Source organism: Planococcus rifietoensis (genome assembly GCF_001465795.2).
In the GTDB taxonomy this organism is placed as follows: Bacteria; Bacillota; Bacilli; order Bacillales_A; family Planococcaceae; genus Planococcus; species Planococcus rifietoensis.
Window position 1 is genome coordinate 1623646 of sequence record NZ_CP013659.2, and the last position, 56967, is coordinate 1680612.

General features: G+C 48.6%; 61 protein-coding genes (2 of these 61 cut by a window edge). 8 read left to right on the forward strand and 53 right to left on the reverse strand.

Annotation, left to right across the window (positions count from 1 at the left end; translation table 11 throughout):
* The 8 genes from AUC31_RS08065 to AUC31_RS08100 all read right to left on the reverse strand — a co-directional run.
* A protein-coding gene (locus AUC31_RS08065) for an ATP-binding protein (protein ID WP_058380538.1) crosses the window boundary here: on the reverse strand, positions 1 to 418 show its start. It extends 1361 nt beyond the left edge of the window; 418 of the gene's 1779 nt are visible here — the first part of the coding sequence; its start codon is at positions 416 to 418; its stop codon lies beyond the left edge, outside the window.
* On the reverse strand, positions 411 to 1127 hold the full coding sequence (locus AUC31_RS08070; RefSeq protein ID WP_058380537.1) for a response regulator transcription factor: 717 nt from the start codon (positions 1125 to 1127) through the stop codon (positions 411 to 413). Before AUC31_RS08070 ends, AUC31_RS08065 begins: the two co-directional genes overlap by 8 nt.
* Before the next feature lie 101 nt (positions 1128 to 1228).
* Positions 1229 to 2413, reverse strand: coding sequence for a c-type cytochrome biogenesis protein CcsB (gene ccsB, locus AUC31_RS08075; protein WP_058380536.1), 1185 nt, complete (start codon positions 2411 to 2413; stop codon positions 1229 to 1231).
* Entirely contained in the window at positions 2410 to 4062 is a 1653-nt protein-coding gene (locus AUC31_RS08080; protein WP_058380535.1) for a cytochrome c biogenesis ResB family protein, read from the reverse strand. The genes ccsB and AUC31_RS08080 overlap by 4 nt, the downstream gene beginning before the upstream one ends.
* 12 nt (positions 4063 to 4074) lie before the next feature.
* Complete coding sequence (gene resA / locus AUC31_RS08085) at positions 4075 to 4626, reverse strand: thiol-disulfide oxidoreductase ResA (RefSeq protein ID WP_058380534.1); 552 nt, start codon at positions 4624 to 4626, stop codon at positions 4075 to 4077.
* A gap of 89 nt (positions 4627 to 4715) precedes the next feature.
* Positions 4716 to 5447 (reverse strand): pseudouridine synthase, encoded by a 732-nt coding sequence (locus AUC31_RS08090; protein WP_058380533.1) that lies wholly within the window; start codon positions 5445 to 5447, stop codon positions 4716 to 4718.
* A 164-nt stretch (positions 5448 to 5611) separates the two neighbouring features.
* Entirely contained in the window at positions 5612 to 6202 is a 591-nt protein-coding gene (gene scpB, locus AUC31_RS08095) for an SMC-Scp complex subunit ScpB (RefSeq protein WP_058380532.1), read from the reverse strand.
* Complete coding sequence (locus AUC31_RS08100) at positions 6174 to 6947, reverse strand: segregation/condensation protein A (protein ID WP_058380531.1); 774 nt, start codon at positions 6945 to 6947, stop codon at positions 6174 to 6176. Before AUC31_RS08100 ends, scpB begins: the two co-directional genes overlap by 29 nt.
* A gap of 62 nt (positions 6948 to 7009) precedes the next feature.
* Between AUC31_RS08100 and AUC31_RS08105 the strand changes: the two genes are divergently transcribed.
* Complete coding sequence (locus AUC31_RS08105) at positions 7010 to 7510, forward strand: DUF309 domain-containing protein (RefSeq protein ID WP_058380530.1); 501 nt, start codon at positions 7010 to 7012, stop codon at positions 7508 to 7510.
* A gap of 3 nt (positions 7511 to 7513) precedes the next feature.
* Here AUC31_RS08105 and AUC31_RS08110 read toward each other — a convergent pair whose 3' ends face one another.
* From AUC31_RS08110 to AUC31_RS08140, 7 genes are all read right to left on the reverse strand, one after another.
* Positions 7514 to 7873, reverse strand: coding sequence for a GNAT family N-acetyltransferase (locus AUC31_RS08110; protein ID WP_058380529.1), 360 nt, complete (start codon positions 7871 to 7873; stop codon positions 7514 to 7516).
* Between the two features lie 181 nt (positions 7874 to 8054).
* Entirely contained in the window at positions 8055 to 9377 is a 1323-nt protein-coding gene (gene lysA / locus AUC31_RS08115) for a diaminopimelate decarboxylase (RefSeq protein ID WP_058380528.1), read from the reverse strand.
* A 67-nt stretch (positions 9378 to 9444) separates the two neighbouring features.
* The gene (locus AUC31_RS08120) at positions 9445 to 10749 is read right to left on the reverse strand and encodes a pyrimidine-nucleoside phosphorylase (protein WP_058380527.1); all 1305 of its coding nucleotides are present in this window, start codon (positions 10747 to 10749) and stop codon (positions 9445 to 9447) included.
* Between the two features lie 17 nt (positions 10750 to 10766).
* Entirely contained in the window at positions 10767 to 11951 is a 1185-nt protein-coding gene (deoB, locus tag AUC31_RS08125; protein WP_174520000.1) for a phosphopentomutase, read from the reverse strand.
* 68 nt (positions 11952 to 12019) lie between these two features.
* Positions 12020 to 12922, reverse strand: a complete 903-nt coding sequence (gene xerD, locus AUC31_RS08130) for a site-specific tyrosine recombinase XerD (protein WP_058380526.1) — start codon at positions 12920 to 12922, stop codon at positions 12020 to 12022.
* 63 nt (positions 12923 to 12985) lie between these two features.
* Positions 12986 to 13453 carry a ferric iron uptake transcriptional regulator gene (fur, locus tag AUC31_RS08135; RefSeq protein ID WP_058380525.1) on the reverse strand — a complete coding sequence of 156 codons (468 nt, stop codon included), beginning with the start codon at positions 13451 to 13453 and terminating at the stop codon, positions 12986 to 12988.
* Between the two features lie 104 nt (positions 13454 to 13557).
* Positions 13558 to 14109, reverse strand: a complete 552-nt coding sequence (locus AUC31_RS08140; RefSeq protein ID WP_058380524.1) for an NUDIX hydrolase — start codon at positions 14107 to 14109, stop codon at positions 13558 to 13560.
* A gap of 80 nt (positions 14110 to 14189) precedes the next feature.
* Between AUC31_RS08140 and AUC31_RS08145 the strand changes: the two genes are divergently transcribed.
* Together AUC31_RS08145 and AUC31_RS08150 are read left to right on the forward strand one after the other, a co-directional pair.
* Complete coding sequence (locus AUC31_RS08145) at positions 14190 to 15092, forward strand: aldo/keto reductase (RefSeq protein ID WP_058380523.1); 903 nt, start codon at positions 14190 to 14192, stop codon at positions 15090 to 15092.
* A gap of 347 nt (positions 15093 to 15439) precedes the next feature.
* Positions 15440 to 15859: a hypothetical protein gene (locus AUC31_RS08150; protein WP_058380522.1), complete on the forward strand. Its 420-nt coding sequence runs from the start codon at positions 15440 to 15442 to the stop codon at positions 15857 to 15859.
* Between the two features lie 65 nt (positions 15860 to 15924).
* Here the strand turns inward: AUC31_RS08150 and AUC31_RS08155 are convergent, their stop codons facing one another.
* Both AUC31_RS08155 and AUC31_RS17705 read right to left on the reverse strand, forming a co-directional pair.
* Complete coding sequence (locus AUC31_RS08155) at positions 15925 to 17412, reverse strand: flotillin family protein (protein ID WP_058380521.1); 1488 nt, start codon at positions 17410 to 17412, stop codon at positions 15925 to 15927.
* A gap of 107 nt (positions 17413 to 17519) precedes the next feature.
* Complete coding sequence (locus AUC31_RS17705) at positions 17520 to 17690, reverse strand: hypothetical protein (protein WP_157073475.1); 171 nt, start codon at positions 17688 to 17690, stop codon at positions 17520 to 17522.
* A gap of 239 nt (positions 17691 to 17929) precedes the next feature.
* Here AUC31_RS17705 and AUC31_RS17710 point away from each other — a divergent pair, with 239 nt between their 5' ends.
* Positions 17930 to 18073, forward strand: a complete 144-nt coding sequence (locus AUC31_RS17710; protein ID WP_167549912.1) for a hypothetical protein — start codon at positions 17930 to 17932, stop codon at positions 18071 to 18073.
* Positions 18074 to 18117: 44 nt separating this feature from the next.
* Here AUC31_RS17710 and AUC31_RS08160 read toward each other — a convergent pair whose 3' ends face one another.
* Both AUC31_RS08160 and AUC31_RS08165 read right to left on the reverse strand, forming a co-directional pair.
* Positions 18118 to 18327, reverse strand: a complete 210-nt coding sequence (locus AUC31_RS08160) for a DUF3886 domain-containing protein (RefSeq protein ID WP_058380520.1) — start codon at positions 18325 to 18327, stop codon at positions 18118 to 18120.
* A 12-nt stretch (positions 18328 to 18339) separates the two neighbouring features.
* On the reverse strand, positions 18340 to 19524 hold the full coding sequence (locus tag AUC31_RS08165; protein ID WP_058380519.1) for an acetyl-CoA C-acetyltransferase: 1185 nt from the start codon (positions 19522 to 19524) through the stop codon (positions 18340 to 18342).
* Between the two features lie 74 nt (positions 19525 to 19598).
* Between AUC31_RS08165 and AUC31_RS08170 the strand changes: the two genes are divergently transcribed.
* Both AUC31_RS08170 and AUC31_RS08175 read left to right on the forward strand, forming a co-directional pair.
* On the forward strand, positions 19599 to 20498 hold the full coding sequence (locus tag AUC31_RS08170) for a hydroxymethylglutaryl-CoA lyase (protein WP_058380518.1): 900 nt from the start codon (positions 19599 to 19601) through the stop codon (positions 20496 to 20498).
* 12 nt (positions 20499 to 20510) lie between these two features.
* Positions 20511 to 21470 (forward strand): alpha/beta hydrolase, encoded by a 960-nt coding sequence (locus AUC31_RS08175; RefSeq protein ID WP_058380517.1) that lies wholly within the window; start codon positions 20511 to 20513, stop codon positions 21468 to 21470.
* Between the two features lie 94 nt (positions 21471 to 21564).
* On the opposite strand, the gene AUC31_RS08180 is transcribed toward AUC31_RS08175, so the two are convergent.
* The 6 genes from AUC31_RS08180 to yneA form a co-directional block, all read right to left on the reverse strand.
* Complete coding sequence (locus AUC31_RS08180) at positions 21565 to 21798, reverse strand: YneF family protein (RefSeq protein WP_058380516.1); 234 nt, start codon at positions 21796 to 21798, stop codon at positions 21565 to 21567.
* Between the two features lie 146 nt (positions 21799 to 21944).
* On the reverse strand, positions 21945 to 22898 hold the full coding sequence (locus AUC31_RS08185; RefSeq protein WP_237150733.1) for a PstS family phosphate ABC transporter substrate-binding protein: 954 nt from the start codon (positions 22896 to 22898) through the stop codon (positions 21945 to 21947).
* A gap of 350 nt (positions 22899 to 23248) precedes the next feature.
* Positions 23249 to 25249, reverse strand: coding sequence for a transketolase (tkt, locus tag AUC31_RS08190; protein WP_058380514.1), 2001 nt, complete (start codon positions 25247 to 25249; stop codon positions 23249 to 23251).
* 85 nt (positions 25250 to 25334) lie between these two features.
* Positions 25335 to 25568, reverse strand: coding sequence for a DUF896 domain-containing protein (locus tag AUC31_RS08195; RefSeq protein WP_058380513.1), 234 nt, complete (start codon positions 25566 to 25568; stop codon positions 25335 to 25337).
* A 58-nt stretch (positions 25569 to 25626) separates the two neighbouring features.
* The gene (locus AUC31_RS08200; protein ID WP_058380512.1) at positions 25627 to 26280 is read right to left on the reverse strand and encodes a YneB family resolvase-like protein; all 654 of its coding nucleotides are present in this window, start codon (positions 26278 to 26280) and stop codon (positions 25627 to 25629) included.
* Positions 26277 to 26594 (reverse strand): cell division suppressor protein YneA, encoded by a 318-nt coding sequence (gene yneA, locus AUC31_RS08205; protein ID WP_058380511.1) that lies wholly within the window; start codon positions 26592 to 26594, stop codon positions 26277 to 26279. Before yneA ends, AUC31_RS08200 begins: the two co-directional genes overlap by 4 nt.
* Before the next feature lie 167 nt (positions 26595 to 26761).
* On the opposite strand from yneA, the gene lexA reads away from it, so the two are divergent.
* A complete protein-coding gene (lexA, locus tag AUC31_RS08210) occupies positions 26762 to 27382 on the forward strand; it encodes a transcriptional repressor LexA (RefSeq protein ID WP_058380510.1) in 621 nt (206 codons plus the stop codon).
* 153 nt (positions 27383 to 27535) lie between these two features.
* Here lexA and AUC31_RS08215 read toward each other — a convergent pair whose 3' ends face one another.
* The 5 genes from AUC31_RS08215 to AUC31_RS08235 form a co-directional block, all read right to left on the reverse strand.
* Entirely contained in the window at positions 27536 to 27739 is a 204-nt protein-coding gene (locus AUC31_RS08215; protein WP_058380509.1) for a hypothetical protein, read from the reverse strand.
* 60 nt (positions 27740 to 27799) lie between these two features.
* Positions 27800 to 28330 (reverse strand): hypothetical protein, encoded by a 531-nt coding sequence (locus tag AUC31_RS08220; protein ID WP_058380508.1) that lies wholly within the window; start codon positions 28328 to 28330, stop codon positions 27800 to 27802.
* A gap of 192 nt (positions 28331 to 28522) precedes the next feature.
* Positions 28523 to 29857 (reverse strand): type I glutamate--ammonia ligase, encoded by a 1335-nt coding sequence (gene glnA / locus AUC31_RS08225; protein ID WP_058380507.1) that lies wholly within the window; start codon positions 29855 to 29857, stop codon positions 28523 to 28525.
* A 38-nt stretch (positions 29858 to 29895) separates the two neighbouring features.
* A complete protein-coding gene (locus tag AUC31_RS08230; RefSeq protein ID WP_058380506.1) occupies positions 29896 to 30282 on the reverse strand; it encodes a MerR family transcriptional regulator in 387 nt (128 codons plus the stop codon).
* A gap of 114 nt (positions 30283 to 30396) precedes the next feature.
* A complete protein-coding gene (locus tag AUC31_RS08235; protein WP_418054984.1) occupies positions 30397 to 31599 on the reverse strand; it encodes a methionine gamma-lyase family protein in 1203 nt (400 codons plus the stop codon).
* Positions 31600 to 31738: 139 nt separating this feature from the next.
* Here AUC31_RS08235 and AUC31_RS08240 point away from each other — a divergent pair, with 139 nt between their 5' ends.
* A complete protein-coding gene (locus AUC31_RS08240; RefSeq protein WP_058380504.1) occupies positions 31739 to 32347 on the forward strand; it encodes a trimeric intracellular cation channel family protein in 609 nt (202 codons plus the stop codon).
* 32 nt (positions 32348 to 32379) lie between these two features.
* Here AUC31_RS08240 and AUC31_RS08245 read toward each other — a convergent pair whose 3' ends face one another.
* The 23 genes from AUC31_RS08245 to AUC31_RS08355 form a co-directional block, all read right to left on the reverse strand.
* Positions 32380 to 32682, reverse strand: a complete 303-nt coding sequence (locus tag AUC31_RS08245; protein WP_058380503.1) for a rhodanese-like domain-containing protein — start codon at positions 32680 to 32682, stop codon at positions 32380 to 32382.
* Positions 32683 to 32719: 37 nt separating this feature from the next.
* Complete coding sequence (hfq, locus tag AUC31_RS08250) at positions 32720 to 32944, reverse strand: RNA chaperone Hfq (RefSeq protein WP_058380502.1); 225 nt, start codon at positions 32942 to 32944, stop codon at positions 32720 to 32722.
* An 18-nt stretch (positions 32945 to 32962) separates the two neighbouring features.
* A complete protein-coding gene (gene miaA, locus AUC31_RS08255; RefSeq protein WP_058380501.1) occupies positions 32963 to 33907 on the reverse strand; it encodes a tRNA (adenosine(37)-N6)-dimethylallyltransferase MiaA in 945 nt (314 codons plus the stop codon).
* Positions 33900 to 34820, reverse strand: a complete 921-nt coding sequence (locus AUC31_RS08260) for an alpha/beta fold hydrolase (protein ID WP_058380500.1) — start codon at positions 34818 to 34820, stop codon at positions 33900 to 33902. Before AUC31_RS08260 ends, miaA begins: the two co-directional genes overlap by 8 nt.
* 79 nt (positions 34821 to 34899) lie before the next feature.
* Positions 34900 to 36744: a DNA mismatch repair endonuclease MutL gene (mutL, locus tag AUC31_RS08265; protein ID WP_058380499.1), complete on the reverse strand. Its 1845-nt coding sequence runs from the start codon at positions 36742 to 36744 to the stop codon at positions 34900 to 34902.
* A 4-nt stretch (positions 36745 to 36748) separates the two neighbouring features.
* Positions 36749 to 39274: a DNA mismatch repair protein MutS gene (gene mutS / locus AUC31_RS08270; protein ID WP_058380498.1), complete on the reverse strand. Its 2526-nt coding sequence runs from the start codon at positions 39272 to 39274 to the stop codon at positions 36749 to 36751.
* Positions 39275 to 39409: 135 nt separating this feature from the next.
* Positions 39410 to 39838 carry a YlbF/YmcA family competence regulator gene (locus AUC31_RS08275; protein ID WP_058380497.1) on the reverse strand — a complete coding sequence of 143 codons (429 nt, stop codon included), beginning with the start codon at positions 39836 to 39838 and terminating at the stop codon, positions 39410 to 39412.
* Positions 39839 to 40067: 229 nt separating this feature from the next.
* The gene (locus AUC31_RS08280; RefSeq protein WP_058380496.1) at positions 40068 to 40865 is read right to left on the reverse strand and encodes a TIGR00282 family metallophosphoesterase; all 798 of its coding nucleotides are present in this window, start codon (positions 40863 to 40865) and stop codon (positions 40068 to 40070) included.
* A gap of 68 nt (positions 40866 to 40933) precedes the next feature.
* Positions 40934 to 42493, reverse strand: a complete 1560-nt coding sequence (gene rny, locus AUC31_RS08285; RefSeq protein WP_058380495.1) for a ribonuclease Y — start codon at positions 42491 to 42493, stop codon at positions 40934 to 40936.
* A 228-nt stretch (positions 42494 to 42721) separates the two neighbouring features.
* Positions 42722 to 43789: a recombinase RecA gene (gene recA / locus AUC31_RS08290; protein WP_058380494.1), complete on the reverse strand. Its 1068-nt coding sequence runs from the start codon at positions 43787 to 43789 to the stop codon at positions 42722 to 42724.
* Between the two features lie 175 nt (positions 43790 to 43964).
* Positions 43965 to 45218, reverse strand: a complete 1254-nt coding sequence (locus tag AUC31_RS08295; protein WP_058380493.1) for a competence/damage-inducible protein A — start codon at positions 45216 to 45218, stop codon at positions 43965 to 43967.
* A 24-nt stretch (positions 45219 to 45242) separates the two neighbouring features.
* Positions 45243 to 45821 (reverse strand): CDP-diacylglycerol--glycerol-3-phosphate 3-phosphatidyltransferase, encoded by a 579-nt coding sequence (gene pgsA / locus AUC31_RS08300; protein WP_058380492.1) that lies wholly within the window; start codon positions 45819 to 45821, stop codon positions 45243 to 45245.
* A 49-nt stretch (positions 45822 to 45870) separates the two neighbouring features.
* On the reverse strand, positions 45871 to 46734 hold the full coding sequence (locus AUC31_RS08305) for a helix-turn-helix domain-containing protein (RefSeq protein WP_058380491.1): 864 nt from the start codon (positions 46732 to 46734) through the stop codon (positions 45871 to 45873).
* A gap of 17 nt (positions 46735 to 46751) precedes the next feature.
* Positions 46752 to 47552 carry a YmfK family protein gene (locus AUC31_RS08310; protein WP_058380490.1) on the reverse strand — a complete coding sequence of 267 codons (801 nt, stop codon included), beginning with the start codon at positions 47550 to 47552 and terminating at the stop codon, positions 46752 to 46754.
* 90 nt (positions 47553 to 47642) lie between these two features.
* On the reverse strand, positions 47643 to 48362 hold the full coding sequence (ymfI, locus tag AUC31_RS08315; protein WP_058380489.1) for an elongation factor P 5-aminopentanone reductase: 720 nt from the start codon (positions 48360 to 48362) through the stop codon (positions 47643 to 47645).
* A complete protein-coding gene (gene yfmH, locus AUC31_RS08320) occupies positions 48359 to 49660 on the reverse strand; it encodes an EF-P 5-aminopentanol modification-associated protein YfmH (RefSeq protein ID WP_058380488.1) in 1302 nt (433 codons plus the stop codon). The genes ymfI and yfmH overlap by 4 nt, the downstream gene beginning before the upstream one ends.
* Positions 49653 to 50927, reverse strand: a complete 1275-nt coding sequence (yfmF, locus tag AUC31_RS08325) for an EF-P 5-aminopentanol modification-associated protein YfmF (RefSeq protein ID WP_058380487.1) — start codon at positions 50925 to 50927, stop codon at positions 49653 to 49655. The genes yfmH and yfmF overlap by 8 nt, the downstream gene beginning before the upstream one ends.
* Positions 50928 to 51196: 269 nt before the next feature.
* Entirely contained in the window at positions 51197 to 52156 is a 960-nt protein-coding gene (locus AUC31_RS08330; protein WP_058380486.1) for an ABC transporter permease, read from the reverse strand.
* A gap of 1 nt (position 52157) precedes the next feature.
* On the reverse strand, positions 52158 to 53207 hold the full coding sequence (locus AUC31_RS08335) for an ABC transporter permease (RefSeq protein WP_058380485.1): 1050 nt from the start codon (positions 53205 to 53207) through the stop codon (positions 52158 to 52160).
* Entirely contained in the window at positions 53197 to 54738 is a 1542-nt protein-coding gene (locus AUC31_RS08340) for an ABC transporter ATP-binding protein (RefSeq protein WP_058380484.1), read from the reverse strand. The genes AUC31_RS08335 and AUC31_RS08340 overlap by 11 nt, the downstream gene beginning before the upstream one ends.
* 167 nt (positions 54739 to 54905) lie before the next feature.
* Complete coding sequence (locus AUC31_RS08345) at positions 54906 to 55985, reverse strand: BMP family lipoprotein (RefSeq protein WP_058380483.1); 1080 nt, start codon at positions 55983 to 55985, stop codon at positions 54906 to 54908.
* 46 nt (positions 55986 to 56031) lie between these two features.
* Positions 56032 to 56760: a GntR family transcriptional regulator gene (locus AUC31_RS08350; protein ID WP_058380482.1), complete on the reverse strand. Its 729-nt coding sequence runs from the start codon at positions 56758 to 56760 to the stop codon at positions 56032 to 56034.
* A gap of 176 nt (positions 56761 to 56936) precedes the next feature.
* Positions 56937 to 56967, reverse strand: partial view of an FtsK/SpoIIIE family DNA translocase gene (locus AUC31_RS08355; protein ID WP_058380481.1) — the 3' portion only. It continues 2384 nt past the right edge of the window; the window shows 31 of its 2415 coding nt (coding positions 2385-2415); its start codon lies off the right edge, out of view; it ends in the stop codon at positions 56937 to 56939.

Below are 56967 nucleotides of genomic sequence, written 5' to 3' on the forward strand. Positions count from 1 at the left end.
ATGATTCCATGCGGTCTGCTTCCGATAAGGACGGCAGCAGCATTTCTTTCGTTACGGTTTCGTCGCTTTCGAATACTTTTTGAAATTCGCTTTCGCTGACAATCTTTTTCCTGATTTCCTCGCCGTTCAAGCCGTCATGCAGGTAATAGGAGATTTCCCCCGGTTCTTCTGCGATGACCGCATTGGTTTCAGGTCCCAACACTTCGTCGACGATTGATAAATTGCCCTCCCCTGAGTGGTCATTAAAGATTCGGGCTATCATATTCGCCTCGTTGTGAAGCGCTTCTTCCACCGTTTCGCTATGGAAATTCCCGAGAAACTCCAATAGCAGCACCGTCACAATAAACAGGACAAAGGAAACGAGAAGCAAAATGGTTACCCACAGCTTCCCGACGATGCTATTCCATATTCTATTCATTGCCGACCTCGAATTTGTATCCGACACCCCATACGGTGACGATCATCTTAGCGGCGGATTCCGAAACGCGGTTCAATTTTTCACGCAAGCGTTTAACGTGTGTATCCACGGTACGCAAATCGCCGAAAAAGTCATAATGCCACACTTCTTTTAGTAAATGCTCCCGATCGAATACTTTATCCGGGGATTTTGCCAAGAAGTATAAAAGTTCATATTCTTTCGGTGTTAAATTCACTTCGACGCCGTCTGCTGTGACGCGATGGGCATCGTGGTCGATCGTCAAATGTGGAAAGACGACCAAGTCTTTTGAAACGGTCGAACTCGTAGAAGGTGAATAAGCCGACGATCGGCGCAAAATCGCTTTCACGCGCAGCACGACTTCCCTCGGGCTGAACGGCTTGACGATATAATCGTCGGCTCCGGATTCAAACCCTTCCACGCGGTTTGCTTCCTCGCCTTTAGCCGTCAGCATGATGATTGGCGTCATTTTCGTTTCCCGAAGTTCGGTTGCCACTTCGATGCCATCTTTTTCGGGCATCATGAGATCAAGCAGGATGCAATGGTAATCCTTCTCCATCGCTTTTTCCAGTGCTTCTACCCCATTTTCGGCTTCTTCCACCATATATCCTTCGCGCTCGAGATACATCTTCAACAGGCGGCGGATCCTCTCTTCATCATCCACTACAAGAATTGTAATTTCTTCAGACATCCTAATCCCTCCAACTTTCATCTCTATACCTTTCATTGTACCGATAAGGTTCCCAAAAATAAACGAAAAGCCTTTTCCAGGATAGGAAAAGGCTTTTGTCGTCAAGCGTATGAATGCAGTCCAGCAATAATCAAGTTAACTGCCACCAAGTTGAACATGATGATGACAAAACCGATGACCGCGAGCCAAGCAGACTTTTCGCCTGCCCAGCCTCTGCCAAGCCGCAAGTGCAAATACGCTGCGTAGAACAAGAATGTAACGAGTGCCCACACTTCTTTCGGGTCCCAGCCCCAGAAGCGCGACCAGGCGATTTGCGCCCAAATCATGGCAAAGATCAATGCACCGAGTGAAAAGATCGGGAAGCCGATGATGATCGAACGGTAATTGATTTCATCCATCAGCTGCAAGTTGACGTTTTTCGTAAACGGCTGCAGCATGGCGGAAATGCGTTTGCGGAAGATCAGGCGAATCAATGCATACAGCACGGTCCCCACCATGACTGACCAAAACACGGTCGTCAGTTTTCCGGCATGGACGATTGGCGGCATTTCCACTAGCGGCGTAAACGCGCCATCTGTCATTGACTCGAATTCGTTCATCCCGAAAATTGCCGGCATATTGTATGTGATTTCTGATGGTTGTTCGTCTTTATTGACATAAGCGAAATCCGCTTCGTAATTCGTCAAGGTAAAGAATGTGCTCGTAACGACAAAACCAAGGACCAAGACGAGTGAGTACATGATGGCTTCAAGCCAAAAGCGCTGCTTCGACTTTTTCTTTTGGTCGACGACTTTGAGCAAATAAATCAAGCCGGCCGCCGCACTGATTGCAAGAATCCCTTCGGCGATGACGACTGTGATGACGTGGATCGCCAGCCAGTTTGTCTGAAGGGCCGGAATCAGCGGGCTCACTTCACTCGGGAACATGCTTGCGTAAGCGATGATCAATAACGCAATCGGCAAGACGATCATCCCAAGCACTGCTGTTTTATACAATGCATAAAGAATGATGAATCCGCCGACAAGCGTCATTCCGAATGCAGTCGTGAATTCGAACATATTACTGATCGGCGCGTGGCCCGTGACCATCCACCGTGTAATGAAATACCCTAAATGCGCAAGAAAGCCGATGACCGTAATGGTGATCGCGACTTTGCCCCAACGCTGTTCGGATCTGTAAGTGCCTTTTTTATTGCCTTTTACAGCCCCCCCGAATACGAATGTTGCAATCAGGTAGGCGATGAAGGCTACGAATAGTAAATTGGAACTGATGTCGGCTAATGTCATGTCAATTGTTCACCTTCCTTTTTCTCCTGTGCTTCCATGTCTTCCTGTTGGTCGCGATATGCCGGAAGAGAAGCGTGTTCAGTCACCTGATCCAGATCTTTTTTCAGCCCGAACCAGTTTTTATTCGTATGGCCCGCAAGCAAGATGCTGCCATCCGCCTGCTGCTGAATCCAGAAGCGGCGGTGGTTGAAGTACATCCCTTGCGCCACGCCGATCATGAAGATCAGACCGCCGAGCCCAAGAATCGGCAAGGTACGGTCTTTACGAACCGTCAAGCCAGATGCATCCCGCGTCTCAACACCCTGGAAGGCAAGTTTATAATCGTTATCGCCCAATGGCTCAACTGTGTTCTGAATGGTGATGAAACTTGTTTCACCGTCCGGCGTATCGGGCGTCGTCATTTTCACGAGGAAGCCCGGGTTTTTCGGCAGCGGCGTCGCTGTTTGCGGTTCACCGTTTTCAAAACCGGAGAAATCAGGATAATAACCGAGCAATTCCACAACAGAACCGTCTTCAAGCTCATAATTGGTTTCCGGATTCACCAAATCGATTGTCAAATCTCCGCGGCTTTCGCCCGTTTCTTTGTTCTGAAGCGCAAAGCTCATCGTTTTCAGCTCATCCTGCTGGAAATCCATCTGATACAAAGCGTAGCCATCGAACTTAAATGGCTGGTTAACGCGAATGGCGTGTTCTTCAACTTTTTCCATCTCGTCTGTATCGCCTGGCAATGCATCTTCCGGTATTTTATAAAGAACGACATCCGTCTGGTAGTTTTTCGCTACCGTTCCGACGCGGTCGATTGCTTCACCGAATTTTTCTTCTTCGCCTTCACCTGTGTAAGTTTCCAACGTAAAGCCTTTACTCTCTAACACGTAGCCAGGTGCATCCGGAATCGCACGCGTTTCGCCTTCACGTATCCACAGCGTTTCGTCTACATAGAATCCGGGCATCATGCGCAGCATGACACCGAACAAGAAAATGATCAATCCAATGTGATTGACATAAGGGCCCCACCGCGAAAAACGGCCTTTTTCAGCAAGCAAGCCATTTTTGTCGGTCGACACCTTATATTTCAAATCGGTTAATTTCTCTTCGGCTTTTTTCAGCGTCTCCGCGTCTCCTGGCCCTTCCGCCAAAATGCGCTGTTTTCGCATAAAGCTGGAATGGCGCAGCACGCGCTGGTTTTTCAACGATCTATAAAGCGGCACGAAACGATCGAGGCTCGCAATAATCAGCGAGATTGCGAGCATCCCGACCAACCCGATAAACCAGAAGGAGTTGTACATATCATGGAATCCAAGCGCGTGGTACACCGTCCCGACCGATCCGTAGATATCGGTGTAATAAGCTTCGATATCTGCTTCGGTTGTTGCCGGGACGTATTGTTTCTGCGGCAAGATCGTGCCAAGAGCGGCAGCGACCAATAAGACTATGATGATTCCGACGCCGACTTTAACACTTGAAAAGAAATTCCAAATTTTGTCGATGATCGACTTATTATACGTTTGGGAACGTCTTGCCGTTCCTTCATAGCGCATATCCGCCAATTGTTTGTTTTGTTCCTCTTCGTTGAGCGGCCGCCCGCAAGATTCACAAAGAACCGTGCCTGGCGGGTTTTCATGGCCGCATTTGCAAATCAATTTGTCCATCCCAAAATCTCCTTATTCAGGTTTGATTTCTTCCATAAAACCTGCGATGTCCTGCTCTGTCATTTCACCGGTTACGATGCGCTGGATTTCACCTTGCGGGTTCACCAGCATGGTCGTTGGAAGCGGGCGGATATTATATGCAGTCATGACGCTTTTATCACGGTCGATGACAATCGGGAAATTGAGTCCGTATTGACGGGCGAACGTCTCTACTTCAAAATTCGATTGCGCAATATTCACCGCAAGGATCTGGACGCCTTGATCTTCATATACTTCGTACTGACTAGCCATCGCGGGCATTTCCTTGATGCACGGTTCACACCATGTGCCCCAGAAATTCAGGAACACGCCCTGCCCTTTGTAATCGGACAGCTTATGTGTTTCCCCGTCAAGATCCGTCAACGTAAAATCCGGTGCCGGATCTCCCACTTTCAGCACTTCCACTTCATCGGCCGTCACACTATTGTAAATCGTATAGCCAATGGCCGCGATCAATAGCAGCAAAATAACGGAGCGCATGATCGTCCGGTTTTTCTTTTTGTTTCTCTTTTTCTCCGTACTCATAAAGATCCTCCTTCGAAGGATTGGATGCACATCAATTATAGCAAAGTTTCAATGGGCGCCTGCCCACAGTTTTGAAGGGTTTGTGAACGTTAGCGGCGCTTGCCGGTATCCGCAAGCACACGCAATTGCTTCACTTCGTGGGGGCTGAGTTCTCTCGATTCCCCAGCATTCAAGCTATGCAAGGTCAAAAAGGCGAATTGTTCACGGCTAAGCTTCTGCACCGGGAAGCCGATCGCTTCGAACATGCGGCGGACTTGGCGGTTGCGCCCTTCATGAATTGTAATCTGGACGATCGCTTTTGCCGCTTTCGTGTCGGCTGACAATAATTTCACTTTTGCCGGAGCTGTCATTCCGTCTTCCAATTTGATGCCGCGTTCGAGTTTTTGGAGATCTTCCTTCGTCGGAATGCCTTTTAAACGCGCGACGTAGGTCTTATCGATTTCGAATTTCGGATGCGTCAGGCTATTGGCGAATTCCCCGTCGTTGGTTAACAACAACAATCCTGATGTGTCATAATCTAGACGTCCGACAGGATAGATGCGTTCTTCGACATTCGGGAAGAAATCCGTTACGACTTTGCGGTTCTTGTCATCAGATACTGCCGAAATGACACCGCGCGGCTTGTATAGAAGAAAGTATACTTTCCGTTCTTTTTCCATTTGGACGCCTTCCACTTCAATCTTATCGGACGGCGTCACTTTGACGCCCAATTCCTTGACGGTTTTTCCGTTGACTCTCACTTTGCCATCTAAAATCATTTGTTCTGCTTTGCGCCTAGATGCAATTCCTGCATGTGCCATTACTTTTTGCAATCTTTCCATTTCCTGTTCACCCCATCTAATTAAATACCGGCGGCATAGGCCGCCGATTCACGTTCTTCGCGGTCTTTCTAACCGGAATTATGGCATAATTCCGGTCAAAGAGAAAGCGCATCGCTCAAATGAAAAGAAGACTGTTAATGCGTCCCAGTCTTCCCAGTAAGCTCCTATGCGTTTACTTCTTCCTTGAATGCTTCTTGAAATTTCGTCATGAAGAGATCGGTGTCTTCTTCCGGTTCCTGTGCCATCTCTTCAGGCAATGGAGGCAACTCTTCCAAGTTCTTTAAACCGAAATAATTGAGGAATTCATCAGTCGTGCCATACAGAATGGCACGGCCTGTTCCCTCAGCACGGCCACGTTCCTGGATCAAGCCTTTCGCAGCGAGAGTCGCCAGCGCTTTTTCACTCTTCACCCCGCGCAAATCTTCCAGCTCGACCCGGGTAATTGGCTGTTTATACGCCACAATCGCGAGCACTTCGAGTGAAGCCTGCGACAGCGATTGTGGCGTCGGGTTCTCAACCAGCTTTTGTATGGTTTCTGCCATTTCCGGCTTGGTTACCAATTGATAAACACCCGCCAGTTCTTTTAGCGTCACCCCGAAAGCTTCCCCATCGTAACGGTTTTTCAGTTCCGAGAGCGCTTGCTCCACTTGTTCTGCATTCGCTTCTGTCAGAAACTGCAATTGGCTGAAACTCAAGCCATCGTCTCCTGTGACAAAAAGCAATGCTTCAATTTGGCCCAAAAGGTTCTTCTTCATCTTGCCACGTTTCCTTTCTCAGTTCCACCGACAATTCGGTGAAATTCTTTTGCTGTTCGACCGCAATCACTTGCCGCTTCATCAACTCAAGCAAGGACAAAAAAGAAACGACGAGCACTGCCTGGTCATCAGACGGGAAAAGTTCGGAAAAATTAGCACGTCCTTTGAATGACTTGAGCCGCTCGACCATCGAACCCATCTGTTCTTTAATAGATACTTCCTGGCGTGCGACACGGGTCGACAGTGGCGCCCTCAGTTGCTTTCGGCGCAGCATTTTCTGGAATGCCCCGAGCATATCGTAAGCATTGGCATCGTAATCCATGGCATCTGGCTGCTGCTGGAGTTCCGATAAATCAGCAGGCGCTTTCGAATACAGCACCGCCCGTTCATTTTCCAATTTTTTCAGTTCGCCAGCCGCTTCTTTGTATTTTTTGTACTCGATTAGCCGTGACACCAATTCGTCGCGGGGGTCTTGCTCATCGAATTCGTAATCGACTTCATCGATTTCCCCTTCATGCACTGGCAGCAGCGTCTTGCTCTTAATTGCCAGCAAAGTCGCCGCCATCACCAAGTATTCGCTCGCTTCATTGAGTTCGAGCACTTGCATTGCACGAATATGCTCCATATACTGTGTAGTGATTTGTGAAACGGGTATATCGTAAATATCGATTTCCAAACGATGAATTAAATGCAATAATAAATCAAGCGGGCCTTCAAAGGCATCCACTTTCACTTCATAAGACATGTGACTACCACCTGACTGTTCATTTTCCTACTATACTTGATTATAAAAGAAAGGAGATTGAAATGCATCCGCTTAACCATCCCCTATTCCTTCAGTACATCATCCACTTCAATGACGAAAAAGATTATTTCGAATGCCATGAAGTCGGCGAAGAGTACTGGAAATTAATCGCACCGAAAGACAAGACGCATCCACTGACCGGGTGGATCCAATTGGCGGTCGGCATGTATCATTGGCGCCGCAGCAATTATCCCGGCGCGCTCCGTTCGCTTATACGGGCCAAACCGAAACTCGCTGAAGCGGGCATTTGGACCGAAGGCTTCGACCAGCAGCAACTGACACAGCTCTTGGCTGAATCAATACAAGGAGTTACAGACCGAGAGCCGTTCAAGCACCGCGACTTGCCGCTTGTGCCAGGCGAACTCGTTCAAGCGATCAAAGAACAGAAGCAGCAATACCTGGCCCCGGCTCACGATGAGTATTATTTGATGCACAAGCACCGGTTGCGCGACCGGACGGAAATCATTGCGCTCCGGCAACAGAAAAAAAGGCGGAACCTTTAAGAATTAAAGGCCGCCTTTTTTTACTGGGCATTTATTCAGGAAAGCTTCGGTTTCGTCTGTAGCGCGCATTTCCCGGTGCTGCATCATGTCTTGAATCTTATCGATCATCTGATGGCCGATCCCGTCACCCCGATGGGATGGATTCACCGACACATGATGGATGGTGTAATGATCATCTGCGACTTCCACACCTAACAACCCGACAAAATCGTCCTCTTTTTTCCATAGGAACAATTGCCATTCCGGGTTTTCTTCGTAGATGTGCATAGTTTGCTGCAGCTTTTTCAGTTCACGCTCTTTGGGCATGAAAGACAATAAGCCCATGGCGATCTTTTCAAATGATTTTTTGTATCTGTACAACATAATTGATCCCTCATTTTCATCTTAAAAGCAGCTTTACCCATACTACTATAAACTCCCCAATAACTCAAGTTTACGCAAGGTCAGCCGCCGGTGACATTGTCTGCAAAGAACAGCCAATAGGCGATGCCCCAGGCGACTGCCATCAACAGGACGAACAGGAACAGCATGATGTTCTGTTTTCTCAAGGTTTAGCCTCCTCTTGCACATACCCCACTTCATTTTTGATCAAGTCTTCAAAGCTTTCCCGCCGAATGACGAGTTGGTGCTTCCCTTCCTCTACAAAAACGACTGCCGGCCGCGTAATCCGGTTGTAATTGCTCGCCATCGAATAACCATATGCGCCTGTACAGAAAACAGCCAAGATATCGCCAGCTGAAACTTCCGGCAACTGGGCTTCTTCGATAAGCTTGTCACCGGATTCACAGCATTTCCCGGCAATCGTATAAACTTGTTCCGCCTGTTCTTGGGCGCGGTTGGCGAGCAAGGAACTGTATTTCGCGCCGTACAGCGCAGGGCGAATATTGTCGGACATGCCGCCGTCGACCGCTGCATAGCGGCGTGTGTCGGGCACATCTTTTGTCGATCCGATCGTATAGAGCGTCGTGCCAGCGTCTCCGATCAATGAGCGGCCCGGCTCAATCCAAATTTCCGGCACCGGGAACCCTGCCCCTTCGGATGCGGTTTTGACCGTGCGAATCATGTCTTTCACATACACGGCAGGCTCAAGCGGAGCATCTTCTTCCGTATAGCGGATGCCGAAGCCGCCGCCTAGATTCAACACGCTGCATGTGTATGAGTGGTCTTGTTTCCAGCCCGCCATTTTCAACAGCAATTTTTCAGAAGCCATCTGGAACGCCGCGGTTTCGAAAATCTGGGACCCGATATGGCAGTGAAGGCCGATCAACTCAAGTTGTTCATGTGCATAGGTTTCCATGAAAGCACGGTCTGCTTGGCCATTGTTCAAATCAAAACCGAATTTCGAGTCTTCTTGGCCTGTCGTGATGTAGTCATGGGTATGGGCTTCAATCCCTGGCGTGACGCGCAGCAAGATGTTCATTTTCTGCTGGCGCTGTTCCGCCGTTTTTTTCAATAAATCAATTTCGTGGAAATTATCGACGACGATGCAGCCGATTTCTTCATCAAAAGCCATGTCGATTTCCGCTTGGCTCTTGTTATTGCCATGAAAATGGATTTTCTCTTTCGGGAATCCGCTTTGGATCGCCGTGTAAAGTTCACCGCCGGACACGACATCGAGCGACAGCCCTTCTTGTGCTGCGACTTGATAGATGGCGATCCCCGAGAAAGCTTTGCTGGCATAAGCGACTTGATAGCCGACTTGTTCGTTTTCAAATGTTTTCTGGAACGCCTGTGCGCGCTCACGGAATAGCGCGATGTCATAGACAAAAAGCGGTGTGCCGTATTGTGCTGCAAGATCTACCGCGTCTACTCCCCCGATTGTCAAATGGCCATTTTCGTTGATTGATTGTGTCCCGTATAAATGCATGTCGACTCCTCCTGAATGGGCTATGTATAGTAAAAATCTTGCTGAGCCTAGACCCAGCAAGATTCGTTTAATCGGTGATCAAAGCAGAGACGAGTTGAATCGCTTCAACCGGCTCGTTTGAATACTCGATACTATTGTATAACATTTCCTGGCATTCCGCGAGGTCCTGTGTATTGGAATAAATCGTCGCCAAAGCTTCGCCTTTTTTGACGAAATCGCCGACTTTCTTATGCAGCACCAAACCGACCGATAGATCGATGACCGAATCCTTCGTCGCGCGGCCTGCACCGAGCACCATCGCTGCTGTCCCGATTTCATCCGCTTCCATATAGGAAATATAGCCATCCTGCTTTGCCGGCAGTTCGGTAACGAACTTCGCTTGCGGCAATAGGCTGAGATCATCCACTACAGCCGGGTTGCCGCCCTGGTCTTCGATCAATTGGCGGAACGCTTCGAGTGCTGAGCCGTCTTTGATGACGCCTTCTAGCATGGCACGCGCCTCTTCTAAAGTTTTTGCCTTGCCGCCGACGACGACCATTTGGCTGCCGAGCACGAGGCATAGCTCCGTGAGATCTTCCGGGCCTTTTCCTTGCAGCGTTTCAATCGCTTCTTTTACTTCCAGCGCATTACCGATCGCAAAGCCGAGCGGCTGGCTCATGTCTGAAATGATGGCCATCGTTTTGCGCCCTGTCGCATTGCCGATGCCGACCATGGCGTGCGCCAGTTTTTTGGCATCTTCTTCGGTTTTCATGAATGCGCCCTCGCCTGTTTTCACGTCAAGGACGATGGCATCTGCGCCGGCTGCGATTTTCTTGCTCATGATCGAACTTGCGATCAGCGGGATGCTGTTGACAGTCGCCGTTACATCGCGCAAGGAATACATTTTCTTATCGGCAGGCGTCAAATTGCCGCTTTGCCCGATGACCGCCAATTTGTGTTCGTTCACTTGGCGGATAAAATTTTCTGTCGACAGCTCGACGTGGAAACCGTCGATCGCTTCGAGTTTATCGATTGTTCCGCCGGTGTGTCCAAGCCCGCGTCCGCTCATTTTCGCTACCGGAACGCCGCACGCTGCGACAAGCGGCCCGAGGACTAGCGTTGTCGTATCGCCGACTCCTCCTGTTGAATGCTTATCCACTTTAATGCCTTCAATGGCTGACAAATCGATTTGGTCTCCAGATTCCGCCATCGCCATCGTCAAATCTGCCCGTTCACGTTCACTCATATCTTGGAAAAACACTGCCATTAAGAATGAGCTCATTTGGTAATCGGCAATTTCGCCATTCGTATAGCCAGAGACGATAAAACGGATTTCTTCTGTGGACAGCTCATGGCCGTCCCGTTTCTTTTCAATCAAGTCCACCATTCTCATTGATCATTACCGCCTTTTCAGTTTAGTTTCGATAGGAAGCTTGTGCCGAATTTCGGCAGTTCGCAAGCGAAATTATCGGCAATGGTCGCACCGATATCTGCAAATGTCGACCCTGTTCCAAGGTCAGATCCGCCATTAAAGCGGGGAGAGAATGCGAGAAGCGGAACATATTCGCGCGTATGGTCGGTTCCCGGGAAAGTCGGGTCGTTTCCATGGTCTGCCGTGATGAGCAGTAAATCGTCTTCTTTTAAGCCTTTCAGTACTTCCGGCAGGCGCTGATCGAATGCTTCGAGCGCTTTTGCGTAGCCTTCAGGATCTCTGCGATGGCCAAAGAGCGCATCAAAATCCACAAGGTTCAAAAAGCTCAAGCCATTGAAATCCTTGCCGACGACTTGAACGAGCTTATCCATGCCATCCGCATTATCCGCAGTTCTTACAGATTCCGTCACGCCGGCGCCATTATAGATGTCGTTAATTTTGCCGATAGCGATGACATCTTTCCCAGCATCCTGCAGTTCATTCATGACAGTGCGGTCAAAAGGCGTCAAGGCGTAATCGTGACGGTTGGATGTGCGCTTGAATGCTCCAGGTTCACCCAGGAATGGGCGAGCGATGACGCGCCCGACTAAAAATTCCGGGTCCAAAGTCAATTCACGGGCTGTTTCACAAATTCGGTACAGCTCATCCAATGGAATTACTTCTTCGTGTGCCGCAATTTGCAGAACCGGGTCAGCAGACGTATAGACAATCAACGCGCCCGTTTCCATGTGTTCTTGGCCAAGTTCGTCAAGGATTTCAGTGCCGCTTGCCGGTTTATTGCCGATGACTTTGCGGCCTGTCGCTTGTTCAAGCTTAACGATCAATTCTTGTGGAAATCCTTCTGGGTAAACTTTAAACGGTGTGTCAATGTTGAGCCCCATGATTTCCCAGTGCCCTGTCATCGTATCTTTTCCGACAGAAGCCTCCTCGAGACGCCCGAAATGGGCAGCTGGCGCTTCTTGCGCTTCAAGCCCTTTGACCGGGACGATATTCGCTAGACCCAGCTTCTCCATATTCGGCATCGATAGCCCGCCGACGGATTGCGCGATATGGCCGAGCGTATCTGCCCCTTTATCTCCAAAAGCTTCAGCATCCGGCGCTTCGCCGATACCGACTGAATCCAGTACGATTAAGTGTATGCGAGTAAACGGTTTCATTGTCATGTAAGTTCCTCCTTATTTGCCCTTTTATTCTATCATATCAATAGCCATTGTCGGAAGTCAGACCTCTGTTAGGCACGAGGATGAAATTGCGAATATACATCTTTTAAACGCGTCTTGCTGACATGGGTATAGATTTGGGTCGTTGAAATATCGGCATGTCCTAGCATTTCCTGTACAGCACGCAGGTCTGCCCCATTTTCAATTAAATGGGTGGCGAATGAGTGGCGCAATGTATGCGGCGTCAATTCTTTCTGGATGCCCGCTTTCTGGGCGTGCTGCTTGAGCAATTTCCAGAACCCTTGCCGCGTCAAGCGTTTCCCTCTTTGGTTGATGAACAGGGCATCAGTTTTTTCAGAAGGATTTCGCAGCGTGAGGCGTCCCGATTCAATGTATTGGCGGTTCGCCTCAAGCGCAGCCCGGCCAAGCGGAATGATCCGTTCTTTGCCGCCTTTTCCTATGCAGCGCACGAATCCCATCGTCAAATGGACATCTTCCATATCCAGGTTAATGCACTCACTGACACGCATGCCACTCGCATACAGCAATTCCAGCATGGCCCGGTCGCGCAGCCCGCTGGCTTTTGATGTATCCGGGGAATTCAATAACGCATCGATCTCTTCTATAGATAGGATGTTTGGAAGCTTCTTGTCCATTTGAGGCATTTCCAAGTGGACGGTGGGATCCGAATCGCTGCGCTTTTCCCTGATCAAAAACTGGTGAAAACTGCGAATTGAGGAAATATGCCTTGCCACTGTACGCGAGGTTTTTGCCATTTCCTGCAGATGGCGAAGGTGATTCAAAATATGGACCCGTTCGATTTTTCCGAGCCGTTCCAATTGTTCAACTTCACTCATGTACTGTATATAGCTTTTCAAATCACGTTCATATGAAGTCAGCGTGTTATCGGCCAGCTGCCTTTCCACACGGAGAAAATGCAAATAATCATCCAGTGCATCTTTCGCGTCATTCATTGAGATTCCTCCTTTTGCTGTTTATTGAAGATGAAAAAAAGACGGCCTACGACAGGCCGCCTTTTAAGCGTCTTTTTCCGGCTTATCAGCACCCGAATCATTGCAGCGCCAGCAAATGCCATGAAAAGTCAGACGGTGGTCTTTGATCTGGAAATTCCAGCGCTTTTCCACGACTGTTTCGACATCTTCAAGCAAGTCTTCCTGTATTTCATCCACCGCTCCGCACTCTAGGCAGACCAGATGATGATGGAAGTGTGCTGCGCCTTCCTGACGCAAATCATAACGGGAAACGCCATCCCCAAAATTTATTTTATCGACAATTTTCAATTCGGTCAGAAGTTCCAATGTACGGTATACCGTAGCCAAGCCGATTTCCGGTGCGATGTCCTTGACCAAAAGATAGACATCCTCAGCACTTAGATGGTCTTCTTCATGATCCAATAAAATTCGTACCGTTGCTTCACGCTGTGGCGTCAGCTTATAACTCGCAGCGTGTAATTGCTTTTTTATACGATCTATCCTTGTTTCCATGCGACGCCCTCCCTCAAACTGTATTCATTATATCAAAAGGGCGTTCTCGATTACAACAATCGATGCCGTTTATTATTTAGAATGATTCTTAACTAGTAATTGGATTAATTCTTATCTGATAAGTAGTTTTTAACCCATTGCACAGCGTAAGCGGTTTTGGCGTCAAAAATCCGTTCGTTATCGATCATGCCTTGTGCTTCCTCTACCGTCACTTCCAGTAATTCCACGAATTCGTCGTCATCCGTCACGGCGTCGTTGACCGCTCGGTGCAAGCCGCTCGCGAAGAAAACATGCACTACTTCATCAGCAAATCCCGGAGATGTCGAAAAGCTGATCACTTTTTCGAGCTTGTCCGCTGAATAGCCTGTCTCTTCCTCCAGCTCGCGCATGGCTGTGTACTCCGGAGCTTCGCCAGGTTCCAGTTTACCCGCCGGAATTTCGACAAGTGAGCGCTCTAGCGCTTTGCGGTATTGTTCAACCATGATGATTTTCTTTTCACCCGTCAATGCGATGACCGCTACCGCTCCCGGGTGTTCGATCAATTCTCGCTTCGACTGTTTGCCATTTGGCAGTGTCACGTCGTCAACTTTCAAATTAATGACCTTTCCCTCATATAAACGTTCACTATGAATTGTTTTTTCTTCAAATTTCTTCATACTGGCCCTCATTTCATTTGTAGTTTCAATACCGCAAAGTATACCATAGAGGAAACAAATTTTTACAATGAGGTGAAATGATGAAATACAATACACTGGGAACCAGCGGATTTGAAGTCAGTGAAATTGCACTTGGCTGCATGTCCCTGCCGGAAGACCCGAAACAAGCAGGAGCCATAATTGACGAAGCAATAGACAATGGCGTCACTTATTTTGACACTGCCGATTTTTATGGCAAAGGACAGAACGAGGAAATCGTTGGGGCCGCACTTGGCAACCGGCGCAAAGACATCATCCTCGCGAGCAAAGTGGGCAATGAATGGTCGGAAGACTCGGATGAAGTCCAATGGAACCCGACGAAAGCATATATCAAAGAACAAATCCATAACTCGCTGCGCCGCCTAAAAACGGATTACTTGGATTTGTACCAGCTTCACGGGGGGATGATCTCCGATAACTCAGAAGAAACGATTGAAGCGTTCGAGGAATTGAAAAAAGAAGGCTTGATCCGTGCTTACGGGATCTCATCCATTCGGCCGAATGTCATCCGGCGCTTTTTGAACAATAGTGAGATTGCTTCCATCATGATGCAGTACAGCCTCCTTGACCGGCGCCCTGAAGAATTCTTGCCGGAGATCGGTCAAGCCGGCCGTTCTGTCATTGCACGCGGCAGTTTGGCAAAAGGCTTGCTGACGGCTGAAGGTTTCACACGCGCTGAGAAGATGGGCGACTATCTGCAGTATGGACCGGATCAGCTGACGGCTACGTTGAAAAAGCTTTCGGCCATCCATGACAATGTCCATGCACTCGCCCTGCATTCGGTGCTGTCAGATAGTACCGTAGCTGCAGCGGTCACAGGAGCGAGCAACCCTGGGCAATTACGCGAAACGCTGCAAGCTTACCAACAGACTGTCACTGCACAGCAGGTTGAAGAAGCCAAGAAAGCGACGCGGCTGGACCGCTATGAACAACATCGCGATTAACCAGTTGCTTTAAGAGAATGGCGTCCCGCCTGCTGCGGGGCGCTTTTTTGTTCCATGTCTGTCTCTTTAAAAGCAGTTCAATCCCATTAAGGACGTTTGTACCTTTTTTCATAGGCAAGGCTTATACATGTAAATTACGCGGTTATGTGATTTTAAGCTAACCCCATTTACATCGCGGGTTTGCTAATTTTTATCGGGTGTTTTTTCGGAAAAAACAGAGTTTGTACCTAGAGTATTTTATTTATCGAAAAGGACTTTTGAAGGTTTGAAAGAATACCTAGAAGTGAATATACTGATTACGACTGAAATTTTCAAACCTTAATTTCAAGAAATCGGGGGCGTGCAAAATGATGAATTTTTATTTGACCCAATCCAAAAAATCTTATCAGTCAGCAGACGGAGATGCCATTTCGATGCATTCATACCTCGTTGTTGAATCTGTGACTAGATCCCTTGGACAGGAGTTTAAAAATCATAAGCTGGCATGGGAAGCGGAAGATCGCTGGCTGCTTGCAGACGCCCCGGAGAAAATCATCCATATGCCTGACGGCTATCAGCGCTTTGAACTCTCAGAGCCTGTATTTGCATCTTTGCGCTTGCTGGCCGAAACCCAGCCAAAAGAGCTTCATACCTTGACGCCTTTTTCCAGAAAGCGCACTTCCGAAACATTCATCGAGCAGCAGCAAGCTGAAGCGCGGAGGGAATTTCATTTCAACGACGTCGCCAAGAGCTTAAAGCAAATGTTCAAAGACATCATGACGGTCTAGAAGCTTTGCATATAAAAAAGACGGAGAACATCAACTGTTCTCCGTCTTTTTGCGTTTGATTTACTTTAAATCTGTTCAGGATCCTCTTTGGCTGCTTCATCTACAGGCTGGTCATCAAATTGATCATTGGCTGGTTGGCTGACCGGTTCGATAGACTGTGTATTTCTCGAAGTGTAGGTCTTCAGCATGTCAGCAATATCAATGCCCGTCATTTCCTTCAATGGTTCCTGCATATCGACCATTGTGCGAGTGACGCTTCTGCCGAATGACGGGACGCCTTGGCCGTTTCCGGAATCGATGATTTTAACGGAATCGATATTGTTGAGCGGCTGTGCCACTTTTTCGGCGAATACCGGCAGCATATCGATCAGTTTCTCTGCAATGATGACATCGCCATGTTCTTCCATGGCTTCAGCAAGCAATTTACGGGATTCGGCTTCCGCTTTACCACGTTCACGGATGACTTCCGCTTCAGCAGCACCCTCATCGCGCTTGATCTTCGCTTTCGCTTCACCGTCAATGACAGAACGTCTCGCTTCCGCTTCTGCCGTACGCGTGGTTTCGTAGTAGCTAGCATCCGCTTTTGTTTTGCGGACTTTGCTCTCTTCTTCTTCAAGGCGGACCGCACGTTCGCGTTCCATGAACTGCATATTCAATTCTTCTTCCTGGATTTCCATCGCGAGTTTCGCTTTTTCGAGTTCATACGATTGCTCAGACTTGGCGCGTGCGCGTTCGGTTTCTTCCTTAAATGCCGCATCTTTCAAATCTTTTGATTTACGGGATTCAGCAATGGAAATTTGGCGTTTGTACTCTTCTTCTTTCGCTTCCTGATCGGTCTGGGCACGGTGAATGCGTGTCTCCCGTTCCGTGTTCGCTTCTGCGATTTCCGCTTGCTTGCGGACTTCAGCGATGCGCGGACGACCCAGGTTCTCGAGATAGCCATTGTCTTCATCAGCATCACGAAGGTCGGTCAATCCGAGTGAAGTAATTTTAAAGCCCATTAAATCAAGCTGTTTTTGTGCGATTTCCTGGACATCGGTATTGAATTTTTCCCGGTCGCTATTGATGTCTTCAACGGTCATCTTCGATAAGATGGCACGCAAATTACTGCCGAGCACTTCGATGATCTCAACTTCAATTTCCTCTTGCTTTTTCCCAAGGAATTGCTCGGCGTAATTAGCAATGCCATTCAAAGTATCTGCAACTTTGACCATCGCGACAGCATCCGCTACGATCGGGACACCCGCATTCGTGTAAACACGCGGCGTCGACAACTTCAATTGGAACGACGTTAGATTGACTGGCGTTGACGTTTGGAAGCGGCGCAGCAAATAACCGCCGCCGCGGATGATCTTCATGGAACGCCCTTCATCGTCCGTAAAGATGTTCGTGTCTTTTTTCGGATCCCCGAGTTTCGGCCCTGTAATGATCAAGGCTTCGTTCGATTTGGCGGTACGGTAGCGGATTTTCATCCAAAAGAAATAGCCGACGCCGGCAACTGCCGCCAAAATGAGAACCACAATTAAAATTGAAATAATTCCGATTGACTCCATCTTATCCCATCCTTTTCAGTAAGCTGATTTTCTCCTGCCCTATTCTATACGGTCGAATCAGTAAGATGTTTCAAAAAAAGGGAAAGAATAGCCATTCTTTTTAAAAACTAGTCCGCCATCACTTTAATCAATGAAAAAATGATGGACAATACCATCAATACAAACACAAAATAACCAAAATGGATCCACGGTTTCGTATGCGGCTGAATCAGCCTGGGTTCCCTTTGTTCCGGCTCTTTCTCCAGCGCCGAGTTTGGCGGAAACTCTTCGTCGTTCATCTTCTTATCCTCCTGTAATTGAATTTTCCCTATTCAAGCTTCTAAGCCTCGTTGATTAGTCTTGATAGTAACGTGCACTTCTTTCATTATATCAATTGATAGTAAATGGAATATAAAAATATTTTGGAAATAATTAACTAATTAAAAATTATCCCATCTGTTGGCTGATTATTTGGTAAGATAGAAAAAACACTGCATGGCAAAAGATGGTTATTTTCTTGGAAATGAGGTGGCAGGCCATGAAACTTATCGATGATCTGGCTGGCGCGATTTATGATATCCTAAGTTGGATTGTATGGGGTTTTTCTTATTTTGCTGCTGGGGTGGTCATCATAGGCACCCCCTTATACTTAATCACTTTTCTGCTGGAATGGTTGGCTTGAACGCAGAACCCCCCTGTCACAAACGTGACAGGGGGGTTCTGCGTTTAATATTTAGTTCCTGAATCTCCATGCCGCTCGAGCAATTCGGCAAACGATAGGTTCTTTTCGCGCTCTTTGCGTTCAAACTGCCGCTGCGCTTCTTTTTCTTCTTCAAGCTTCTGCTTGTCTTTCACTAATTCTTTTTTTGTGGCCTTCAGCTTCATTAGCTGCTCTTCCGAAAAAAGGCCGTTGTCGTTGAGTTTGTCTTTCGCCATACCATTCTCTCCTTATGGGCGTTTTACGATCGTTGCCACCCCTTGTCCGCCACCGATGCAAAGTGTCGCAAGGCCTGTCTTGGCGTCGCGTTTTTTCATTTCGTGGAGAAGCGTCACGAAAATCCGTGTACCACTCGCGCCGATGGGGTGACCGATCGCGATGGCGCCACCGTTGACATTCAATTTTTCGTGGTCAAACTTCAGTTCACGGTCAACTGCAATTGATTGCGCCGCAAATGCCTCGTTCGCTTCGATCAAATCGATGTCGCCAAGTGTCATATTGGCTTTCTTCAAAGCATTTTTCACCGCTTGTACAGGACCGATGCCCATGACAGCAGGATCGACGCCTGCGTTGCCGTTCGCAGAAATGACCGCGAGTGGTTCGATGCCCAGTTCGTCGGCTTTTTCTTTCGTCATGACGATCACTGCTGCCGCACCGTCGTTAATACCGGATGCGTTTCCGGCTGTGACTGAGCCGTCTTTCTTGAACGCCGGGCGCAGTTTCGCAAGCTTCTCTTCGGTTGAAGAAGCTTTCACGTATTCATCCGTAGTAAAGACGACCGGATCGCCTTTGCGCTGAGGGATTTCTACAGCCACGATTTCCTCGTCAAAACGTCCGCCTTCGATTGCCGCGGATGCCCGTGCTTGTGAACGAGCCGCAAAACGATCTTGTTCTTCGCGCGAAATCTCGTAGCGGTCACATAGGTTTTCGGCTGTCACGCCCATATGATAATCGTTGAATGCACACGTCAAGCCGTCATGGACCATGCTGTCGACCACTTTCTGGTCGCCCATGCGGTAGCCGTCTCTTGCGCCTTCTAATAGATATGGGGCACGGCTCATATTCTCCATGCCGCCTGCCACCACGATATCGGCATCACCTGCAAAAATCGCCTGATACGCCAAATGGATCGATTTCAAGCCGGATCCGCATACTTTATTGATGGTCATCGCCGGCACCGTCTCCGGAAGCCCTGCTTTGATGGAAGCCTGGCGCGCCGGATTTTGCCCGAGCCCTGCTTGCAGGACATTGCCCATGATGACTTCCGATACTTGATCGCCCGCTACCCCTGCGCGCGATAAAGCTTCTTTGATAACGATGGCTCCGAGATCTGTCGCCGGCACATCTTTCAGCGTACCCTGGAAAGAACCGACCGCCGTTCTGACAGCGCTTGCAATTACGATTTCTTGTGACATTTCTTTTATCCCCCTTGTCTGATTCTTGCTCTTTTATCCCCCCTATCGCTACAATAAAGCTAAGGGGGGATAGTATGTTTAGTTTACCAAAAACAGCTACGATTATCGAGGTTGGGCCGCGCGATGGCCTGCAAAATGAAGCCAGGACCGTCAACACCGAAGACAAATTGGATTTTATCAAGGCCTTGCAGGAAGCAGGATTAAAGGAAATGGAGTTGACTTCGTTTGTGTCGCCGAAATGGGTACCGCAAATGGCCGATGCACGGGATATTGTTGCCGGCGCACAAAAGATCGGCCGCCAAATGGTCCTGACGCCGAATGAACGCGGCATCACATCTGCCTTGGAGGCCGGGGCCGATTCGATCGCTGTCTTTGTCGGGGTTACCAATTCATTCAATGAAAAAAACATCAACAAGACGACGGCTGAGTCGATGGAAACATTACAACCATTGATTAAAAAAGCGAAACAAGACGGCATCTTCGTGCGCGCCTGTATTTCAACAGCGTTCTACTGCCCGTTTGAAGGAAAAATCGATCCGCAGCGAACGATTGATTTATGCCGCCAATTCGTCGATTGGGGAGTCGATGAATTGAGCGTCGCCGATACGATCGGCCTGGCGAACCCGCAAGAAAGCCATGAGTTGTTCAGCCGATTGAAAGAGCAATTTCCGGAAGTGCTGATTGCGGCGCATTTCCACGACACGAGACGCATGGCGCTGGCCAATGCCTATGCAGCACTTATTGCCGGAGTCGACCGGTTCGACGCATCTGCCGGCGGGCTTGGCGGCTGCCCATTTGCACCGGGTGCTACCGGCAATGTCGCGACCGAAGATTTGGTCCATATGTTCCACCGCATGGGTGTCGACACCGGGGTCGATCTCGAGAAACTTTACGAAGCGATTTCGCTCATTGAACCGCATGTATCGAATCCGCTGCATACAGGGATGTATACGTTGTACAAAAACAGAAAATGAGGTGTGTGCGCCGTGAAAAAGCGACTATTGATGACTACAGCCATCGTCTCGAGCACATTGACTGCTTCTTTTGCCGCATTGGGTTTTGCCGCAAGCAACCGTCTGATGTATGTAAAGAATAAAGACGCCTCTTTGATTTTGGAACGGGAAACGAACGCCAAACGCTATGATGAAGCTTGGTATGCCAACGCCAAAAAAAGCGAACAATGGATCGAATCCGCTAACGGCTATCCGATCAAAGCGATTTTCCTGGAGCCGCACACCACAAACCGTTACGTCATCATTTGCCATGGCGTCACCGAAAGCAAAGTGAACTCGTTTAAATATGCGCGCATGTTCGAACGCCTCGGGTTCAACTCTGTCGTCTATGACCACCGCCGGCACGGCGAATCGGGCGGCAAGACGACGAGCTTCGGGCATTATGAAAAGCTGGATTTGCAAGCAGTTGTAAAGGCCTTACAACTCCATGTCGGGCCATCTTTGTTCTTTGGCATCCACGGGGAATCGATGGGCGCCGCGACGACGCTATTATATGCCGGAATGGAGGACTCGGCGGATTTTTACATCTCCGACTGTGCCTATTCCGATATCAGCGAACAGATTCTGCACGTCATGCGCACGACGACGCCGATGCGCACTTCTTTGGCGCTTCGCCTTGCCAATGTATTCCTGAAGCTGCGCGACGGCTATTCCATTACCACCGTATCACCCCGGGAAGTCGTAAAAAAGATTGCAAAGCCCGTGCTGTTCATCCATAGCCTGCCGGATGAATTCGTCTTGCCGAAAATGACGAAAGAATTATTCGAATTGAAACAAGGCGCCAAACAGCTGAAATTGTTTGATGAAGGCGAGCATGCCCAATCATTCAATAAAAATCCGGAAGAATACGAAGAGACGGTTGCAGATTTCCTGATGGCCCACGGTTTATTGGCACCCAAACCTGCTGCTGATGTTTCACAGATTTCCAGCTGAGCTAAAATGAATGCACAAAAAAGAACCACCGTTCAGAAACGAACGGTGGTTCTTCTTGTATTCATCACCTATGGGCGAATAATTGCATAAGCGTTTATTTTTTGCCCGGTTTTGTCGAGGCTTTGTTCATTTGAGCCATCATTTGGTTGATTTTCTTTTGAGATGGTTTTTGACCCATTTGCATCATCATAATCCGCAGCATCTCTTCGTTGATCGGTGGGTTGTCCTGCAAATATTTCATCATGTATCGGCGAGCGATAAAGAATCCAAGTGCAACACCTGCGAGTAAAGCCACAATTACGATAACAATCCAGATCCATGTATCCATACAAATTACCTCCTTCGTGTTGCCAATTAAATCATGCACCAAAAAGGATTATACTATAAATTTCAGGACGTGACTATATGAACGGCATTAAAATTGCGGAGAAACAAAGACTGCCTCCCATCACACCCCGAGCAGCGACGGTACGCTCACTCGCCAGACGAATTCAAGAGCACATATCCCGCTTTTTCGACCAAGCGCTGCCCTTGACTGGAAGTGAACCATTCTGCCAGTTCCAAGGCTTCCGGGCTGCTATGCTGCGTGGTGACGATATAAAACTCCGAAGTTAGTGGATATTCATCATTTCGAATGGCGTTAACTGACGGCACAATGCCATCGATAGCCAAGTATCGAATCACTTTATTGCCGGCCATTTCCTCCCCGTAGAAACGGAATGTAAAACCGAGCGCATTTTTGTGATTTTTATATTCTGCCACCTGATCGATGATGCCGCCCATGCCTTCTTCTATGTTTTCACGGGGAGCCTCCATCACCGGCACCTCGCCCATGAACTGAAGCAGCGTTGTTTGGCTGCCGCTGTCTTCAGGGCGCTGGAAAGCCCTGATCTCTTCAGCATCTCCACCAACTGAAGACCAATCGGTGATTTCGCCGCTATAGATCATGCGAAGATCTTCAGAACTCAATGACTCGACCGGGTTGTCTGCATGGACGAAAAAGACGAACGCCTCTTTCCCGATCGGCGTCAGTGTAAGCTCGAGCCCCTTGGCATCTGCTGTTTTCAACTGCCCCTGTGATGGCGCAGCGGCAAAAATTGCATCCACCTCTCCTTCGAACAAATTGGAATAAGCAAAAGGCGTGGTATTGACCATCACTTCACTAGCTGATGGTTCATACCAATCTTCTGGATACATCATTTCTGCAGCGGCTGCATATATTGGGTAAAGCGCGGTCGCTCCGTCAAGCCTTGGCAAATCCCCTTCAAACTGGAGTTCGGGCTCCTCCTCCAACACATTCAACTTGGAGTCTTCTTGAAACGGTATATATGAATAGATGTCCACTTCAGCCGAAACGGCAGGGATGGAATCCAAATAAGCTTGGTAAAGCGGCCAAACGGCGAGCATGATGGCAAGAACAACGAACACTACCGCTGTCTGTTTCCACCTTTTTGCGTCGCCAATTCGCTTGGATAATAAAAAAATAAAAAATAAAAAAAGCAGAACAAAGAAAAACAGCGGCAGCCACCCCCTTTCCCCCGAGAGTAATAACATGATGCCTCCAAAAAAGCCGACAATGCTTATAGCGATGAAAATAGCAAACGCTGGTATTAAACTCCATAGTTTCTTCATAATCCCACCTCTTAAAATGATTATAACCGGACAGGGCTATAAAATGATCGAACAAAAAACTTCCCACTAAAAAAAAGCCGCCAGAAGTTAACTTCTGACGGCTTCAACTTATTTCAAGACTTTCTTTTCGTTCTCAAAAACGGAATTTACCCGTTGATCAATTGCTTCACTTTGGATGCAACGTTTTCAGGCGTGAAACCGAATTCTTCCATGATTTTCTCACCAGGGGCACTTGCACCAAAGTGATCGATCGCGAGGATATCGCCTTCAAATCCAGTGTAGCGGTCCCAACCGAATGAGGAGCCCATTTCGATGGCGAGGCGTTTTGTGATGTTTTTCGGCAAGACGGATTCTTTGTACTCTTTATCCTGCTGTTCGAAACGATCCCATGATGGCATCGACACAACAGACACCGAGATGCCTTGTTCTTTTAATTGTTTCTGTGCTTCTACTGCTAGGCTGACTTCAGATCCAGTCGCTAGAAGCAAGGCTTGTGCGTCATCAGCTGGAGACACGACGTAAGCGCCTTTTTCGACGCCTTCTTCCGCTTTTTCACCTGTCGTTTCAAGGACTGGCAAGTTTTGGCGGGACAATACGAGCAAGGTCGGCTTGTCTTTAGACGTGAGCGCCAAGCGCCATGCCGCTTTTGTTTCGTTCGCATCGGCTGGGCGGATAATGCCCAAGTTTGGCATTGCGCGAAGTGATGCAAGCTGTTCGATTGGTTCATGTGTCGGGCCGTCTTCTCCAACCGCTACGCTATCATGCGTGAACACGTAGGTAACTGGAAGCCCCATCAATGCGCCTAGGCGGATCGCTGGGCGGACGTAGTCACTGAACACGAAGAACGTACCACCGAAGACATGCAAGCCGCCGTGAAGCGCCATGCCGTTAAGTGCAGCACCCATTGCGAATTCACGAACGCCGAACCAGATATTGCGGGCTTCTGGATGCTCAGCATCGAAGTCGCCGCCGTCTTTGATATTGGTTTTGTTCGAACCAGCAAGGTCAGCGCTGCCGCCGAAGAACGAAGGAACCGTCTTAGCGATGGCATTGACCATATCACCGGATGATGCACGCGTCGCTTGTTTTTTGCCGACTTCGTATTGTGGGAACTGTGAGTCGAAATCAGCCGGCAAGTCACCGCGGATCGCTGCTTGCAGCTGGGAAGCAAGTTCAGGATGCTGCTCTTCGTACTGCTTGTACAATTCGTTCCAAGCTGTTTCCGCTTTAGCGCCTAGTGATTCTGTCGCTTCTTTGAAGGTTTCGTAAACTTCTTCCGGAACATGGAAATCTTGATCGAACGTCCATTTATAATATTCTTTCGTCAATTTCATTTCATCTTCGCCAAGTGGTGCACCGTGCGAATCCGCTTTACCGGATTTGTTCGGGGAACCATAGCCGATGACCGTCTTGACTTCCACCAATGTCGGTTTGTCCGTAGATTTTTTCGCTTCAGCGATTTTTTCAGACAAATCGTCCATATCGTTGCCGTTATCCACACGGAGATAGTTCCAGCCGTATGACTCGAAACGCTTCTGGATGTTCTCTGAGAAACTCATCGACAAATCGCCGTCGAGTGAAATGTCGTTGCTGTCATACAAAACGACCAATTTATCCAGTTTCAAGTGCCCTGCAAGCGAAATCGCTTCTCCGGCAACCCCTTCCATCAAATCCCCGTCTCCGCAAAGAGCGAACGTGTGGTGGTCGATGATGTCGAGGCCATCTTTATTGTATGTAGCTGCCAAATGGCGTTCTGCCATTGCCATGCCGACTGCCATGCCGATCCCTTGGCCAAGCGGCCCAGTTGTCGCTTCGACACCGACTGTGTGCTTGTATTCAGGATGTCCTGGCGTCTTCGAATCCCATTGGCGGAAGTTTTTGATTTCCTCCATCGGCAATCCGTATCCGCTTAAATGAAGCAAGCTGTAAAGAAGCATGGAGCCGTGTCCTGCTGACAGGACGAAACGGTCGCGGTTGAACCAGTCTGGGTTGTTCGGGTTATGGTTCATATGTTTTGTCCAGAGTGTATACGCCATTGGAGCGGCGCCCATTGGAAGTCCCGGGTGTCCGGAATTGGCTTTTTCAATCGCATCGATGGAAAGTGTTCGAATGGTATTTACTGCAAGTTGATCTGCATGGTTTGACATAGTGACATCCTCTCTGAAACTAAATTTAATCCTATTCTAGTTTAGTCAACTCTAGGGAAGAATACAACGAAAAAGAGAATAAGTATTAATTCAAATACTTATTCTCCCGTTTATTTTTAATTTTGTCTGGCGTTACGTCTTTTCCTTCCGGATCGATGACGGTGACATTTTCAATCGTTCCACGCATCGACTTGCGGAAACTTTGCAAGTATTCCTGGCGCAGCGCCGATTGTTCTTTTGCTTCTTCTTGCGACAGCCCGTCGCGCTTGGACTTTTTGGACAGTTCATTGATGCGTCCGATCTTATCTGGAGATAGCATGTAAAGTCCCCCTTTCTACTGCTCCATGGTACAAAAAAAGGCGGGACAGTGCAAGATTTCAGCTTTCTTTCATTTGCTGGTACTCGCGGAAACGGCGGTGCACCGTCGCTTTGCTTGCTTGGTAGCCGAAGCCTTGCAGCGTAACCGCGATTTCATGGAAGGTCAAGCCGCTCGCTTTTAGGCTGACGATCTGATCTACCGGAAGATCCAGTCGCTCACGGCCGTCCGGATTGCCTTTTCCTTTTAAATTGCGCTCGGGCTTATAGCCATTCTCCACCGCACGCTTCATGCCCCGTTTGATCTTGGCATTGTGGATTTTGCGCTGGTATTCTTCCACGATGGCCAAAATTTCAAGGACCATGTCATCCATATCGTTCAAGGCGATCGGGCCATGATCCGATAGCGTATAGACATCGACCTCATGTTTTTTCATGACATGCAATAAAGCGATACGTGCATGCCCTCTGCCAAGGCGCGTCTCATCTTGGATGAACACGGCATCGACCTTTTGGCTCTTCACTTGATTGAGCATCTCGAGAAGCCCTTCACGATCCATTTCATATCCGCTGTGCTGGTCACTGTATACATCTTCCACCAGGTAGCCTTGCTCGAATGCAAACGACAGCAATTCTTCTTCCTGCCGTTCGAGCGAAGTTTCCTGCTCGTCTTTAGTGGTACTGACACGGCAGTAAACTAAAGCTTTTTTCTTCATTCTGCATCACCTGCATAATATTTAGTTTCATCCGGCGTGAAGTTCAACTGTTCTGCTGGAATCTTCAATGATTGCCCTGCCACGATTTTCGTCGTCTTCAAATTATTCACTTCCATGATCTCTTCTATCCATTCATGATGGGGAGTTTCGCCGCTGAACGATTCAGCTAACTCCCATAGCGTATCACCTTTTTCAATTTGCAGCTCGCCCAATTGCTGCTTTTCGGCGTTATGGCTGATCACCGTGTAAAATGTAAACACTACTATGAGTGAGAAAAAGAAAACTAAATATGAGTTCCGTCGAAAGAATGTCATTCAAGCCGCCCCCTTTAGGATATTTGTTCGGAATGTATGTTCTCATAGTAAAGCGAACAGACGTTTCTTGTCAAGATTAAATTCGAACCTATGTTTGCATTTCAATGCCCGAGTTGCTATACTATAGATAGTTAATCTTGAATAAATCCTATAAAGAGGTGAAACTGGTGAAAAAAGTATCTAAGCGTCAGGAAGACATCCTGAATTTCATAAAAGATGAAGTCCGTGCAAAAGGCTATCCACCCTCCGTCCGGGAGATTGGCGAAGCGGTCGGCCTTGCATCCAGTTCGACAGTCCACGGCCATCTAGCGAGACTCGAAAGCAAAGGGCTGATCCGCCGCGACCCAACCAAACCAAGAGCCATCGAAATCATCGGCTCAGAAGAAGCGCTCATCGATAAGAGCCCTGTCCTCCATGTGCCACTCATCGGTAAAGTCACAGCGGGGATGCCGATCACCGCCATCGAAAACGTCGAAGAATACTTCCCGCTGCCTCAAACTTACGGCACGGAAGAAGACCATATCTTCATGTTGGAAATCATGGGTGAAAGTATGATCGAAGCCGGCATCCTGAATGGCGATTATGTCGTCGTCAAGCAACAGCAGACTGCGGATAATGGGGACATCGTTGTCGCCATGACCGAGGAAAATGAAGCAACCGTTAAACGCTTTTTCCGTGAGGACAATTACTTCCGCTTGCAGCCCGAAAATTCGTCAATGGATCCGATTATTGTCGACCAGGTGAGCATTCTCGGAAAAGTCGTCGGCGTCTACCGCCAAATCCATTAAACATATAGCCTTAATACACAAAACGATAGAAAAAAGGAGGAAAGCAAAAGTTCCTCCTTTTTTCTATCGTTTTGTGTCTACCTATAATTATCTTATGTAATCTTGATGATAGAAAGACAGCCGGAGATGCTTATCTCCGGCTGTCTTATTTTTTTAGTTTGCTTGCGTTTCTGTTACGACGATGTATTTTACCAAGTTGATGGTGATGCGGTAAATCTTGCCATTCGCTTCGTCCGTCAATTCATAAGTGCCGTTCGATGGCACTTGGCTGATGGCCGATTCCTTGTCGATCGCTTTTACTGTATGCACGATGGTATTCCCTTGATCAAAGAAGAATTCTACTTGAAACGTTTTCACCGAGATTCCTCCCTTCAAAATGAATGGAAATGCATATATTAGTGTAGCATAAACTGTTGTTTAGTTTCGGTTTTGCCATTCCTTGAAAATCATCACTTTCAGAGCCAGCATTTCTTCCTCATTTAAATCGTCGTCGAGTTCATCCATGACCTGTTCAGCTGTCATCGTGTCGTTTTCAACTGCATTTTTCATTTTCAGCAAGTTGCGGAAGCCGACTTTTTCCATCATGACACTTGCCGCATCTTCCTTAGTATCAAAAGCCAATTCCTGCTCTTCCGGCACTTGCGGTGGTTCAATTTCGATAGAATCGCTTTCATTAATTGCTTCTTCTTCCAACTGGCCCTCCATCCCGCTTTCTTGAGATTCTTGCGGAATCTCTTGCTGGGACTGCCATTCTTCCATATAGCGGCTGACTTCCGGATCCGCTTCGATTTGCTGGACCATTTCCTCCATCTTGCCGCTTTGCTCGAGTTCTTCAAATGCTTTTTGCGCTACTGCCTCCGAAGATAGATTCGGTCCCACTGCATACAAAGCGATTCCCGCGAACGAAAAGGCAATGAGAAAGACGATGATGACATTCATAAACCGCATTTTATCCCTCCAGATATTAAAAGTTCTTTCATATAAGTAAAATCTTACCACGTTTTCATCTGTCAGCGTATGTGTGAAAGGACACAAACTTTAGACAGTTTTCCTAGCGTTCGCTTTACGCCGCTTACCGTATGGCCTAAGTCATTTTCCATCATAAAAAAACCGGAGCGCTGGGCTCCGGTTTTTTCGCTATTAATACATTTTCAAGTATTGCTCGCGCTCCCATGGGTGCACGCTTGTTCTGAACATATCCCATTCGATTTCCTTCGCTTCCACGAAGTTATTCAAAATGTGTGAACCGAGCGCTTTTGTCATGACTTCATCATTTTGCAACTCGTCAAGTGCTGCATACAATGTGCCTGGCAGATCTTCAATGCCGACTTCTTTGCGTTCTTTGCGGTTCATTGCATAGATATTGCGGTCAACAGCTTTTGGCGGAGTCAAATCACGCTTGATGCCGTCAAGTCCTGCGCCTAGCAATACAGCCATAGCCAAGTAAGGGTTAGCAGCAGGGTCAACTGAACGCACTTCTACGCGTGTAGACAAGCCGCGTGAAGCAGGGATGCGGATCAGCGGGCTGCGGTTTTTACCTGACCAAGCGATGTAGCAAGGTGCTTCATAACCTGGTACAAGGCGTTTGTACGAGTTGACTGTCGGGTTTGTGACAGCTGTGAATGCTTTCGCGTGCTCGATGATGCCTGCCATGAACTGGTAAGCCGTTTTGCTCAGCTTCAAATCGCCATCTTCATCTAGGAAAGCATTTTCGTTGCCTTTGAACAAGGAAACGTTCATGTGCATGCCTGATCCGTTGACGCCGAACAATGGTTTCGGCATGAATGTTGCGTGAAGGCCGTGTTTACGGGCAATCGTCTTAACAACCAATTTAAACGTTTGGATATCATCGCAAGCTTTGATGGCATCCGCATATTTAAAGTCAATTTCATGCTGTCCTGGAGCTACTTCGTGGTGGGATGCTTCGATTTCAAAGCCCATTTCTTCCAGTTCAAGCACGATGTCGCGTCGGCAGTTTTCGCCAAGGTCCATCGGCGCCAAGTCAAAATAGCCGCCGTGGTCATTCAACTCAAGAGACGGTTCGCCTCTTTCATCAAGTTTGAACAGGAAGAATTCCGGCTCTGGCCCTAGGTTGAAATGAGTGAATCCAAGTTCTTCCATCTCTTTCAAGACACGCTTCAAGTTTGTGCGTGGATCGCCAGCAAATGGCGTTCCGTCTGCATTGTAAATGTCGCAGATTAGACGTGCAACTTTTCCTTTTCCTGTAATCCATGGGAATACAACCCATGTATCAAGATCTGGGAACAAATACATATCGGATTCTTCGATGCGGACAAAGCCGTCGATTGAAGATCCATCAAACATCATTTTGTTATCGAGTGCTTTTTCAAGCTGTGATGTTGGGATTTCTACGTTTTTGATAACGCCGAGAATGTCGGTGAATTGCAGGCGGATAAAATTGACGTCTTCTTCTTTTACCAAACGAATAATGTCTTCTTTTGAATACTTGCTCATGTACTGTTCACTCTCCTAGGTTATATTATGTAGCCCGCTTATTTAAAGAAACGGGATAAATCACCGTGTCGTTGGGACGCCTGGCTAAACGGCCGTGCCTGATGCTTCATCTCCTCGCGCAGCAAGCTGCGGAGTTCTGCATCGCTCAATGTCTTCGGCTCGGCTTGATCGTTAAGCGGCATCTCTTTTGTTTCGTACAGTTTTCTGATGCCCGCAACATTGAGTCCCTGCTCCAGATAATCCTTGATCTCGAGCAGCGCATCGACATCATTCAATGAAAACATGCGCTTATTGCCTTCTGTCCTGGCCGGACTGATCAGCTTTTGCTCTTCGTAATAGCGTATTTGCCGTGCTGTCAAATCCGTCAGTTGCATTACGATGCTGATCGGGAGAATGGGCATGGTGCGGCGAACCCGATTTGTCATAAGTTTCACCCATTTCACTAATTACTACATTTTCAGTTTATTACATGTCAGGTTATTTGTCAAACGGATGTTAGATTTTCTGACATGATTTTTTCAGAGTGTTTTGAAAAGCAATTATAGCAATTGTTCTTTCTCCAGGACATGCAATGCATGGACAACCGCGAGCTTCACATGTTCATAAGTCAATCCGCCTTGGACGAATGCGGTAAATGGCGCCCGAATCGGCCCATCAGCCGTCAATTCGATGCTCGCGCCTTGAACAAAGGTACCGGCCGCCATGATGACATCATCTTCGTAGCCCGGCATATAAGCAGGCTCGGGCAGAAATTGCGCATTGACCGGGGAATTCGCTTGGATCGCACGGCAAAACGCTACCATCTGTTCAGCCGTCTGGAAAGATACCGATTGAATCAGGTCTGTCCGTGCTGCACTGTAATGAGGGCTGGTCTTCATGCCGGCCGTCTCCAATAAGGCTGCGGTGAAAACCGCCCCTTTCAAGGCTTGGGACACGATATGCGGAGCCATGAAAAACCCTTGATACATGTCAGCGAGCGCATTGAGAGAAGCTCCAGCCTCCCCTCCTATACCCGGAGAGGTCATCCGGTAAGCGCATTTTTCAACAAAAACACGTTTGCCAGCGATGTACCCTCCGATTTTGGCAAGGCCTCCTCCCGGATTCTTAATTAAAGAGCCGGCTATTAAATCTGCACCTGCTTCAATCGGCTCCTCGGTTTCTACGAACTCGCCGTAGCAATTGTCGACGAATATAACAGCGTCCGGCTTGAGGTCCCGGATTTTTTCGACCATGCCCTTGATTTCGCTGATAGTGAAAGATGGCCGGTTATCATAGCCTCTCGAACGCTGAATCGCGATCATTTTGGTGTTGTGTGCGATGGCTTGCTTAACAGCTGGCCAATCCACTTTATACTGTTCGTCCAGGTCCACGTGCCGGTAGGAGATATCAAAATCCTTGAGGGAACCTGTATCTTCCGCTCCGCCCGAGACGATCGAAGCGAGCGTGTCATAGGGCTGCCCTGTGATGTATAGGAGTTCATCCCCTGGCCGCAAGATGCCGAACAGCGAGATGGTAATAGCGTGCGTGCCGGAGATGATCTGCGGGCGGACAAGCGCCGCTTCTGCCTTGAACACGTCAGCATAGACACGCTCCAATGTATCTCTGCCTTCGTCATCATAACCGTAGCCAGTAGATGGGTGGAAGTGATGGTCGCTCACTTTCTGCCGGTGAAAGGCTTCAAGCACTTTCTGCTGATTTTGCAAGGCGATATCATCTGCAGCTTGTAATTGCGGTCGAATCATATCTTCTGTCTTTTTGATTAGGTTATACATAGGAATCTCCATTTCTCTTCGGTGGTTGATTGCTCATTAGGCTATTTGAAAATGACTCCAATTCTGCTACAATTCATAGAGTTGTTTAAGTTAAGGAGGGCGTCGAATAATGGCTTGGGAAGTACTAAGCGCCATCGGGACCATTGCTTTCGCGGTATCCGGGGCGATCATCGCCATGGAAGAGGAATACGATATTTTCGGCGTCTATCTGCTTGGCGTCGTTACCGCATTCGGCGGCGGAGCCATCCGCAATCTATTGATTGGGGTGCCCGTATCCGCTCTATGGGAACAGGAATTCATGTTCCAATTAGCGCTCATCTCCATTACCATCGTGTTCTTGTTCCCGCATAAGACACTTGGCCACTGGAATCGCTGGGGCCATTTCTTCGATGCGATCGGCTTGTCCGCATTCGCGGTGCAAGGCGCTTTATTTGCGGTCGAATTAGGGTTGCCGGTCTATGCAGCTGTTGTGGCTGCAGTGTTGACAGGGTCAGGCGGCGGCATGGTGCGGGATCTTCTTGCAGGAAGAAAGCCTTTGGTGTTGAAGGCGGAAATATATGCTGTTTGGGCAGCAATCGCTGGGTTGCTGATCAGCATTGATGTTATCCGAACCGATTTTATGCTTTACGCCTTGTTTTTGGCTATTACATCGCTGAGGATCTTATCCTATACGTATAAGTGGAAATTGCCGACACGAAAAATACTCACCACATCATAAAAGCCGACCGGCAATTGCCGATCGGCTTTTTCTCATCCGTAAACTGTAACGCCGCGCCATGACGACATGCCGCCGTCGACATTGACTGGATGGAATCCGTTCGATTCCAAGTATTCTGCAGCTTTTGCGCTGCGGCCGCCTGCCTGGCAGACGACATAATACTGTTTCGAGGAATCCAACTCCTCGGTGCGCTCCGGCAATTCACCGAGTGGAATGTGCCGGGCTCCTGGAATCATGCCGGCAGCCACTTCATCTTTCTCGCGAACATCAATGATGTGTAGTTCGTCTCCAGCATCGACTTTCTGGTTCAGTTCATCTGTGCTGATTGATTTCATCCGCTACCCCTCCTATCTTGCTGTGCAATTGCCCCACTTACTCCTGATGTTCAATCGACACCGGTTTTGCCGGTGAAAAAGTCGAAATGGCATGCTTGTAGATCAATTGCTGCTTGCCTTCCGTCTCCACGAGTACCGTGAAATTATCGTAGGATTTGATGGTGCCTTTCAATTGGAAGCCGTTCAGCAAAAACACCGTAACGAATATATTGTTTTTGCGCAGCTGGTTTAAATATACATCTTGGATATTAACCGGTTTCATGGAACTCCCCCTGTTTCTCTAGCGTATAGTTTTGGCCATTTGTTCAATTCGACGATTCCGGTCGTTTTCCTGCCAGAAACGCATAATTTCTCCCAAATTGTTTTCCGCATCCACTGTTGCATCCAGCCAAAGAATCGGCATTTTATTGCGGAAATATGTAAATTGACGCTTGGCGTATTGTCTTGAATTGCGTTTCAGTTTCGCAACCGCCTCTTCCAATGAATACATGCCATCGAAATATGCATACAATTCCTTATAACCGATCGCTTTAATGGACTGGACATCACGCAGTCCGCTGTCATGCAAGCGCCGGACTTCATCCAACAATCCCGATTCCATCATCCCGTCGACGCGGCTATCGATGCGCTCATACAGTTTAGCCCTCGGAACGTCGAGGCCGATGATCAATTCATCATACATCGGCGTCCTTGCCAGACTGCCGTCCTCTTTTTCCTCGCCGCTCAATAAAATTTCCAGTGCACGCAGGACGCGCCGCGTGTTGTTCGGGTGGATATCGATCTCGGGATCCAATTCCATTAGCTTGCTGTGCATCGCCCCGGGTCCTAAGCGTTCGAGTTCAGCATTCAGCGTCTGCCTGAGTTCTTCATCTACTTGCTGCTTGGAGAAGCGGTAATCGAACAGCACCGATTGGACATATAGCCCCGTCCCACCGACGATGATTGGCAGCTTGCCGCGCTGTTGGATTTCCGCAATCTTCTCGCGGACCAGCGATTGGTATTCAGCAACTGAAAACGATTCGTCCGGGTCCCGAATGTCGAGCAAGTGGTGCGGGATACCGTCCATCTCCTCCGGGCGGATTTTAGCCGTCCCGATATCCATTCCCCGATAAACCTGCATTGAATCCCCGTTGATGATCTCTCCATTCAAACGTTTGGCAAGTTCGATGCTTAGTGCGGTCTTGCCGGAAGCTGTCGGGCCGACAATGGCGATCACTTCAACCATAATCATTTATCCAATCGACAATGACTTGCTGGTACGTTTCAGCGTTCAACTCATGCAGCACTTCGTGGCGGCCTTCTTCTGCCATATAGACTTTCACGTTTTCGATGCCTGCTTTATCAAATTGGGCCGCCGCTTCGAATACGCCGCTGCCTTTTGCGCCGACCGGGTCCATCGATCCGCTGATGAACAAGACGGGGAGATTTTTGGGAATTCGCCTGACTTCATCCATTTGATGAATGATCCCTAAGCCTTCGAACAAGTCGACATAAAATTGATTGGCCATTTCAAATCCGCACCACGGATCCGCTTCGTATTGTGCGACTGTTTCTGTATTGCGGCTCAACCAGGAAAACTTGGATTTTTCATCCAGAAAATCTTTATTGTAACTGCCGAAGATCAACTTCCCGAGAAACGGGTTGATCTTTGATTTCCCTTCGAGCCTGCTGAAGCTTTTCGCCACAGCGACTCCTGCAGACAATGAATATCCAGGATGCCCGCCGGTACCAGACAGCACAGCGCAGTCCACTTGATTTCCATAAAGCTGCAAATAGCGCCTGGCGACAAACGATCCCATCGAATGGCCGATGAGCGTGAACGGCAGCTTGCCGATTTCTTGTTGTGCATAAACAATGGCTTCGTGTGCATCTTTGACGACGCGCAAGAAGCCCTCATTTTCCGTAAAATACCCAGCTGAACCATTGTGTTCCGCTGTTTTGCCGTGCCCTCTTTGGTCATGCGCTGACACTGTAAATCCTTGTTCGTTAAGTAAATGGATAAAATCTTGGTAGCGGCCGCTATGTTCCGCCATCCCGTGGATAATATGCACATGGCCTTTCGGATTTTCCGCCCTATGCAAGCTGCAGTAGAGTTCGTGGCCATCCGACATTCGAACGAATGAACTTGTCATGTCCATTGATCCACATCCTTTCTGTAATCTTATAATGATACATCTTCTGCCATTCCCTTAAGTAGTCGCCGTTAAGCGCAGGCACTCAATTCATGACGCGCTTGAACATTTTTTCAATATCGTAAGTTTTGAAATGAATGATGACCGGGCGCCCGTGGGGGCAAGTGAATGGCTGTTCTGCATTTTTTAAATCAGCCAATAAACGTTCCATGTCATGCTTTTGCAGAAAGTGGTTTGCTTTGATCGAACGTTTGCAGCTCATCATGATGGCCGCATCTTCACGCAATTTCTTAATATCGACCCTGCGCTCGGCTAACACTTGCTCAATTAAATCCTCGATGACTTCCTGTTCAAAACCTTTCGGGAACCAGGTCGGATATTCCCGGACAATGAACGTCGTATCGCCGAATTCCTCGAGAAACACGCCGCTTTCTTCCAAAGCATTCAATTGATCTTTCAAATGCAGTGCCTCATCGCGGCTGTAATGAAAGGTTAACGGCAGAAGCAGCGACTGGCGTTCGTTCGAGTCAGTTTCGCCGACTTTTTCACGGAAAAACTCATACTTGATGCGTTCTTGGGCTGCATGTTGATCGATCAAATAAAAGCCGTCCGAGCTTTGTGCCACAATGTAGGTCCCGTGGATCTGGCCGACCACTTCCAGTTCTGGAAATTGAGGACTGTCGTCAATCGCTTGACGGCTTTCGGGTTCATCAAAAGGTCCCTTCACGTTTTCTACCGGTTCCTGGGCCGGTTCATAGACCGGTTCAAGCCTTGGCTCCAGCTTGAAATCCTCGACTCGTTCTTTTAGTTTGTCCTGTTTCCAATCCATCGATGACAGGGGTTCCGGTTGATGGCGCACCGTTTCTTCAACGGGGCGCTTCCACAAATCCAATTGCCGGCTCGGCGCCTGCTTGGCCGGTTTCGGCTTCTCGATGACGGGTGCGCGAACGGCGGTCTGGATGGCACGTCGAATCGTGTCATGGACCAGTTCGAGCAATTCCTTTTCTTTGCTCAGCCGGATCTGCTGTTTAGAAGGATGCACGTTGACATCCGTCAAATAGGGGTCCCCTTTAATGTTCAAGACGACAATCGGCTGGCGCTCCAGCGGCAGGAACGTATGATATGCCTTATGCACCGTATTGGCGATGGCGTAATGCTTAACCCAGCGGCCATTGACGAACAGCGAGATGTAATTTTTATTGGCACGCGTAATTTCAGGAAGTGAAGCAAAGCCCTCGATTTGGTAATCAGGCGATTCGCCTTCAAACGCGATCATTTTCTTGGCGATGGCCACTCCGTAAATATCTGCCAGCACACGCTGGATCTCGCCGCTTCCCGCTGTCTGCAGCAATTGCTTGCCGTCATGGACCAAGCGGAATGAAATCCCTGGATAACTGAGCGCGAATCGGTTCATTAAATCAATTGTATGTCCGAGTTCTGTCTGCAAGGTTTTCATGTATTTTAATCTTGCCGGCGTATTGAAAAACAACTGGCCGATGCGGATATCCGTCCCTTGCCGCAAGGCCCCTGCACGCTGTTCAATGAGCCGCCCGCCTTCGATCTCCAGGTGGGTCCCTGTTGTTCCGTCGGATGTGTGCAACACCACTTTCGAGACGGAAGCGATACTTGCCAGCGCCTCTCCACGGAAACCAAGCGTACGGATGCGGAACAGATCATGTTCATTCTCGATTTTGCTCGTGGCATGTCTCGAAAAAGACAATAACGCGTCTTCTTCGTCCATTCCCGCCCCGTTATCGATAATTTGTATCGATGTCAGCCCTGCTTCTTGCAAGAGCACTTCAATAGCCGTGCTACCGGCATCAATCGCATTTTCCACCAATTCCTTAACGACAGAAGTCGGCCGTTCGACGACTTCCCCTGCCGCGATTTTATTGGACAGCGGTTCGTCCATCAACCGGATTTTGCCCATGGGATCAGCCTCCTCCGCTTATTTTCTCCTGCAAGTCGTTGATCAGCTGCAATGCTTCAAGCGGCGTCATTCGTGAAATCGACGCATCTTTTATCGTTTGCAGCACTTCTTCATTCACCGTATCCCGTTCATCAAAAAACGATAATTGTTCTGCTTGCTGCTGCGTTTTGTGGTTATCTGCCTCGAAACTAAGCAATAATTCGCGCGCGCGGCGCAAAATCGCTTCCGGCAAATTGGCCAGTTCCGCCACATGGACGCCGTAGCTCTTATCGGCCGGCCCGCGTTTCACTTTATGCAAAAAGACGACTTTTCCGGATTGCTCCATTGCCGAGACATGGACATTGCTCAACTTCGGCAAGGTTTCTTCCAAAGCCGTCAGTTCGTGGTAATGCGTTGAGAACAAGGTATTCGCGCCGATCTGTTCATGGATGTATTCAATCATCGACTGTGCCAGCGCCATGCCGTCATAAGTGGATGTACCGCGGCCGATTTCATCGAATAATAACAAACTGCGTTCCGTCGCATGGGTGATCGCGTACTGCGATTCCATCATCTCGACCATGAACGTACTTTGGCCGGAGACGAGGTCATCCGCTGCACCGATGCGCGTGAAGATCTGGTCGACGATCGGAAGTTCCGCAGAAGCCGCCGGGACGTAGCTGCCGATTTGTGCCAGGACGATCGTCAAAGCGACTTGGCGCATATAAGTGCTTTTCCCCGACATGTTCGGGCCAGTGATCAATAGCATATTGCCGTCGTCGCCGAGTTCACAGTCGTTCGGTACGTAATGCTGTTTATTGAGCATTTTTTCGACGACCGGATGGCGGCCTTCGCGGATCGAAATTTTTCGCCCGTCGTTAAAGACCGGTTTCGTGAAGCGGTATTTTTCCGCGACTTCCGAAAAGCTGATATAGACGTCGAGTGCGCTGACTTTTGAAGCCAATTGCTGGATGCGCGAAATGTATTCCTTTACTTGTTCGCGCACGCTGACGAATAATTCGTATTCCAGTGTCAGGCTCTTTTCTTCAGCCGTTAAAATCAAAGTTTCTTTTTCTTTCAATTCCGGCGTAATATAGCGCTCTGCGTTTGCCAAGGTCTGTTTTCTTTCGTATCGTTCAAGGTCCGCCAAATGCATATTGGCTTTTGAAATTTCAATATAATAGCCGAAAATCCGGTTATAGCCGATCTTCAACGATCGGATTCCGGTTTTGGCCCGTTCTTTTTGCTCGAGTTCCGCAATCCAATCCTTGCCGTTTCGTGAAGCGTCCCGGTATTCATCCAATTGCGCGTTAAAGCCGTCGCGGATGATGCCGCCTTCTTTGGCGGATAGTGGCGGATTGTCGCTGATCGCTGCCAGCAACTCGCATACTTCCGGGCAAGGATCCAAACCGGCGCTGAATTGCTCGAGCGAGGCGTGGCCTGAATCTTCAAGCTCACGTACGAGTTCTGGAATCTTCTCCAAGGAATTGCGCAGCTGCGCCAAATCCCGCCCGCTAGCGCTGCCGAATGCCACACGGCCAGACAAACGCTCCAAGTCATATACTTGTTTCAATAATTGCTGTAATTCCACTCGCACGAAATAGCGGTCCATTAAAGCTTCGACCATTTGTTGCCGTGCTTCGATTGCAAAGCGGTCCGCCAAGGGCTGATGAAGCCATTGCTTTAACTTGCGGCTGCCCATGGCCGTGACCGTTTCGTCCAATAGCCATAATAACGTGCCTTTATTGTCTCCGCCTCGAATGGATTCGATCAACTCAAGATTACGTTTCGAGTAATAATCAATGCCCAGGATGCGGGCATTTTCACGGAATGCGAAGGGCTGGATATGGCCGAGCGATTGCTTTTGGGTCGCTGCGATATAGGCAAGCAATCGCTTGCCGCACATTTCCAGCTCGCTTGGGCAGTTGGCGAACAAGGCCGGTTCCGCCGTAAACGGCGCTTCCATATGCTCGACTGATAAAATGAGTTGCTGGTCTTCTTCTGCGAGCAATAAGCGCAATTGCTCCGAGACGACCAATTCACGGATGTGCAGCGCCTGGAGTTCGTTGAGCAATGCTTTTTCGTTGCCTGCTATGTATGTGGCGGTTGATTCGCCTGTTGAGATGTCCAAATATGCGAGGCCGAAACCGCCTGCCACTTCATCTGCTGCCGCAATGAAATTATTCGCCTTGGCATCGACGCTCTTGCCTTCGGTATGCGTCCCAGGCGTGATGAGGCGGACCACTTCGCGCTTGACTACGCCTTTGGTCGTTTTTGGGTCTTCCACTTGTTCGCATACCGCGACTTTATGCCCTTTTTGGATCAGCTGGTCAATATAGTTTTTCGCGGAATGGTGTGGCACCCCACACATCGGAATGCGGTCTTCTCCGTTGCCGCCGCGGCTCGTCAATGTGATTTCTAGCAACTGGGACGCTTTGATGGCGTCGTCGTAGAACATTTCATAAAAATCGCCCAAACGGAAAAACAGGAATGCATCCTGGTACTCTGATTTCACTTGCAAATATTGTTGGATCATTGGTGTCGGTGCCATTGTTTACCCTCTCTCATTCAATCAATTATTCGTCTCCCCATTATAACAAACTCACAGTCAGAAACGAAAAAACTGAAAGAGCTGGGCTCTTTCAGTTTCTATAAAATCACTGCGCAATTCGTTCCGCGCTGTGGCTTATGAGCAGCTCCCGCCGCCATCGTTTCTTACTTTGGATCCTGTTTCGCCGCGCAGCAAGTCGCCGCCGGTATCGGTGATGATGTTGTTCGTCACTTGATTGGCAATCGCCGTAGAGACCATCTGCAATAGCGAGTTGACATCGCTTTGTGATTGCTTGAATTCCTGAACGATTGGCACAGCGTCGATTTCATCTTCGATTTTCTGGATTTTCTTTTCGATCAATTCAAGCGCGCGTTCTTTTCCATAATGCTGGAAATTGACGGCTTGTTTTTGAAGGCTTTTCAAGCTGGCGATTTTTTCACGGATCTGCTGGTTTTCATTGATCTGTGCTTCTGCACGTTTAAAGAAATCCACTTCTTCTGTTTCAGCGATCATGTCCGCTACTTCACGCGCTTTATCGACGATTTGTTGTTTTGTATAAGTCATTACCGTAGACACCCATTTCCTGGTCCGGTGCCGAGAGCTGGCATCAGACACTGTATTTTGATTTTCTTTATCTGTCAGAACACTTTCGCTTACGATTGTACAGTGAATTCGCTAAGCACGACAAGAATTTCGTCTCAAGCCAGCCATTCGTCCATCTCTAACCATTATACTGAACGGATGGGGCTTGATACAAGCTGTCCGGGCAATTGTCGTTAATTCGACACCGGGATCATGCCTGGAAAGGGTAATCCTCATTGATATAGATTCTCTCGCAACTCAAAGCTTTCCCTGTATTGTCGTCAATCTCCGTGAAAAATCCGCTGACGACCGAACGGCCTGTTTTTGGCACTTCAAAGCGCGTCGGCATATTCGTCTTGAAACGGTATAGAACCGAGTCTTTTTTCATGCCAAGGATTTCGTCGTACGGGCCGGTCATGCCGACATCCGAAATATACGCCGTTCCGCCAGGGAGGACGCGTGCATCCGCTGTTTGGACATGGGTGTGTGTTCCGACAACGACAGAAGCGCGGCCATCCAAATGCCAGCCCATCGCAATCTTTTCGCTTGTCGCTTCCGCATGGAAGTCGACGAAGACGAGCGGCGACACTTGCTTGGCTTCTTCGATCAATTCATCTGCCATCTTGAATGGATCGTCATGTGCAGGAAGGAACACGCGTCCATGCAAATTGATGACCGACAAAGTTTTGCCGTTTTTCGTGACAGTTGCCATGCCGCGTCCAGGTGCCTCTTCCGAAAAGTTCGCCGGGCGGATCAAGTAATCCACATCGTCGATAAAATCAAAAATTTCTTTTTGGTCCCACGTATGGTTGCCCATCGTCACCATGTCGACCCCCATGAACAATAGATCCTGATAAATCGATTTGGTAATGCCGCGTCCTGCAGCGGCGTTCTCGCCGTTTGCGATGACGACATCCGGTGCATATTTGCGCTTCAGCCGCGGCAAATAACTTTCGAGTGCTTCTCTCCCGATTGACCCTACAATATCCCCGATAAATAAAACTTTCATACAATCACCTTTCTCCATAAGAAAAAGGCTTCTTTGAATGGATATTCAACGAAGCCTTTTTCGTTTTTTTATTTTGCGTATTCAACGGCGCGCGTTTCGCGGATGACCGTCACTTTGATATGTCCTGGATAATCCAATTCTTCCTCAATGCGCTTGCGGATATCGCGTGCAAGGCGGTGAGCTGTCATATCGTCGATCTGCTCTGGACGAACCATGATCCGGATTTCGCGGCCTGCTTGGATGGCGAACGATTTCTCGACCCCTTCATAAGACTCTGAAATCTCTTCCAGCTTCTCAAGCCGGCGGATGTAGTTCTCGAGCGTTTCGCTTCTGGCACCTGGACGAGCCGCGGATAGTGCATCCGCTGCTGCGACGATGACCGAAATGACCGAAGTCGCTTCTGTATCGCCGTGGTGGGAAGCAATGCTGTTGATGACGACTGGATGTTCCTTGTATTTCGTTCCGAGCTCGACGCCGATTTCCACATGGCTGCCTTCGACTTCGTGGTCGATGGCTTTGCCAATATCGTGCAAGAGACCTGCGCGTCGTGCAAGTGTCACATCTTCTCCAAGCTCTGCTGCCATAAGGCCTGACAAGAATGCCACTTCCACTGAGTGTTTCAGGACGTTCTGGCCATAGCTTGTACGGTAGCGGAGTCGACCGAGTATTTTGATCAAGTCTGGATGCAAGTTATGTACACCTACGTCAAATGTGGTTTGTTCCCCAATTTCACGAATTTGTTCATCGACTTCACGTCTTGACTTCTCAACCATTTCCTCGATTCTCGCTGGATGGATGCGCCCGTCCGACACCAGTTTCTCAAGTGCCAGACGCGCTGTTTCGCGGCGGATCGGATCAAATCCGGAAAGAATGACCGCTTCCGGCGTGTCATCGATAATCAAATCGATACCGGTCAAGGTTTCAAGCGTCCGGATATTGCGTCCTTCACGCCCGATGATGCGGCCTTTCATCTCGTCATTCGGCAAGTTGACCACAGAAACAGTCGTTTCCGCTACATGGTCTGCAGCAAAGCGCTGCATCGCGAGAGACAAGATGTTCTTCGCTTTTTTATCCGATTCTTCTTTGGCACGGGCTTCCGATTCCTTGACCATGACGGCGATGTCTGTCGACAATTCATTCTCCACTTGCTCGAGAATGATGCTTTTCGCTTCTTCGCGTGTCAAAGATGAAATCCGTTCCATTTCGGTTTGTTGCTGCTGAACCAAATTCTCAGCTTTGCTCTCCATCTGTTCAATATGCTGTTGTTTTTCGGCAAGAGCCTGATCCTTGCGTTCAAGGCCGGCCTCGCGTTTGTTTAATGCATCATCCTTGCGATCCAAATTTTCTTCTCTTTGCAACAACCGATTTTCATGTTTCTGCATTTCCGATCGGCGTTCGCGAATTTCAGATTCAGCTTCAGTACGCAATTTATGATTTTCGTCTTTCGCTTCCAGCAAGGCTTCTTTCTTTAGCGCCTCTGCTTCCCGTTTTGCATCTTCGACGACTTGCTCTGCGGAATGTTTGGCGCCTGCCATTTTGGAATCGTTTGCCTTTTTCAATGCAAAATACCCAACAACTACACCGACGATGATACCAAGCAAAGCGAAGATGAACTCAGTAATACCCATTCGGACACCTCCTCTTGCTATTGATTTTTTACATTTTCAAAGGATGAATCAATAACTCTTTGTCTTTCATCAATCGTTTAAAAATTAGTAAATAATACAATTTTAATTGTATAGATGGACCTATGCCCTGTCAACCCTGCCAAGCCGGCGCCCCTTGCTCGTAAAAAGACTGCGAAGCATTCGCTTCGCAGTCTTTACGGAAAGTCTTTATGAAGATCCAGCTGAACCCTATTCCTCTTCGTCGACAAGCAAGTTGAAGTCTTCTGCTTCTTTCTTGTCAGCTTTCGGAACAGCGACTGAATAAGAAGCAGCTGTCATGCCGTAATGTTCACGGACTTTTCCTGCGATTTCGTTGCGGATGTCTTCATGCTCGCGCATGAATTGCTTGGCGTTTTCACGGCCTTGCCCGACACGTTCATTATTGTAAGAGTACCATGAGCCGCTCTTTTGGACGATATCCAAATCAGCCGCTAGGTCAACGATCTCACCTTCACGCGAGATGCCCTGTCCATACATGATGTCTACTTCCGCTGTGCGGAACGGCGGAGCTACTTTGTTTTTGACGACTTTGATCTTCGTCCGGTTACCGATGATGTCGTTGCCTGATTTCAAAGCTTCTGCACGGCGTACTTCAAGGCGTACTGATGAATAGAATTTCAACGCGCGTCCGCCAGGCGTGACTTCCGGGTTACCAAACATAACGCCGACTTTTTCTCGGATTTGGTTGATAAATACAGCAATGGTGTTCGATTTGTTGATAGCACCCGACAGTTTACGGAGAGCCTGTGACATGAGACGGGCTTGTAGGCCGACGTGTGAGTCGCCCATTTCGCCTTCGATTTCCGCTTTCGGCACAAGTGCTGCCACGGAGTCGATGACAACGATGTCTACCGCGCCGCTGCGCACGAGCGCTTCTGCGATTTCAAGTGCTTGCTCGCCTGTATCCGGCTGAGACAGCAATAGTTCATCCAAGTTGACGCCAAGCGCTTTAGCATACACAGGGTCAAGGGCGTGCTCTGCATCGATAAATGCAGCTGTGCCGCCTGAAGCCTGGACTTCTGCAATCGCGTGGAGGGAAACCGTTGTCTTACCGGAACTTTCCGGCCCGTAGATCTCGATAACGCGCCCACGCGGATATCCGCCTATGCCTAGTGCGATGTCAAGAGACAACGAACCACTTGAAACTGTTGAGACATTATGGCCTGTGCTTTCACCCAATTTCATGACAGACCCTTTACCAAATTGCTTTTCTATTTGTTTTAGCGCCATATCCAGCGCTGCTTTACGATCGCTCAAAAGAAATCCTCCTCTTATGTGAAAAACATTTTTCTAACTGATTTCAGTATACTAGTTTATTGAGAAATTTACAAGAAAAAAGCGAACGTTTATTCGTGTTCGTATAATTGTTTTCCGAATTTGATCGCCGCTATCCTATCATTCCCCCAAAATGGGCATGAAAAAACACGCAAAATTAAATTTTGCGTGCGTCTTCATCTGCCAGTGTTCGTATCAAGTAGTACAAGGCCAGTTTCACGGCACGGATGCGGTTTGTATTCCTCATCCCGGATAACTGAAGGCGATGGGCTGTCGTTCCTTCAGCGCTCGCAATGCCGATCCATACCGTGCCGGCTGGTTCTTCGCCGTGTGCATCGGGCCCAGCCGCCCCGGTTAAACTGACGCTGATATCGGTATTGAACTTCTCCCGGACAGCCTCAGCCATCGCTGCAGCCGTTTCTTCGCTGACGACGGAATGCTCTTTGAAAAATTCTTGTATCATGCCGAGCTGTTGGATTTTCATTTGTTCGTTATAGGTGACAACGCCGCCATTCAAGACAGCACTCGCCCCTGCGACAGAAGCAAGCTCAGACTGGAACAGGCCAGCCGTCAAGCTTTCTGCCGCCGAAACCGTTTTGCCTTGCTGTTTCAACAAATCGATGGCTTTCGAGGCAAGAGAATCATCATCATAGCCGTACAGATAATCACCGACGCGCTCCAGGATTTCTTCTTTTGCGCCGTCAATCAGTTTCCATGCCTCATCGGTGGTGTCCGTTTTTGCCGTGATGCGCAACGTGACTTCGCCGGCGGATGCCAGCGGAGCAATCGTCGGGTTGGTCTGCTTATCCAAAATATCCTGCAAGCGGTCTTCAAGTTCCGCTTCCCCGATGCCGTAGAAACGCAAGACATGCGACAGGATAACATTTTCCTCATTGAGCATGCGCACCAATTTCGGTTTCGCCTCGAACTGGAACATCGGCTCCAATTCATGCGGCGGCCCAGGCAGCAGCATATACATATGATCACCGTTTTGATACATCATTCCCGGGGCCATGCCGTTTTCATTGACCAGTACTTCGCTGCCTGCAAGCACGAGCGCTTGCTTTTTGTTGTTGTCGGTCATCGGGCGGCCGGCACGTTCGAAAAACGCAGCAATCGATTCCATCGCCGAATCATCCATCGAAAGCGTCGTGCCCAAATGGTGGGCGATGGTCTGTTTTGTCAAATCGTCTTTCGTCGGCCCGAGCCCTCCGGAGAAGATGATCAGGTCTGCACGGGATTCCGCGACAGCGATCGTTTCTTTCAAACGCTCGGGATTGTCGCCTACAACCGTATGGTAATAGACATTGATGCCGATTTCAGCGAGATGCCCCGAAATGAAGCGGGCATTCGTATTGGTGATCTGGCCGAGCAGGAGCTCCGAGCCAACTGCGATAATTTCAGCGTTCATAGCGGTCTTCCTTTCGTGTAGCGCTTATTTGGAGGTCATAAGCCCTTTGCGGTTGGCGTAGAAATAATCCCATCCGGACCATACCGTAAACAGCAATGCGATATAAAGCATGATCTCGCCGAATGGAATGCCGATTAATGTGAAGAGCATATTGTAAAGCAATAGCGAAATGATCGCGAATAGTTGAGTGACGGTCTTGATTTTGCCCAAGTTGCCGGCTGCCACGACTTCTCCTTCACCCGCTAGCACTAAGCGCAGGCCTGTGACGGCGAATTCGCGGCTGATGATGACGATGACGACCCATGCCGGCGCGAAGCCAAGTTCGACCAGAATGATCAATGCCGCAGAGACGAGGAGTTTATCGGCAAGCGGATCCAAGAACTTGCCGAAAGTCGTAACTAAATTGTATTTGCGCGCATAATAGCCATCGACCCAGTCAGTGGCGGACGCGAAAATGAAGATCATAGCGCCGATGAAATGCGCCACCGGCAGCGTTGCTCCTAGAAGCGTCATATCTCCCCAGCCGAAATCGATGAGCATGAACGCCATAAAAATCGGGATAAGCAAAATGCGTGAGATGGTAATTTGGTTTGGAATATTCATTTGTTTTTCTCCTTTCAATCCTTGCAGAAAAGTAGCCATCGGGTGATGGCTACTCAGCATCATCAAAACGGATGACGATGTTTTGCGGTTTTCGTTCTTGTTCATACGGCACCGTTTCGCCGTTCAGTTCAATTGACAGCATTGCATAATCCCCGACGCGCATGAAGATTTCTGTTTCCTCAGACACATCAATGGCTTCCGTCTCACCTGCCTCGAACACGCGGGCGAGGCTCAGTAATTCTACGCCGCCTTCATTTAAGACGGTCAGCCAGGAGGATCCATCTGCCGTGAATTCAAGCTCTCGGTCAGCTGGGCCTGAAAACGTATAAGTTGTTGTCTCACCCGATACGCTCTCGAGTTCCAATTGGGCTTGTGGCTCTTCGGGCTCCGGCTGCTCTTCCGGTTCATCAACTGGAGCTTCTTCTTCCTCAGCAGCTTCCGGTTGTTCTTCCGGTTGTTCAGCCGGTGCCTCGTATTCCACATCGCCGCCTTCTTCTTCCTGTTGGACATCGTTCCCTGACGTGCTGAGCAGATAGAAATACCAAATGACCAATAGTATGAAAACGATAAATAAGGCCACCAACACTTTCGGCATGGATTCTGCGACGGGGCCGGAGCTGCGTTTTTTCTTCTCGGGCCTGCGCGTCAAATGCTCTGCAGGAACAGCTTCCGGTGCATCTTCCGGCAATTCGTTTTTGTGCTCCCTTAACAGTGCATCGCCGTCCAAACCGACCGCCTGCGCATAGCGCTTGATGAATGCACGCACATAAAAGCCGCCAGGAATGGCCGAATAATCCCCTGTCTCGATGCCTTCCAAATGATGCTTTTGGATTTTCGTCCGTTCATTGAGCTGTTCTAGACTTAAGCCTTGCTCCAGCCTTGCCTGTTTCAGCTTCGTGCCCAATTGTCCCATCGTCATCACCTGCCTGGTTAAAAATTGAAACCGTCGCCGAACATATCCATCTGGTCTTTATTGTCCATAAACGTGTTTTTTTCCAATACTTCATACGTGATTTTTTCTTCGGGATGATGGCGCAATTCGATAATATAATCGAAATCATCGATGCTGTACTCGGAATGCTCGACGAATTTATCGGGGTGCTCGACCACTTTGATGGTCGGCATGCGCATCATCTCCCGCACGAGCTGAAGATGGCGTTCGTCGGCTGACCGCCTGGTAACGATGCCGTCTAAAATGAAAATATTATTATCGTTGTGCTCATCGCCCATTAATTGGTTGCGGACGGTCTGCTTGATCATCGTGGACGACAGGAAAATCCATTTCTTATTGGCGCTGACGCTTGCGGCGACGATTGACTCGGTCTTGCCGACACGCGGCATGCCCCGTAGCCCAACCAATTTATGGCCTTCCTGCTTGAAGATTTCAGCCATGAAATCGACGAGCAGTCCGAGTTCATCCCGCACAAAACGGAATGTCTTGCGGTCGTCTGCGTCGCGTTGAATATAACGGCCATGCCGCACAGCGAGAATATCCCGCAATTTCGGTTCGCGGAATTTCGTCACCGCGATGGTTTCGATTGTTGAAAGGATCTGTTCGAAGCGTTCGATCTGCACGTCATGCTCTGCACGCAGCAACATGCCGCGGCGCCCCTGGTCCACGCCGTTAATGGTAACGATATTGACGCGCAGCATGCCGAGAAGCGATGCAATGTCCCCAAGCAGTCCCGGGCGGTTGACTTGGATTTCATACTCAAAATACCATTCTTTCATGCTTCACTCTCCCTTCACATACATGTGTCACCTTAAGATCCATTGCCTTCATGATAGCCTACATCGACAATGATGAAAAGCTCGCCTGTGCTAGATCAACCAGCCGCCATTGACACGGATCGTCTGCCCGGTAATATAATCCGCTTTGCCGCTGGCTAAAAACGCCACTGCATGGGCGATATCTTCTGGTGAACCCGCCCCAAGCGGTATCTCTTCTTCGAGCTCCAGCCAGTCTTCATCTGTCAATCCGGCATTCATCTTCGTGCGGATCAACCCTGGCGATACGGCATTGACGCGTGTGCCGGATGGCGCCATCTCTTTAGCGTAAGCTTTCGTGAATGCGAGCTGTGCGCCTTTTACGGCTGAATATGCCGTTTCCATTGAAGCGCCCGTTTCGCCCCAGATCGATGCAATGAAAATGACGTAAGACTTTTCATGCCTTCTCAAATAAGGCGACAACAGCCGGACCGTCTCGATTGGATTCTTTACATGGACGCGCCATAAAGCGTCTTGATCGGCGCTGCTGGTGTCCTGCAATAAGCCGGACAGCGCGTGCCCACTCGCACACACGATGCACGAGCTGTCGAACACTTGGCTTGCGACTTGCTGGGCGCCGCCGTCTTGCGTGAAATCGGCCTGTACCGCAATAAATTCCTGCAGCGGGTAGTGCACGCTGAGTTCCTGCGCAAACAGTTCAAGGGCGGTTGAATGGTAATGAAGATAAAGCGACCAGCCTTCCTCTGCCATCTGCTTGGCAATCGCGCCGCCGATGTCTCCCGACGCCCCGAGAATCAGAGCAAATCGCTTCACGCCTGTTCTTTCTCCGGTGATTTGATCGTAAAGACCGATTGCTGGCTTTCTGCACTGACTAAAGCGAATGCTTCCTGCAAATCGGCCACTTCAATCTGTTCAAGCACCGGCACGACATCGAAAAGGTTCAAGCCGTTGAACGCATACTGTGTAAATTGGTTGGCGATATATTCCGGTGAATTTAGGGCGCGCATGAAAAAGCCGATTTTCTTGCGGCGTACGCGGTCCAGGTCTTCTTGACCGAACGGCCATTTTTCCACTGCCTGATGGATCGCTTTTTTAACTTCTTGCGCAAATTTCTCAGGGTGATTCGTATCCGTCCCGATCAGTGCATAGCCGAATCCGCTTTCCAACGAATAGTCGAATGAATACGATTCATCGATCCAGCCGTTCTCGTATGCTTCATGGTAGAAATTCGAAGTTCTGCCAAATAATAATTCGTAAGCGAGCTGCGCAGACAATTCATGCTTGAGCATTTCCGGGCCGTGCAAATCAAGCCGCTCCGGTTTGATTCCGACAAAGACTTTCGGTTTTTGGACCGCCATTTCCAATGTGCGTTCCTTGACTGCCGCTTCCTTCGGCTCATCGGGGAAAATACGCTCGATCGGTGCAGGGGCATCGAATGTTTTCGCTGCTTGGTTATCTTTGACGAATTGCATCATGCTGTCGGGTTCGACGTTTCCGACGATGAATAAAGCCATATTCGACGGGTGGTAGAATGTGTGATAGCACGTATAGAGATGCTCTGCCGTGATGTGCTGAATCGACTCGACTGTGCCTGCAATGTCGATTTTCACCGGATGGTTCTTGTATAGATTCTCGATCATGCCAAAATACAAACGCCAATCGGCCTGGTCGTCATACATGGTGATTTCCTGTGCAATGATGCCTTTTTCCTTTTCCACTGTCTGTTCAGTGAAGTACGGGCTTTGGACAAAATCCAGCAAGGTCGTGACGTTTTCCTGGATGCGGCCTGTCGCTGAAAAGAGATATGCCGTCCGTGTGAACGAGGTGAACGCATTGGCGGAAGCGCCATTTTTGCTGAACTCCTGGAAAATGTCACCTTCTTCTTTTTCGAACATTTTATGCTCGAGAAAATGGGCAATCCCGTCCGGTACTTGAATCGCTTCTTTTTCACCAAGCGGCACGAAATGGTTATCGATCGAGCCGTATTTTGTAGTGAAGGTCGCGTAAGTTTTGGAAAAACCGCGTTTTGGCAAAATGTAAACCGTCAAACCATTCGGCAATTGTTCGTGATAGAGTGTTTCTTCAAGTTGATTGAATTCCATTTTATTCATCGCTTGCTTCCTCCTTGCCAGACAAGAAATACGTCATTTGCAAACTCATATTGTTTGCTGCTTGCGCAATCTGCTCTTTTGTTACACTTTCCCATCTTCCAATCAAATAGGCAGGCTCGAAGTCTTCCGAGAGTTCCATGTATTGATCGTAAATGTCGATTTGGCCTCTTGCCGAATCGAGCGCTTCTTTTAACTGATTGGTAAGCAATGCTTTCGTCTGCTCCAACTCGGTATCGGTAATATGTCCTTGCTTGATTTCATCCAATTGGCCCAGGATCAGCGAAACCGCTTTTTCTTCCAGCTTGCGGTCAATCCCGGCAAGGACAAACATCAAGCCGAACTGCGATGCATAGGAACTCGAGACGTAATACGCCATGCTCTCCTTCTCACGGATATTCGCGAACAATTTTGAATGCGCATATCCACCGAAAACACCGTTCATCAATTGCATGACCGGGAAGTCCTCATCGCGGAAGGTGACCGGCGTGAAGAACATCATATGCAGTTTTCCTTGTTTCATGTCCTCGTATTCCAGCACGCGGGACTGTTCGGGCGGCTGCAATTGGCTTTGCGTTTTTTCAGGAAGCTGCTTGCGGTCGGCAAAATGGAAGTAATCACGGATATGAGATGAAATCAATTCCGGTGAAACATCTCCCACTACGTAAATCTCCACTTCATTATTTTCCAGCATGTGATGATATGCAGCGACAAGCGATTCATTGGTCACTTGCTTGACTTGATCGATCGAACCGTTCGAAGTGATCGAAGCCGGATGTCCCGGAAGCCCAAGTTCCATCATGCGCTGCTGAGCGTAGCGGGTTTTGTCGTCAAATACCGATTCAATCCGCTGGACGATGGATTCCTGTTCGCGCTTGAAAATGCTCTCCTTGAACTGGCCATTTTCAAAATTCGGCTTGAACAAGACGACATACATCAAATTCATTACTTTTTCAAGAACGCCTTTATCCGATAGATATTGGTCATTGACAGTTTCAACATTCAAATTGACGATATGGTCGTCTCCGCGTTTGGTGGAATCTATGTATAATGACGTTCCGTATAAATCATCAAGCACCATGCGCAGTGCTGTATGGGATGGGTACATTTCATTGCTGTGCTGCAAAACATTCGCCAGGATTGCGCGCTCGGAAGCATTTTTCACGGTGAGCCGGTCCTTGAAGCGAATCGAGAAATTTATGGTCTTGAATTGCGTCGTTTCATGTACGTGGACATGGACGCCTTGTGCGATCTTCTTTGTTTCAAACATGTTGGATCCCCTCTCGTGATTCTTACACTAACTATACCGGACTTTTTCCTTTAAATGCAATGAAACCGGAGGAAACAGCTGGAAAAAAGCAGGCGAATTTCGAGCTGCTCCACGATTTTGCGATTTCCATACCCATTCTTAGCATCCTGCGCTTTATTTAATGAAGGGTTTTTACTAATCGACTGTGCCCGCTGCTCGATTTTCTCCACAAAAAAACTGGCGGAGAGATCCCCGCCAGTTGCTTTTCCCGCTGATATGCGATGTTGTTTTTAACGCTGTCCTTTGATATACGGTTTGCCGTTCGCTTTCGGAGCATTGGCGCGGCCGATAAAGCCAGCTAGCGCGAAGATCGTCAAGACATATGGCAAGATCAACAAGAAGACGTTTGGAATTTCTTGAATATATGGAATCGAAGAACCGACGATGCTCAAGGATTGTGCGAAGCCGAAGAACAAAGCAGCGCCCATCGCACCGAGCGGATGCCATTTCCCGAAAATCATCGCAGCAAGTGCCATGAATCCTTGGCCGTTGATTGTTGCATGACCGAAGTCGCCAGTAATCGTCTGTGCGTAGATCGCACCGCCGATTCCCGCAAGAGCCCCAGAAATCATGACTGCAACATAGCGCATTCTCGCAACGTTGATCCCCATTGTATCAGCTGCCATCGGATGCTCGCCGACCGCGCGCAAACGCAAGCCGAACGGCGTCTTGTAGATGACAAACCATGCCAGGATTGCCACACCGATTGCAAAGAATGAGGTGTTGTAAACCGATGTGAAGAATAATGGACCGATGACAGGGATCTCAGATAACACCGGCACGTTATAGCGTGCAAAGCGTTCGCTGATGAAATCCGTCTGGCCTTTATCGAAAATGCTCTTCACCAAGTAAAGGGCCAGTGCAATCGCCAATAAGTTGATGGCGACACCTGAAACGACTTGGTCTGCGCGGAATGAAATCGATGCAACAGCGTGCAGCAGCGACAACAAAAGCGCTGCGACCATCGCTGCGATCAATGCCAGCCACGGGGTCATGCCGCCGAATGTATCGGCAAACAGCAAGTTGAACAAAATTCCCACAAATGCGCCGATGACCATCAAGCCCTCAAGGCCGATGTTGACGACACCTGAGCGTTCAGAGAACACCCCGCCGATTGCGACAAGAATAAGCGGCGCTGCATAGAAAATTGCCGAAGGGACGATGAAATATAGGATTTCCAAAAAGCTCATATCACTTCGCCTCCTTCTTTTTGCCGGCCGCTCGGAGCAGCAGCAAACGAATGATATAGCCGGATGCTACGAAGAAGATGATCACGGCGATGACAATTTCAACAATCTCGATCGGAATGCCCGCAGCATTCGGCATATTAAGTGCGCCGTATTTTAAGGAGCCAAATAACGTGGCCCCGAAAATGACACCAAGCGGCGTATTCATCCCGAGAAGCGCAACAGCGATGCCGTCAAAACCGATTCCGGTGAAGCCGCCTTTGGACGAAACATACTCAAACGTCCCAAGCGCTTCCATTGCGCCAGCAAGTCCGGCAAATGCACCGGAGATGACCATTGCCATAATAATATTTTTATTGACATTCATTCCTGCATATTCAGAAGCATGCTGGTTAAAGCCGACCGCTTTCAGCTCGAAGCCGAGCGTCGTCTTCTCCAGGATGAACCACATGACGGCGACCATGATCAACGCCAGCAATAAGCCCAAGTGCAAACGGGAAAATTCCGTCAAGTTCTCCAGGAATTCAGAACGAAGGGATGCGCTGGCGAAAATTCGCTCTGTGCGGTCTCCCCCTTCGGATACCGTTCGGATCAAAGCATTGGTAACGTGAAGGGCAATGTAGTTCATCATGATGGTGACGATAACTTCGTGCACGCGGAACTTGGCTTTCAATAACCCCGGAACAAAGCCCCATAATGCCCCCGCTACAGCCGCTGCCAAAATCGCCAGCGGCAAATGGATGATTTTAGGCAGTTCAACCGCTACGCCGACATAAGCTGCAGCGAACCAGCCAACGATCAATTGCCCTTCGACCCCGATGTTAAAGAGCCCTGAGCGGAAAGCGAATGCAACGGCTAAACCAGCCAATAGATAAGGTGTAATTTGGCGAAGCGTTTCGCCGATTGTGTAAAGGTCTCCAAATATACCGTTCCATAATGCGGCATAGCCTTCAATCGGGCTATAGCCGCTGACGAGCATGATGATCGCGCCTACGATCAGGCCGAGCACGACGGAAACGATCGGGACCAGCAAGTTTGTCGCTCTATTCGACACGGTGCTTCCCGCCTTTCTTGTCTTTATCCGCATGTCCTGCCATGAGAAGACCCAGTTGTTGTTCAGTCGTTTCTTCAGGAATGACCACGTCGACGATTTCACCGTCATGGATAACGGCGATCCGGTCGGAGACATTCATCACTTCATCCAGCTCGAAAGAAATCAATAGCACCGCTTTTCCGTTATCGCGCTGTTCGATCAAACGGCTATGGATAAATTCGATTGCCCCTACATCCAAACCGCGCGTCGGGAGCGCTGCAATGAGCAGGTCCGGATTGCGGTCAACTTCACGGCCGATAATCGCTTTTTGCTGGTTCCCACCGGATAACGCACGTGCCGGTTCATGAGGTCCTTGCGTCCGGACATCGAAATCCTTGATGATTTGCTGGGCTTTTTCTGTAATTTTGTTATAGTCCATGATTCCCGACTTCGAGATTGGCGCAGTATAGTACGTTTGCAGCGCAATATTATGGCCAATCGGGAAATCGAGCACCAAACCGTGCTTGTGACGGTCTTGTGGAATATGGCCGACGCCGGATTCAGTCACTTTCCTTGGCTTCATGCCGGTTACGTCCTTGCCATGAATTAGCACTTTGCCGCTTTTGACTTTGCGCAATCCGGTAATCGCTTCGATCAATTCCGATTGGCCGTTGCCATCAATTCCCGCAATTCCGACAATTTCACCTTTGCGGACAGTCAGATTCAAATTCTTTACCTTGGCGATGCCACGGTAGTCTTCGACAACAAGATCTTGGACGGTCAAGGTTTCTTCTGTTGGGAATGCCGGGCCTTTTTCGGTTTTGAATGTCACTTGGCGGCCGACCATCAAAGCAGCCAATTCGTTCGGGTTCGTTTCCGCCGTGGTGACGGTACCGATTCCCTGGCCTTTGCGGATGACGGTGACACGGTCTGAGACGTCCATGATCTCTTTTAATTTATGGGTGATGAGAATGATCGATTTGCCTTCAGCGATCAAACGTTTCATGATCTGGATCAATTCCGTGATTTCCTGGGGTGTGAGCGAAGCAGTCGGCTCATCGAATATGAGGATTTCCGCACCACGGTAAAGTGTTTTTAAAATTTCCACGCGTTGCTGCATACCAACTGAGATGTCTTCGATGATGGCGTATGGATCGACATTCAATCCATATTGCTCTGATAATTTCGCTACTTTTTGTGCGGCATCTTTTTTGTTCGTCACGCCCATCTTTGTCGGCTCGCTGCCGAGAATGATGTTTTCGGTGACACTGAAATTCTCGACCAGCATAAAGTGTTGATGCACCATTCCGATTCCGAGATCGTTCGCTACGTTCGGATTGGAAATATCTACTTTCTTCCCTCTGACGCGGATTTCCCCGCCTTCTGGTTGATACAATCCAAACAAGACATTCATCAAGGTGGATTTTCCTGCCCCGTTCTCACCGAGCAGCGCATGAATTTCCCCTTTTTCAAGCTGCAGGGTGATATTGTCGTTGGCGACAAAGTTCCCGAACTCTTTGCGGATATTCAGCATTTCAATAACATATTCCACGGTTCTCACTCCCTCGGAGACTGGTTAGTTCTTTGTTTAAATGAATTAATACATGAAAGGCTTCTTTTATCAGAAACCTTTCATCTATTAATCTTTCGAAAAATAGACGAAAAAAAATCATAAAGACCGGATACCCGGTCTTTATGATGACCGTATTTGACTACAGCTTATTCAGAGACTGTTTCAGGAACTTCGATTTCTCCTGAAATAACTTTCTCTTTGTATTCTTCAATCTGGCTCATGACATCTTCTGGAATCGCGCCGCGTGAATCCGCAAGGGCTACCCCTTCATCAGACAAGCCGTAAGTGATAGTTTCCCCGCCTGGGAATTCACCGTTCATTGCTTGTTCTGAGATGTCGATAACCGCATTGTCAACGCGCTTCAATACAGAAGTCAAAGTAACGTTCGCATCGCCAGTCTGGCCCTCTTCGTATTGGTCAGCATCAACGCCGATAACCCATACGTTTTCGTCAGGATTGGCTTCTTTGCGTTCTTTGGCTTCAGTGAATACGCCGTTACCAGTTCCGCCTGCTGCATGGAAAATAATATCAGCTCCAGCGCTGTACATGCGGTTTGCTGTCGTTTTACCCAATTCCGCTTTATCAAAAGCACCTGTGTATTGAACATCGACTTCGATTGAATCATCAACAGCTTTTACGCCTTCAAGGAATCCAGCTTCAAAGCGCTCGATAACCGGGATTTCCATACCGCCGACAAAACCGATTTTGTCGGTTTCAGTCATCAATGCTGCAGCTACACCTGCAAGGAATGCGCCTTCTTGCTCTTTAAACATGACGCTTGCCACGTTTGGAGCATCCACTACTGCATCGATGATAGCGATTTGTGAATCCGGCTGCTGCTCAGCGATTTCCTTAACAGCACCTTCCATTAGGAAGCCGATACCGAAGACGACGTCAAAATCACGGCGGATCAAGTTGTTCAAGTTGGTGTTGTAATCAGCGTCGGAAGCGGACTGGAGGTAATCAAACCCGCCATCGCCTTTTTCAAGGCCATTGTCTTCACCGAATTTTTGGATGCCTTCCCAAGCTGATTGGTTGAAGGATTTATCATCCACACCGCCGACATCTGTAACCATCGCTACAGAGAAATCACTTGCTTCTTCAGTGCCTTCTCCGCCTTCAGCAGAGTCGCCGCCGTTTGAAGTGTCTTCTTCGCTTCCGCATGCCGCAAGAACTCCAGCCGCCAGCATTAATGATAAACCTACGCCAAATTTACGTTTAATCAATGTGATAACCCCCAAGGTTTTTTTGATAATAGCAGGAATCAGATGTTTACAGCCGTTTGCGAACTACGTGAAAACTGAATTTATCAGCCCGGAAATAGTTCTTGGAATACAGCACCAAGCGATCGTTTTCATCGTAATGATGCTGTTTTAATACGAGTAATGCAGTTTCCGGGTCGCATTCAAGAATCGGCGACGCTTCTTCGTGATACCCTGTTGGGTCAATGAAGGTGACCGCATACGAGATGCGGATATCGCCGGATTCTTCAAGCGCCGAGAAGATGGAACTTTCTTTGCGTCCGAGAAAACCTTCTGGCATATAGACGGAAGGCACTTTGTCGATGCAATAGACGACAGGCTCCCCGTTTGCCGTTCGGACGCGTTCAATGGAAATGACAGTATCATCCGGATTGCAATGAAAGCGGTTAACATCTTCTTCAGAACAAATGGACTCCGAAGTGCTTAAGTAGACCACTCCGGGTTCCATTCCCGCCTGGCGGATCATATCGGAAACGCTTGTCAATTCCTCGATGCCCGATGAAAAGACCGGTTTTGAATTGACAAACGTCCCGACTCCGTGGCGCCTGACGATTACATTATCTTCTTCCAGGAGCCGCAGCGCCTCGCGTAGAGTCGCACGGCTCACTCCAAGTGATTTCGATAATTCGAACTCGGATGGCAATTTCTCTTTCTCTTTATAGACACCCGAAGCAATATCCTGCTTCATTCGATCGATCACTTGGAGATACAATGCACGGTGATCCGATTTGATTGTCATACGATTCACCACCCATGACAGAGATCAGACATCTGATGTAAAACATTCCTACTAATCAGAATTACTATACCATTTAATAGAAATGAAATAAATAGCAATTTGTCGAATTCTGCGAATTTTCCTCCACAAGCTTTCTCAAATACTAAACATTTTGTCACAAATCAGCCATTGGCGGGTTAGTATTCTTCCTGCTTAGGAACCAGGACA

Excerpts from the sequence above, each read along its gene's own strand:
- AUC31_RS08070 (WP_058380537.1), bottom strand. The coding sequence starts at position 1,127 with ATGTCTGAAGAAATTACAATTCTTGTAGTGGATGATGAAGAGAGGATC.
- ccsB (WP_058380536.1), bottom strand. The coding sequence starts at position 2,413 with ATGACATTAGCCGACATCAGTTCCAATTTACTATTCGTAGCCTTCATC.
- AUC31_RS08080 (WP_058380535.1), bottom strand. The coding sequence starts at position 4,062 with ATGGACAAATTGATTTGCAAATGCGGCCATGAAAACCCGCCAGGCACG.
- resA (WP_058380534.1), bottom strand. The coding sequence starts at position 4,626 with ATGAGTACGGAGAAAAAGAGAAACAAAAAGAAAAACCGGACGATCATG.
- AUC31_RS08090 (WP_058380533.1), bottom strand. The coding sequence starts at position 5,447 with ATGGAAAGATTGCAAAAAGTAATGGCACATGCAGGAATTGCATCTAGG.
- scpB (WP_058380532.1), bottom strand. The coding sequence starts at position 6,202 with ATGAAGAAGAACCTTTTGGGCCAAATTGAAGCATTGCTTTTTGTCACA.
- AUC31_RS08100 (WP_058380531.1), bottom strand. The coding sequence starts at position 6,947 with ATGTCTTATGAAGTGAAAGTGGATGCCTTTGAAGGCCCGCTTGATTTA.
- AUC31_RS08105 (WP_058380530.1), top strand. The coding sequence starts at position 7,010 with ATGCATCCGCTTAACCATCCCCTATTCCTTCAGTACATCATCCACTTC.
- AUC31_RS08110 (WP_058380529.1), bottom strand. The coding sequence starts at position 7,873 with ATGTTGTACAGATACAAAAAATCATTTGAAAAGATCGCCATGGGCTTA.
- lysA (WP_058380528.1), bottom strand. The coding sequence starts at position 9,377 with ATGCATTTATACGGGACACAATCAATCAACGAAAATGGCCATTTGACA.
- AUC31_RS08120 (WP_058380527.1), bottom strand. The coding sequence starts at position 10,749 with ATGAGAATGGTGGACTTGATTGAAAAGAAACGGGACGGCCATGAGCTG.
- deoB (WP_174520000.1), bottom strand. The coding sequence starts at position 11,951 with ATGACAATGAAACCGTTTACTCGCATACACTTAATCGTACTGGATTCA.
- xerD (WP_058380526.1), bottom strand. The coding sequence starts at position 12,922 with ATGAATGACGCGAAAGATGCACTGGATGATTATTTGCATTTTCTCCGT.
- fur (WP_058380525.1), bottom strand. The coding sequence starts at position 13,453 with ATGGAAACAAGGATAGATCGTATAAAAAAGCAATTACACGCTGCGAGT.
- AUC31_RS08140 (WP_058380524.1), bottom strand. The coding sequence starts at position 14,109 with ATGAAGAAATTTGAAGAAAAAACAATTCATAGTGAACGTTTATATGAG.
- AUC31_RS08145 (WP_058380523.1), top strand. The coding sequence starts at position 14,190 with ATGAAATACAATACACTGGGAACCAGCGGATTTGAAGTCAGTGAAATT.
- AUC31_RS08150 (WP_058380522.1), top strand. The coding sequence starts at position 15,440 with ATGATGAATTTTTATTTGACCCAATCCAAAAAATCTTATCAGTCAGCA.
- AUC31_RS08155 (WP_058380521.1), bottom strand. The coding sequence starts at position 17,412 with ATGGAGTCAATCGGAATTATTTCAATTTTAATTGTGGTTCTCATTTTG.
- AUC31_RS17705 (WP_157073475.1), bottom strand. The coding sequence starts at position 17,690 with ATGAACGACGAAGAGTTTCCGCCAAACTCGGCGCTGGAGAAAGAGCCG.
- AUC31_RS17710 (WP_167549912.1), top strand. The coding sequence starts at position 17,930 with ATGAAACTTATCGATGATCTGGCTGGCGCGATTTATGATATCCTAAGT.
- AUC31_RS08160 (WP_058380520.1), bottom strand. The coding sequence starts at position 18,327 with ATGGCGAAAGACAAACTCAACGACAACGGCCTTTTTTCGGAAGAGCAG.
- AUC31_RS08165 (WP_058380519.1), bottom strand. The coding sequence starts at position 19,524 with ATGTCACAAGAAATCGTAATTGCAAGCGCTGTCAGAACGGCGGTCGGT.
- AUC31_RS08170 (WP_058380518.1), top strand. The coding sequence starts at position 19,599 with ATGTTTAGTTTACCAAAAACAGCTACGATTATCGAGGTTGGGCCGCGC.
- AUC31_RS08180 (WP_058380516.1), bottom strand. The coding sequence starts at position 21,798 with ATGGATACATGGATCTGGATTGTTATCGTAATTGTGGCTTTACTCGCA.
- tkt (WP_058380514.1), bottom strand. The coding sequence starts at position 25,249 with ATGTCAAACCATGCAGATCAACTTGCAGTAAATACCATTCGAACACTT.
- AUC31_RS08195 (WP_058380513.1), bottom strand. The coding sequence starts at position 25,568 with ATGCTATCTCCAGATAAGATCGGACGCATCAATGAACTGTCCAAAAAG.
- AUC31_RS08200 (WP_058380512.1), bottom strand. The coding sequence starts at position 26,280 with ATGAAGAAAAAAGCTTTAGTTTACTGCCGTGTCAGTACCACTAAAGAC.
- yneA (WP_058380511.1), bottom strand. The coding sequence starts at position 26,594 with ATGACATTCTTTCGACGGAACTCATATTTAGTTTTCTTTTTCTCACTC.
- AUC31_RS08220 (WP_058380508.1), bottom strand. The coding sequence starts at position 28,330 with ATGCGGTTTATGAATGTCATCATCGTCTTTCTCATTGCCTTTTCGTTC.
- glnA (WP_058380507.1), bottom strand. The coding sequence starts at position 29,857 with ATGAGCAAGTATTCAAAAGAAGACATTATTCGTTTGGTAAAAGAAGAA.
- AUC31_RS08230 (WP_058380506.1), bottom strand. The coding sequence starts at position 30,282 with ATGACAAATCGGGTTCGCCGCACCATGCCCATTCTCCCGATCAGCATC.
- AUC31_RS08235 (WP_418054984.1), bottom strand. The coding sequence starts at position 31,599 with ATGATTCGACCGCAATTACAAGCTGCAGATGATATCGCCTTGCAAAAT.
- AUC31_RS08240 (WP_058380504.1), top strand. The coding sequence starts at position 31,739 with ATGGCTTGGGAAGTACTAAGCGCCATCGGGACCATTGCTTTCGCGGTA.
- AUC31_RS08245 (WP_058380503.1), bottom strand. The coding sequence starts at position 32,682 with ATGAAATCAATCAGCACAGATGAACTGAACCAGAAAGTCGATGCTGGA.
- hfq (WP_058380502.1), bottom strand. The coding sequence starts at position 32,944 with ATGAAACCGGTTAATATCCAAGATGTATATTTAAACCAGCTGCGCAAA.
- miaA (WP_058380501.1), bottom strand. The coding sequence starts at position 33,907 with ATGGTTGAAGTGATCGCCATTGTCGGCCCGACAGCTTCCGGCAAGACC.
- AUC31_RS08260 (WP_058380500.1), bottom strand. The coding sequence starts at position 34,820 with ATGGACATGACAAGTTCATTCGTTCGAATGTCGGATGGCCACGAACTC.
- mutL (WP_058380499.1), bottom strand. The coding sequence starts at position 36,744 with ATGGGCAAAATCCGGTTGATGGACGAACCGCTGTCCAATAAAATCGCG.
- mutS (WP_058380498.1), bottom strand. The coding sequence starts at position 39,274 with ATGGCACCGACACCAATGATCCAACAATATTTGCAAGTGAAATCAGAG.
- AUC31_RS08275 (WP_058380497.1), bottom strand. The coding sequence starts at position 39,838 with ATGACTTATACAAAACAACAAATCGTCGATAAAGCGCGTGAAGTAGCG.
- AUC31_RS08280 (WP_058380496.1), bottom strand. The coding sequence starts at position 40,865 with ATGAAAGTTTTATTTATCGGGGATATTGTAGGGTCAATCGGGAGAGAA.
- rny (WP_058380495.1), bottom strand. The coding sequence starts at position 42,493 with ATGGGTATTACTGAGTTCATCTTCGCTTTGCTTGGTATCATCGTCGGT.
- AUC31_RS08295 (WP_058380493.1), bottom strand. The coding sequence starts at position 45,218 with ATGAACGCTGAAATTATCGCAGTTGGCTCGGAGCTCCTGCTCGGCCAG.
- pgsA (WP_058380492.1), bottom strand. The coding sequence starts at position 45,821 with ATGAATATTCCAAACCAAATTACCATCTCACGCATTTTGCTTATCCCG.
- AUC31_RS08305 (WP_058380491.1), bottom strand. The coding sequence starts at position 46,734 with ATGGGACAATTGGGCACGAAGCTGAAACAGGCAAGGCTGGAGCAAGGC.
- AUC31_RS08310 (WP_058380490.1), bottom strand. The coding sequence starts at position 47,552 with ATGAAAGAATGGTATTTTGAGTATGAAATCCAAGTCAACCGCCCGGGA.
- yfmH (WP_058380488.1), bottom strand. The coding sequence starts at position 49,660 with ATGAATAAAATGGAATTCAATCAACTTGAAGAAACACTCTATCACGAA.
- yfmF (WP_058380487.1), bottom strand. The coding sequence starts at position 50,927 with ATGTTTGAAACAAAGAAGATCGCACAAGGCGTCCATGTCCACGTACAT.
- AUC31_RS08330 (WP_058380486.1), bottom strand. The coding sequence starts at position 52,156 with ATGAGCTTTTTGGAAATCCTATATTTCATCGTCCCTTCGGCAATTTTC.
- AUC31_RS08350 (WP_058380482.1), bottom strand. The coding sequence starts at position 56,760 with ATGACAATCAAATCGGATCACCGTGCATTGTATCTCCAAGTGATCGAT.